This window comes from Salipiger sp. PrR002 (assembly GCF_010500775.1).
GTDB lineage: Bacteria > Pseudomonadota > Alphaproteobacteria > Rhodobacterales > Rhodobacteraceae > Salipiger.
In genome coordinates, this window is the sequence record NZ_JAAGOU010000041.1 from 1 (window position 1) to 44,082 (window position 44,082).

A 44,082-nucleotide genomic window follows, 5' to 3' on the forward strand; every position below is an offset into this window, starting at 1 on the left:
CAAAATCACCACCTGCAATGTCGCGCTGTTTCACCAGCGGTGTCGCTGCACAGGCGATTGCCGATCAGGCTGAGGCCCTGGAGAAACGGATCCTCGAGTGGCACCGGACGCACGAGACGAGCCGGCGACTGGCGACCATTCCCGGTATCGGACCGATCACCGCCAGCGCAATTGCTGCAAATGTTCCGGATCCGAGCCTGTTCCGCTCGGCACGACAGTTCGCGGCCTGGCTAGGCCTGACGCCACGGGCGAACTCAAGCAGTGGCAAGGATCGACAGACCGGGATCAGCAAGCAGGGTGATGGATATATCCGGCGACTGCTCGTTTCCGGCGCGACTGCGGTGCTTCGCTTTGCAAGGCAGGGCGATGCCGGCAAGGCTTGGATGCTTGGGCTTAAAGCACGCAAGCGACCGAAAGTCGTTGCGGTCGCGCTCGCCAACAAGACTGCCCGGATCGCTTGGGCGCTCCTGCGCCGCAACGAGATCTACGCGGCCCCTGTCTCCTGAGCGCGGAACCGCTGACGGAATGCGTGAAGCTGAGAAGAGATGACAAACCGGTCGAACCGGGGATCGGGACACCCCAGGGGGTCAAGGCGCAGAAAGCGCGCAATTTTGATTGGGACCCGATCCGCGGACTTCATCTGGGCCAGCGGCTAGACCGCACCACAAAGGCCGTAGACATGACTGCTTTCGGCATAGGCGCGTCAATTCCCAGCTTGCGCAGCAGGGGTCGTCCAGACATGGGAACACTTGCCCTCGCCAGAGATGCCCACTGCGCGTTGGCGACGGTCCACCAATGACTTGCGCCACCGGACCTGTGGGGGAACCGGCGCAGCGCCAGTTCCCCATCGGCTCATTCTGCCGGAACCCAGGGCCGGTTATAGGCTGCCACGCGCCAATCACCGTGTTCGATGAACCGGGGGGCGCTCCCGGTTTCCAGCGCCTCGGCTGCGGCGTTCAGCGCCTCGGGCGATGTCTCGGGCCAGGCGCCCGTTTCGATCCGTTCGACCAGGGTCTCGACGATGGCCGTGCTTTCGGCAGCCGTGAACTCGCAATGGCCCGTGCCCTGGACCAGCGACTGCCGATACAGATCGCCGGTACCCTGCTCCTGCACCAGCGCGCCGTAGCCTTCCATCAGCGTGTAGGGAATGGCCCAGTCGCCCAGCATGTGGATGCGGATCGCCGGAACCTGCAGATCGCCGGTCGTCGTGCGCCCGTCTGCGGCCCAGAAATCGCGCGCATAATCCGAGGCCGCGATGCGGGGGGCGGCGTCGATCCTGGCAATGTCGGCCTGAAGGTCCAAACCGGCCTGTTCGTAGAGCGCCTCAACCGTCCGCGCCATCGCGGGTGCGGCATTCTGGTAGAAGGCGGCATAGTCGACCCCCTCGTTCCCGGAAAGTTGCTGCCCCGATGCGGCGTTTTCGAACAGAAGCCGCGAGGACCCGCCAACATTACCGCCGATGCGCAGCGCCGAGGCCACGATCATGTCGGCCATGGCGCCGGCATCCGCGGTGTCGGGTAGTTCGGTCCCCTCGACCATCCACGGCGACCACTGTCCGATGGCGAAGGCAAGCGCCAGCCGCGCGCGGCCCTCCGGGCTTTCGCCCGCCGTTTCGATGGCGGCCATCCAGGACGCACGGATCGCGTCAAGGCTGCGCTCGCCACCCGCTCCGGCATTGGGCAGGCCGACGATGGCGAGATCGCTGGCCGGACCGTGCCCAGCGGCCTCATAGCTTTCGCCCAGCAGGGTCTGCATGGCGAACCAGCCATCCAGGAAACTGCTCATGATCCAGACCGGCGTATGGGCGGCAAGCACGGCGGCACCGTCGATCCTGTCCGGGTAATCCTCGGCCGAAGCGAGGCTGTCGAGCCCTCCGCCAGAACAGCCGTATTGCAGCACCATGTCAGGAGCGCGCTCCAGGTCCGTGAAAATGTCCTGAACAGCTTGTAGATTCAGGATTTCACGCTGCGGATCGTATTGCCACAGGCGCAGCGGGTGCCGGGCGAGCCCGGCGAAGGCATAGCCACGACCGAGCAGGTCGTCATACCGCTGGACCGCTGACGCGACCGAAACGTTGCTGGCGAAATCCAGATCCCTGAGTAGTCGACCATTCCAGTTCTCGGGCACGCGGATCAGCCATGCCGTCCCGTCCGGCAGGGTTCCCGCATGTTCGTTGAAGGCGGGCTGCTCCTGCGCCGACGCGAGCGGGGCGAAGCCCGCGGTCAGAGCGAGGCAAAGCACCACCATTCCGGTCCGCGAACGCGGGCCGGCCAAATTGGCTGTCCGTGACATGAATTTCCTCCAGTTTGATGCAGCGATGAAATCCGGCTCCTCTTCCGGGGAACCATCGCCGGGAAAAAACATAGATAGCTAATTATTAGTGTCAAGGGCTCTGATGCACAAATCGGCTTAAGGCCGAGGTTCCCCTTTCCCCGGACGGACTTATCCCACAGCTTCCGTGACGGGTATTCCGAGCGCGGTGTAGCCGTTCAGGACGGCGATGCGGACCTGGAGTTCGGCGACCTGTCGATCGAAGTCCCGTGCCATGAGCCGCTGGCCCAGCAACTTGATACAATGCATCTTTGTCTCGACGCGGCTTCGGCGGTGGTATCCACTCCATCGTCGCCAGAGCGCGCGGCCCAGGTATTTCGCCGCGCGCAGGGCCTCATTTCGCGCCACGGCTCCGGCGGTGATCGTCTTCCAGGGCTTCGCGTTCTTGCGGGGCGGGATGACGGCATGGGCACCGCGATCTGCAATCGCATCGTGGCATTTGCGCGTGTCGTAGGCGCCATCAGCCGTAACGCTACCGATTTCCTGGTCCTGCGGGATTTGGTCGAGAAGGTGGGTAGGATGGGCGCATCACCGATGTGGCTCCCGGTGACTTCGACGGCCCGGATCTCCAACGTTTCTTCATCGATCCCAAGGTGGAGCTTGCGCCAGACGCGCCGTTTCGGGCCGCCATGCTTGCGTGCGTGCCACTCGCCTTCACCTTCGACCTTGATCCCGGTGCTGTCGATCAGCAGCTGCAACGGCCCCTTGGAGCCGCGGTAGGGGATGTTCACGGCCAAGGTCTTCTGGCGGCGAGATAGCGTGCTGAAGTCGGGCACCGTCCAGTTCAGGCCGACCAGCCGTAGCAGGCTCTCGACGAACCCGGTCGTCTGCCGGAGCGCCATGCCGAACAGCACTTTCATCGAGAGGCACGTCTGGATAGCGGCATCGCTGTAGGTCTGCTGGCGGCCACGCCTGCCTGTCGGCGCGGCATCCCAGCTCATCTCGGGGTCAAACCAGATCGTCAGCGAGCCCCGGCGCTTGACTGCTTCATTGTAGGCTGGCCAGTTCCTGGTCTTGTAGGTCGGGGGTATGGGTCTGCTCATGCAGCCTGACTAACAGACTGGATTCGCAAGGTGAAACCTTCACAGCATTTGCGCAACATGTATAACCGCCCCTTGCGCAAGAGGGTTTCTGGATCAGTTTCGCGCGGTGTCGGGTGCTGACATGTATCCGGCCTCTGTTGCGGCCATCATCACGCCGCGGGCCCGTTCTCTGATTGCGGTATTGTCAATCGGGAAAGCGAGCCGTCCGTCCAGGGTCATGGTTCTCTCCGAGGTCACGCGTGTGCGCCTCATCATGGTTTTCGGTGCTGGTCGTCTTCAATGTATGGCTCGGGTTCTGCGGAACACTCCACTTCCCATCGGCCCGCGCGAGATCGACCAACCTCCGCCCCTTCGGGACTTCGCTCCCCGCCAAGCGAGGCGAGAATTCAGGTCAGGCAACGGCCTCCTTTTGCCAATTGAAATCGGTTTCTGTCTTCCACATCGTCAACATGAGCACGGCGAGTTTTCGTGCGGCGGCCACGGCCGCCTTCGCGAAGCCTCGTCGTCCTGCAAGGCGAATAGCCCAGCTCTTCAAGGCCGAAAATTTCCGCACTCGTGTGATCAGGGTTGTTGCGGCCTCGAACAGCAGGCTCCGCATGACTCCGTCGCCGCATTTCGACACCCGACCCGACCAGTCCACTGCGCCGGATTGGTGCCGTTTTGGTGTCAGCCCGAGATAGGCGCCGACATCCGAGGTCTTGCTGAACCGCGCTGGTTCATCGACCAGCGCGATGAAATTCAACGACACCACCGGCCCGACGCCGGGAATGGTCATCAGACGGCGCGCTATGGGATGGTCGCGGGCCATCTTCTTCACGGCAGCATCGAGATCGGCGGCAGCTTGGCACAGCGTGGCATGCGTGGCGATGAAACCATCAGCAATCACACCCAATAGCGGATCGGTCGCCCCGGCGGCGGCCAGTTGATCGCGGAACGCCTGACGCTGCCGGCCTTGGCTCGTCCCGGACATTCGGATCCCGAAGGTCTTGAGAACCCCACGGATATGCCCTTCGAGATCCTTACGGAGACGGATCAGTCGTTCCCGAGCGCTTACCAGAACACGCAGGCGATCCGCCCCTTCGCTGCGGATATGAACCGGCGTGAACCAGCCGGTGCGAGCGAGCTGGGCCAGCCCTTCTGCGTCGCCGACGTCGGACTTGTTGAGGCGTGCCGACAGGCTCTTGTGCGCCTTGCGGGCATCAATACAGGTCGCCGGCAATCCCAGTCGGGCCATCCCGCGCTGCAGCCAGATCGACAGCATCCCGCTCTCATGCACGATTTGCTGCGGTGCCAGCGATCGATTTCGAAACCAGCCCATGACGCCTTCGGGGTCCGCAGGGCAATTGCCCTGCGCGATGGTCTTGCCTTCCCCGTCCACGACGCAGATCGAAATCTCTTTCAGCGATACGTCCAAACCGGCATAGTGTTTCATGGTCGTTCTCCTCACGGCTACTATCCATGAGGCCAATATACCGGACCTCGATCGCCATCGGAGAGCGGCCGCCGCAATCACACCATGTATGGTGTTCGCAGGTCGGGTCCAGATCAAAGCCGCGTGCTCGATGGCACTCTGTTGCGCTCTGGTTCTCCCGATCCCGTCTCACGACCGTGCGCCAAACGTCTCCTTGCCCTCTTCCGCTCCGACGTCCTCGCGACCAGTGACGGCTTACGCCGCAGCGGTCGGAGACTGGTAGGCGCCGCCTCGGGCCATCAGCGCCCAGACGATCCGCGCCATTTTGTTCGCCAGCGCGACCCGCACCAGCATCGGCGGCTTGCGCGTCAGCATCTCGCCAAGCCATGTGCCCGGCCGGGCAGCGGCATGAACATGCCGCTTGATGATGACGCTGTTGGCCCCGATGATCAGCAATCGCCGCAACGACCGTTCGCCCATCTTCGTGTTGGCCCCGAGACGCTGCTTGCCTCCTGTGGAATGCTGACGGGGCGTGAGCCCGAGCCAGGCCGCGAAGTCGCGCGCTTTGCGGAACGTCTCGGGGGGCGGAGCCAGAACCGCTATGGCCGTGGCAATCAGAGGACCTATCCCCGGGACTGTCATCAGGCGCCGCGCCACCTCATTCTCCTTGGCACACCGGGCGATCTCGGCATCGAGCTTGCCGATTTCCGTTCCGAGATGGGCGAGTGACGCCACCAACACCTTGAGCGTGGGGATGGCATCGGCAGGCAGACCGCTTTCCGGGTCTTCCACAATGGCAATCAGCTTCGACATGTTGGCCGCGCGCTGCGGAACGATCATTCCGAACTCGCCCAGATGCCCGCGCAGGGCATTGATGGTCTGGGTTCGCTGCCGGATAAGCAACTCGCGGATGCGAAAGACCATCGCCGCGCCTTGGGTCTCCTCGCTCTTCACCGGCACGAAGCGCATCGTCGGGCGCGTCGCCGCCTCGCAGATCGCCTCGGCATCAGCCATATCATTCTTCTGGCGCTTCACGAATGGCTTCACGTAGGCGGGTGGGACCAACCGCACGTCATGCCCGATCTTCCCGATCTCGCGCCCCCAGAAATGGGCGCCACCGCAGGCTTCCATCGCGACGACGCAGGCCGGCAGCTGTCCAAAGAATGCCAGACCTGATCTCTTCGCAGCTTCTTGCGCAGCACCGCCCGGCCCGTAGCGTCGGCACCGTGGACCTGAAACACATTCTTCGCCAGATCGAGCCCGACCGTGATAATCTCCGACATGACCGCTCTCCTTTGTGGATCCTTGCAGACCCACCTTGGCACATCGATGCCGTCGGGGGGGCACACCATCAAAGCCGCAAATCCTCATGAAATGCGCGGCCCGCCTCGGCGTCGTAGCACCGGTAGGCGCAATAGTGCTGCTGCAGGATGGGCGAGGGCGCCCGCCCGCACAGGGTCTTCGTCATGATGTATGTTGCTTTCGTGAGTGTCGGCATTACCCGGTTTCCAGCGCCGCGGGGGACCGTAACGCCTTCCGCGTCGAGCTTGAGTGGGGGGATAGCAAGCTTTGGTATCTAATCGTTGACAATCTCCTAGCGAGGGCTTTAAAGATAGATGTCTAAGCTATGTTTCGCAAACCACCGATCCGGCCCCCGTGTTCCGGATGTCGGACGGGAGAGGGGCGCGACGCAGGGCCAAACGGGAGGACATGATTATGCGTTTCACTGCAATCGCGATGGCTGCCGGCCTCGCCGTCTCGGCGACGGCTGGTCACGGCCAATCGCTCAACCTCACTCTTTCAGGCGGGAACCCGGGCGGCCTTTGGTCGCTGCTGGGCGCCGGCATCGACCGCGCCGCGCAGGTGGCGGACACCTCGGCCGTGGTGACCTATCAGGCTACGGGCGGCGGGTTCGCCAACATCGGCCTGCTGGGCGCCGGGCGCACGGATCTGGGCCTGGTGCACGACGCCGAGGCGCAGCTCGCGCTGGGAGGCGAAGAGCCCTTCCGCGGGCCGATCACGAACATGCGGGCCATCGGCTACATGTACAACTGGGCGCCGATGCACTTCTTCCTCGACCGCTCGATGGCCGAGCAATACGGCATCGACAGCCTGGACGACATCGCCGGCAGCGGCGCGCCGATCCGCATCGGCATCAACCGCTCGGGGAACATCACCTCGAACATCGCGCTGATGATGTTCGAGCTGGTGGGGGTGACCGACGAATCCCTGGCCGAAGCTGGCGGCCAGTTCGTGCGCGCCGGCGCCAATGAGCAGGGCGAGCTGCTGCAGGACGGACGGCTCGACATGATTACCAACGGCATCTTCATCAACCACTCGTCGTTTCGCGCGGTTGACACGAATGCTGACGTTGTGCTGCTGTCGGTCCCGCAGGAGGTCATCGACGCCACCAACGAGCGCTTCGGCACCGGCCAGATGGTCATTCCCGCTGGCAGCTATTCGAACCAGCAGGCGGACGTGAACACCGTGACGCTGGGGGCGCTGCTGGCCGCGACCGACGCGATGAGCGACGACGACGCCTATGCCTTGACCAACGCCCTCATCACCAACATCGACGAGGTGCGCGCGGTTCACAGCGCCATGCAATCCCTGACGCCCGAGTTGCTCGCCACGCCCAGCGTGCTCGAGTTCCACCCCGGCGCCGCCCGTGCCTACAGTGAGGCAGGGCTGTCGCAATGATCGGGACACTCGTCTCCACCGGCCGCAGGAGGGATCTTGCGGCCGGCCAGCAACGGGCCATCGTCGTGGTGGCCGCGATCTTCTCGGCCTGGGTGATCTACGCCAACCTCTTCACCATCTCGGATCCGCTAGTTCTGGGCATCCTCTTCGTTTCGGGGATCTACGCGATCATGTTCGCGGCGATCGGTGCCACGCCGAACGCTCCCGACCGCATCCCGTTCTATGATATCGCCCTGTCGCTGCTCAGCCTGGCAGCGGGCATCTTCTTCTTCGTGAACGCCACCGCCATTGCGGACCGCATCAGCCTGCTGGATCCGTTCACGCCCGCGCAGCTCTTCTTCGGCATCTCGCTACTCCTCCTGACCCTCGAAGCGACGCGCCGGACCACGGGCATGGGACTTACCATCGTGGTCGTGGCCTTCCTGGCGTACAACTGGTTCGGCTACCTGCTGCCGCCGCCCTTCGGGCATGGCGTCGACGATTTCACCTACCTGCTCGACATCCTGGTGTTCACCACGGACGGCGTGTTCGGGGTGCCGATCCAAGTGGTGGCCAGCTATGTCTTCCTGTTCGTGATGTTCGGCACCTTCCTGTCAAAAGCGGGCGGGGGCGAGTTCTTCTTCAATCTCGCGGCGCTCCTGACAGGGCGCACGCGCGGCGGTCCGGCAAAGATCGCGGTGATCTCGTCGGGGCTCTACGGCACGATGTCGGGCAGTCCGACCTCGGACGTGGTGGCAACTGGCTCAATCACCATCCCGGTGATGAAGCGCCTGGGCTACAGCGCGCGCTTTGCCGGCGCAGTCGAGGTCGCGGCCTCGACGGGCGGTAGCGCCATGCCGCCGGTGATGGGTTCGGCCGCCTTCATCCTGGCCGAATACACCGGCGTGGATTACAAGGCGGTGGTGGTCGCGGCGTTGGTTCCGGCGCTGCTGTACTACATCGGCGTCTTCAGCCAGGTGCACCTGCGCGCGGTGCGCGACGACCTGCGCCCGTCCGAGGATGAGATGCCGACCGCGGCCTCGACCTTCCGCACCGGCTGGGTCTTCCTGCTGCCGATCATCGGCATCGTGGTGGCGCTGCTCTCGGGCTATTCGCCGACCTTCACCGCCGGTATCGGCGTGATGGGTGTCATCATCGCATCGACGCTGCTGAAGGCCACGCGCCTGTCCCCGTGGCAGGTGATCGAGGGGCTGGGCGAGACGACGCTGCGCATCCTGCCGGTGGCGGGCGCCTGTGCCGCCGCGGGCCTGGTGATCGGCGGTCTGTCGATGACGGGCCTGGGCATGAAGGCTGCGAACCTGATCCTGCTGATCAGCAACTCGCAACCGATCCTGACGCTGGTCATCGCCGCCGTTGTGACGATCATCCTGGGTCTCGGCATGCCGACCCCGAGCGCCTACATCCTGGCCGCCGTGCTAGTCGGTCCGGCGCTGGCGCAACTGGGCTACCCGGTGCTGCAGAGCCACATGTTCCTGCTGTACTTTGCCGTTCTCTCGGCGCTGACCCCGCCGATTGCGGTGGCGGCTCTGTCGGCGGCGGCGATTGCGCATGAAGACCCGTTCAAGATCGCCTTCACCTCGGTGAAACTGGCCTCGATCGGCTTCATGCTGCCCTTCGCCTTCGTCTGGAACCCGGCACTGATGCTGCTGGCCGACCCGCTGTCGAATACTTTGGCCGTGGTTGGGGGCGTGATTGCCACGCTGTCCGTGGCCACCGCGGTCGAGGCCTTCGCCAGCAAGCCGGTATCGCCAGCGGAGCGGGTGCTTCTGCTAGGCAGTGCGGTTGCGGCGGTCGCGCCCTTCCAGCTGCTCGCGGTCGCGGGCATCGCGCTCGGGGCAGCCATGTTGGCACGTCACCTGGTGGCGGGGCGCCGGGCCAGCGTGCAACAGAACGCCGCCGGCTGATGCCACCCTGATGCACCCTAACAGATCGCGCGGCCCGGGCCCCTCCGGGCCGCGCGTGTTTTTGCAAGAGAGACCGACGTGACCCATCCGACCCAGACCGCAGACCGACCCACGACGCAGAGCCCCCCCGCCGTGCCGCCGCAACAACCGAAGTTCTGGAAGCGCTGGGCGGTCAGCATGCTGGCCGTCTATCCCGCGCTCATCGTCCTGGTGCTGGCCACGCGGCCCTTCACCCAGGGCATGCCAATGGCGGTCTCGCTGTTCATCGTGGCGCTGCTGCTGACCGGATTGAATACCGGGCTGATCCTGCCATTCCTGAACCGGAAGCTGGGGCGCTGGCTGGCTGCGCGCTGAGGCCGGAACGGGCAGGGCGGTACGATTTTATATATGTGAAATGTCGCAATGATCCCGCCGGCGATCAAGACAAGGTACTCTCCGCCAAATAAGCTTAGATAGCTTATCATGTAGGTTGAGCAGCCAATCCAGACCAGACTGCCCGTCTAGGGGGCGGCGCAGTCGGAACGCTACGGGAGGAGCGAGCGACATGACTTCATCCACCACATTCACCAACAATTTGCGTGCCCTTGCAGGCGCTTCGGCGCTATCGGCCGCGACGCTGGGCATGACTGGTGCCGCCGAGGCCCGCGACTTCCGCCTGCTGTCGGGCTGGGATTCCAGCTATGTTGCGGTCGACGTGCTGACGTCGTTCATCGAGACGCTCGACGAAGCCGTGACCGAGGGCTTCGGCGTCAATGTCATGGGCCCCGAGACCGTGCCCCCGTTCGAGCAGTTCGACCCGGTGTCGCGCGGCCTGTTCGACCTGCTGTTCACCAATGGTGCCTATCACTTCAACCAGACTTCGGTGGGAATGGCGCTGGACGGCTTGTCGGGCGATACCGAGGCCTTGCGCGAAGCCGGAATTTGGGACGCGGTGGATGCCGATTACCAGGAGCAGGAGTTGAAGCTGATCGCCGTGCTTTACGACCTGAATGGCTACCACATCATGCTGAACGAGCCGGTCGGCGAGAACGGCCTCGAAGGACGTCGCGTGCGCGGCACGCCGATCTACCACCCGGCGATCAACGTGCTGGGCGGCTCGCCCGTGGTGCTGCCGGGCGGCGAGATCTACCCGGCGCTGGAACGCGGGGTGATCGACGGTGCGGCCTGGCCGACCATCGGCGCTCTGTCCTACCGCTGGTTCGAGGTCGCCGACTACATGATGCGCCCGACCTTCGGCCAGGTCGGCCATCTGGTGTTGATGAACCTCGACACCTGGAACGACCTGTCCGAGGAAACTCGGGCCGAGATCGAGACCGCCGCGCGCGAGTTCGAGATCGAGGCCAATGGCCTGTTCGACACGCTGGTCGCCGACGAGAGCGCCGCCCTTGAAGAAGAGGGCATGAGCGTGACCGAGCTGTCCGAGGAACTGGCGGGCACGCTCAGCTCGGCCTGGTTCTCGGGCGTGATGGACCTCGCGGCCACGCAATCGGGCGAGGCGATCGAGGAAATGCGCCGTCTGGCGACCGAAGCCGATCTCGACGGCTGATCGGGGCCCGGCCCCTTCCGACGCGCGGCCGCTTGGCGCCGCGCGTCCTTCCGCCTCCCGGGGCCTCCTGTTGGCCCTGACTCTTCGGCCTTTCCGTTTCCAGGAGCTTCCCTCCATGCGACCGATCCTGACGCTTCAGGACGTGCTAACCCGGCTGATGTTCTTCATCGGGGTCGGTGCACTGGCAGCTATCGTGCTCATCTATGCCTTCGAGGTCGTCTCGCGCTATGCCTTCGGCGCGCCGACCCTCTGGGCGAGCGATTTCGTTTCCTTCCTGCTGCTGATCACGGTGTTCAGCACCGCGCCCTGGCTGACCCGCGAAGGCGGGCACGTGGCCGTGACGATCCTGCCCGATCTGGTCGGCCGGCTGCGCCAGGTGATCCTGCGCGCCGGCTTCCTGGTGGCGGCGGCGACCTGCCTCTGGGCCGCCTGGCTTTGCATCGGCGAGGTGCAGCACCTGGCCTCGCGCGGGACGGCGACCTTGACCACCGTGCGCATTCCGAAATGGATCCTGGTGGCCTTCATCACCTATGGCGTGGCCAATTCCGGCCTGTATTTCCTGCGCCTCGCCTTCGGCCCGGCGCCTTCCGAGACCGACTCCCAACCCGAGGTGACCCATGGTTGAAGGTATTGCCGCCGTCGCGACCGGCGTGGGGCTGCTTCTGGGCTTCATGGCCGTGGGCCTGCCCGTCTTCGCGGCCTTCCTTCTGGTCAACCTGCTGGCCGTCGCGGTCATCATGGGGCCGATGGGCTACGGCATGTTCGTCAACTCGCTCTATGAGACGACGACGACGCAATCTCTGGTCACCATCCCGCTGTTCATCCTGATGGGCGAGATCCTGTTCCGCTCGAACTCGGTCGAGGTGCTGTTCCGGTCCATCGACACGCTGGTCGGCCGGGTGAAGGGGCGCCAGTACGTGCTGTCGATCCTGCTGGCCACGGTGTTCAGCACCCTGTCGGGTGCTGCGATGGGTGTGGCGGCCATGCTGGGCCGCTCGCTGCTGCCGGGCATGATCGCGCGCGGCTACGACGCGCGGCTGTCGGCCGGCACGATCCTGGCGGGCGCCAGCCTGGCGCCGTTGATCCCGCCCAGTGTGCTGGTCATCATCATCGGCACGCTGGCCGGCGTCTCCATTGCCGGGCTGCTGATCGCCGGGATCATTCCCGGCCTGATGTTCGCCGCGATCTTCCTGGGCTATTGCTTCATCCGCGTCTGGCTGAACCCGTCGCTGGCGCCCGACGAACCCGACGACGGCACCCGTGCCACGCTGGCCGACAAGGGCTGGGCGCTGCTGCGGGTGGTGCCGTTCTCGATCATCATCCTGATGGTGATGGGTCTGATCCTGGCCGGGATCGCCACGCCGACCGAGGCCGGCGCGATGGGCGTCATCGGCTCGCTGATCACCGCCGCGATCTACCGCAACCTGTCGTTCAAGATGATCGGCGAGTCGCTGGTTTCCTCGGCCAAGGTTGCGGCGATGATCCTGTTCATCATGGCCAGCTCGAAACTGTTCAGCCAGCTGCTGGCGTTCACCGGCGGGGCCTCGGCGATGACCGAATGGGTCGTTGGGCTGGAGCAGTCGCGCTGGGTGATGCTGATCCTGCTGATGCTGCTGCCCTTCGTGCTGTGCATGTTCATCGACCAGATCGCGCTGATGCTGATCGTCATCCCGATCTACCTGCCGATCATCGAGGAACTGCAATTCGATCCGATCTGGTTCTGGCTGCTGTTCCTGGTGAACATCACCGTGGGGGGCATGACCCCACCCTTCGGCTACACGCTCTTCGCGCTGAAAAGCGCGTGGGAGGACGCCAGCCTCGGTAAGGTCTTCTCCTCGGCCTGGCCCTTCGTGCTGCTGTACCTGCTGGGCATGATCGCGCTGGCACTGGTTCCCGGGCTGACGACGCTGCTGCCGTCGATGCTGTGACAACCCTCGGCGCGGCGGCCCCGGTCGCCCGCCTTTCCTGAGACGCCATCTGTAAGACTAGGAGGGCTCCATGCTCGAACCGACCCTGCCCGCGAATCTCGGGCTCTACTACGGCAATGCCTGGCACGCGGCACAATCCGGCCGCACCGATCCCACCTTCGACCCGGCCACCGGCAAGGTGCTGGCGCAGGTCGCCACGGCGGGCGAAGCGGACGTGGAAGTGGCCGTGGCCAGCGCCCGCGCTGGCTTCCGCGAATGGCGCGACGTGGCGCCCCTGGAGCGCGCGCGTGTGCTGAAGGAGATCGCCGTCATCATCCGCAAGCATGGCGACGAGCTGGCGCTGCTGGATTCCGCCAATTGCGGCAACCCCTATACCGAAATGCGCGGCGACGCGGGCGTCGCCGCGGCGCAGATGGAATTCTTTGCCGGCCTCGTCACCGAGATGAAGGGCGACACCATCCCGATGGGGCCTGAGCGCATCAACATGACCCTGCGCGAGCCTCTGGGCGTGGTGGCGCGGATCCTGGCGTTCAACCACCCGCTGATGTTCTGCGGCGGTAAGATGGGCGCACCGCTGGCTGCGGGCAACGCGGTCATCATCAAGCCTCCGGTGCAGGCGCCGCTCTCGGCGCTGAGGCTGGCCGAGCTGATCGACGGCCTGCTGCCCAAGGGCGTCTTCACCGTGCTGCCCGGCGGGACAGAGGCGGGCGCGGCCTTGGCCTCGCACAAGGGTGTCGACAAGGTCACGTTGATCGGCTCGGTGGGGGCGGGGCGCGCGGTGATGCGCGCGGCCAGCGACACGCTGAAGCCGGTACTTCTGGAACTGGGCGGCAAGAACGCCTTGATCGCCTATCCGGACAGCGACCCCGACAAGGTGGCCAACGCCATCGTCGCGGGCATGAACTTCAGCTGGTGCGGGCAGAGCTGCGGCTCGACCAGCCGCGCGTTCCTTCATGACGACCTGCACGACGCGGTGGTCGATCGGTTGGAGGCGGCTGTGTCGCGCTTCAAGCCGGGCATGCCGACCGATCCCGCGACGACAATGGGCGCGCTGGTCGGGCGCGAGCATTTCGACCGGGTGATGGGCTACATCGCCTCGGGCAAGGCAGAGGGCGCGCGCGTCGTCACCGGCGGCAACGCGGTGACCGATGGGGCGATGGCGGACGGCTGCTTCGTCGAACCGACGATTTTCGCCGATGTCACACCGGACATGCGCGTCGCCCGGGAAGAGATCTTCGGCCCGGTTCTGGTGCTGCGCCGCTGGTCGGAAGAGGGAGGGATGATGGACGAGGTGAACGGCCTCGACGTAGGCCTGACCTGCTCGATCTGGTCGAAGGACCTGGCCACGGCGCATCGCGCGGCGGCCCGCGCCGAGGCCGGCTTCGTCTGGATCAACGAGGTCGGGCGGCACTTCCTGGGTGCGCCCTTCGGCGGCTACAAGCAGTCGGGCCTGGGGCGCGAGGAGGGGATCGGCGAGCTGATCTCGTTCACGCAGGAGAAGAACATCCACATCAATCTGGGTGGCCAGTAAGCCGTTATCAGGACTGTGGGAAGAAAAGGGGGCGGATCATCCGCCCCCTTTTCTTGTCTCAGCGGGGCGCCAGCCGGCCCACCGGGTCGCGCTGCCGCAGCCAGTCCAGGAGGTCGGTCAGCTGGCGGTCGCGCTCCTCGACGATCTCGGCATAGGGCGCGTCGTACTCGTACCAGCCGCGTCCGGTGATCGCGCCCATGTGCCCGGCCTCGGCCAGGTCGCGCAGCGCCTTGCGGCCCTTGTAGTTCTCGTCCCCGGTCTGGTGGTACAGCGAATCCGTGACGGCCAGCGCCGTCGCCTTCGACACGATCAGATCTTCGGTCAGCAGCGGCCCCCACAGCGCGAGGCGCGGCCCGATGCTCAGCCGCACGGCCGCGTCGATATCGTCGCGGCTGGCGATGCCTTCGTCCATCAGGCGATAGATCTCGGTTAGCATGGCGAACTGGATCTTGTTGATCAGGAAGCCCGGCCGCTCCCCGCAGGCGACGCCCACGTGATCGATTGATTCGACGAAGGCCCGGCCCCATTCCACCAGCGACGCCGGGGTGAAATCGGCGTGGATCACCTCGATCGAGCGGATGATGTGCCCGGGCGTGATGTAGTGCAGGCCCAGGATCCGCTCCTTGCCGCTCACCTTGGCGCCGATGTCCGACAGCAACAGCGACGAGGTGTTGGTGGCCAGCACCACCTCCGGCGGGCAGAGCGCGTCCAATTCGGCGAACAGCGCCTGCTTGGTCTCGAGCTTCTCCTGCACCGCCTCGTGCACCATGAAGGCGCCCTTCACGGCCTCGGCCAGCGAGGGCTCGGTGCGCACGCGTGCCAGCATCGCGTCGACGGCGGCCGGGTCATCCGCGAAGGTCGCGGCGATCGGGCGCGCGCGCTCGGCAAAGCTGGCCAGCAACTCGGTGTTCATGTCGCACAGCGCGACATCGTGGCCGTGATGGGCATAGAGCGTGGCGATCACGCAGCCCATGAAGCCCGCGCCGACGACGCAGATCGTGCCGGACGACGGCGGGAGGGGGATGGAGGGGGCGGTGTCGGGCATGGAACCTCGTCTGGTGTCAGGGCACGGTCGCGGCGTGCCCGCCGCCTGCCGAAAGGGATGAACGGGGAGGGCCGTGCCGCTGCGCCATCGCGCGCGCATCCTGCCGTCTCCCTTGCCGACAGCCTTGCGAAATCGGGCCTCCGGTCAACGCGAACCACCCCGCACGGCGGATATTTCGAGGATGTGAATTCTGCCCTGTAGTCCCGTGCGCCGGCTGCGCGACATCCGCCGGGGCCGCGTCGCGAACCCTTTCCGCAGCGCCCCGGTTCGCCTAGATTGGGACAGGGCGGAGCGGGCCGGAACGGGTCGCCGAGCTGTGTGAACCGAAAGGGCAGGGGAGATGACCGCAGACAAGGTGAAATCCGCTGCGCGGGTGTTCGAGATCCTCGAGTTCTTCGCCAGTCACCGACAGCCTGCCCGGCTGCACGAACTGGGCGCCGCGCTCGGCTATCCGGTTTCCAGCCTGACCGCGCTTTTGCGCACCATGCTGGACATGGGTTACATGACGCTCGATCCCGCGACCCATGCCTATCTCCCCGCGCCCCGGCTGCAGACGTTGACGGGCTGGATGCAGGTCGACGACTATGAGCAGACCGTGCTGTTCGATTCCCTGTGCCGTCTGCGCGAGGCTGCGGGCGAGCCGGTGGTGCTGGCCGCGCCCGCCGACCTGCATGTCGATTACGTCACCTCGCTGCACCGGCGGGAGGGGCGCAACACCCATATCCGCGCGGGTGACCGTCGGCTGATGGTACAGAACGGCACCGGCTGGCTGATGCTGGCGCGCGCGGCGCGGCCCGTGGCGCTGCAGATCTACCGTCGCACCGTGGCCGAGGGGCTGATCTCGCCGCGCGACTACCCCCAGGCGGCCTTCGAGGCGGTGCTCGACGCCAATCGTGATACCGACGTATCGATCCTTCACGCGCGCGACCTGCTGGACATTCCGACGCACCGCACGGTGCATTGGGATGCCTCGATGATGTCGACGCTGATCCCGGTGCCGCCGGGTCATGCACGCCCGCTGGGCATCGGGATTCACGGGCCGACGGAGCGCATATCACGCCGCGCGGATGAACTGTCCGAGCTGCTGCGCCAAACTTCGGCAGAGCTGGCGGCGCGCCTCGAAACCGTCTGAAGAGGCGCGCTCAACTCTGTGCAAAAACATGAAAAAAGGCCCACTCGATTGCTCGTGCGGGCCTTCCTTGCTTGCGCCTTGGGAGGAAGGCGCGAGCGCGTCACTCGGCCGCTTCGGCCGGGTCATGGGCGACCAGCGTGCGCCAGTCGACATCCTTGGGATAGACCCCCTCGTGCGAGGCGATGCGCGACTGCAGCGCGAAGCTCTCGGTGCCGATCGCCGGGCCGCCCTCGGCCACCTTCTGCGCGGCGTCGGTCATCAGTCGGCGGAACTCGACGATGGCGAGGTCCGAGGCGCCCAGCACGTCGGTATGGCGCTGCACGCGGCTGCCCATCGACACCCACATGATGATGTCCTCGTTCGGGATGCCCGGAACGCCGGTGAAATGGCCTTCCTTCATCAGCTCGCGGTCCTGCTTGAAGTCGTTGTCCAGCGTCCGAAGCGTGCGCCACTTCTCGTCCAGGTCCTTGCCCGGAACGGCGTGGTTGAAGGCGCGCCATTCCTCGGTCGAGGGCACCTTCGGGCCGCCGAAGGCGAGGAAGTGGAACGCAGTCTCGTCGTCGTTGATCGGCACGATGACGCTGGCCACCTTGTAGGCGTTGTTGGGCGGGATCAGCGAATAGTATGGCGCCACGAACTCGGTGATGCGCAGGTAATGATGCGTTGCCGCGTTCTTGATCGGCTTGCGGATCGCCGCGTAGTGGAAGCCGTAGCTGGTGGTCTCGGTCTGCATGCGCGGCGATTTGTCGGTCGACGGACGGTACCACGATTTGTCATCGGCCGCGGCACTTTCCACGCGCGCGGGTTTCATCGTCGAGGAATGCAACGACGAGGAATGCGCGCTGTCGATCTGGCCCTCGTGGATCTGCGCCCAGTTGGCGGGGACGCGGATCTTCAGGATGGCGACCGGCGTGTCCTCGGTGGGGGCAAAGGCGGGGGGCTGGAACTCCGGCATGTCGGCCTTGTCCCCCAGCCAGGCCCAGACGAAACCGCCCCATTCGCGCACCGGGTAGGAACGGGCCTTGACCTTGTCCATCAGCGGGCTGCCCTCGGGCTCCGAGGACATGGCGACGACGTTGCCGTCCACGTCCATCTTCCACCCGTGATACAGGCAGCGCAGGCCGCAATCCTCGTTGCGGCCGTAGACCAGCGAGGCTTTGCGGTGCGGGCAGAGCTCGTCGAGCATGCCGAGACGGCCCTTGGTATCACGGAACGCGACGTAGGATTCGCCAAGCACTTCGACGCGCAGCGGCTTGCCGTCGTTCTCGGCCACTTCCTCCATCAGGCAGACCGGCGTCCAGTGCTGACGCATCAGTTTCGCCATCGGCGCGTCACCCGTCACGCGGGTCAGGACTTCGTTCTCTTCGGGGGTCAGCATCTCGTACTCCTCCTGCGGCCCGGGCCCGTGAAGGCCAATCTCGAATGCTTGACAACATATACTTAGCTATCTAAATTAGCAAGGGCAGATACACGTTTTTTGGGAGGGGCGAATGGAGCTCATCAGGATGCGCGTCGGTGCAAGACGCGCGCTGACCCCGCAGATCACCGAATTCACGCTGGTTCCGATGGAAGAGGGCGCGCTGGCCGGATTCACGCCCGGCGCGCATGTCACGGTCGAGACGCCCTCGGGGGCGATGCGGCGCTATTCGCTGGTCAACGACGGCACCGCGCCGGACCACTACAAGATCGCCGTGAAGCGCGAGCCGGCCAGCCGGGGCGGATCGGCCTCGATGCATGACGAGGCGGTCGAGGGGTTCGAGCTGAACGTCGAGGTGCCCGAGAACGATTTCCCCATGGCCGACGCGCCGCGCTACCTGCTGATCGCGGGCGGCATCGGGGTCACGCCGATCTCAGCCATGGCCGCGCATCTTGAGCGGGAAGGCAAGGATTTCAACATCATCTACCTCAGCCGCAGCGCAGAAGAGGCGGCCTACCTGGAGGACCTGACCACCGCTTACGGCGACCGTGTCCTGGCCCATCACGACGAGGGTGACCCCGAGAAGATCTATGATTTCTGGGACCATTTCGCCGAGCCGCAGAAGCTGAACGTCTATTGCTGCGGGCCCAAGCCGTTGATGGACGAGATCGAGGCGATCTCGGGCCATTGGCCGGAAGGCCGCGTCAACTTCGAGGATTTCAAGCCCGTCGATGTGGTGCGCGCCGATGACGAGGCCTTCGAGGTAGAGCTGAAAAAGAGCGGCCAGACGCTGACCGTGCCGGCCGACCGCTCGATCCTGGAAGCGATGCGCGATGCCGGGTTCCCGACCGTCAGCTCGTGCGAAAGCGGCACCTGCGGCACCTGCAAGACGCGGCTCTTGGAAGGCGAGGCCGATCACCGCGACATGGTGCTGATGGACGAGGAAAAGGCCGACAAGATCATGATCTGCGTCTCGCGCGCCTGTTCGGGCGGGAGGCTGGTCCTTGACCTCTGAGCCCGCGCAAATGCCCGTCAGGTTGGGCGTCGTCGGGCTGGGCCGCGGCTTCATGCTGATGATCCCGACCTTCACCGCCGATCCGCGCGTGAAACTGGTCGCCGCCGCCGCTCCCCGCGCCGAAAGCCGCGCGGCTTTCGAGGCCGAATTCGGCGGTCGGACCTACGACGACATCGTGCCCCTTTGCGCCGATCCGCAAGTCGAGGCCGTCTATATCGCCACGCCGCACCAGATGCACGCCGACCACGTCTGCACCGCGCTCGCCGCCGGCAAGCATGTGCTGGTCGACAAGCCGATCGCCATCTCGATGGCCGATGCCGACCGCATGGTCGCGGCCGCCGAGGCCTCGGGCAAGCACCTGATCGTCGGGCCGAGCCACAGCTTCGACCCGCCGGTCGAGGCCGCGGCGCGCCTGATCGAGAGCGGTGAGGTGGGCTCCCTGCGGATGATCCAAGCCTTCAACTATACCGATTTCCTCTACCGCCCCCGGCGCCCCGAGGAGCTGCGCACCGAAGAGGGTGGCGGCATCCTGTTTAGTCAGGCGATCCACCAGGTCGACGTGGCGCGCAGGCTGGCGGGCGGCATGGCCACCCGCGTGACCGCGATGACCGGCGCCTGGGATCCCGCGCGCCCGACCGAAGGCGCGTTCAGCGCGCTCATCGCCTTTGCCAACGGCTCCTTCGCCAGCCTGACCTATTCCGGCTACGCGCATTTCGACAGCGACGTCTGGATGGATAACGTGGGCGAGCTGGGCCAGCGCAAGGACCCCGCCGCCTATGGCAAGGCGCGTCGCGCCTTGCAGGGGCTCGACGCCGAGGCCGAAGCCGCGCTCAAGCAGACCCGCACCTATGGCAGCGGCGCCGGGCTGATCGAGGCCGAGAGCAACGAGCATTTCGGCCCGGTGATCGCGCTGTGCGACCGCGCCGACCTGCGGCTGACGCCCGGCGGGCTGGATGTCTGCGGCGACACCGAGCGCCGCTTCGTCGAGGTGCCCTTCGGACCCGCCCCGCGCGGGCCGGTCATCGACGCGCTGGTCCGCGCCGTGCGCGAGGATCGCGCGCCCGCCCAGACCGGCGCCTGGGGCCGCGCCAGCCTCGAAATTTGTCACGCGATCCTGGAATCGGCGGCCTCGGGTCAGCCGGTGGATCTGCAGCGCCAATGCGGCATCACGTAAAGGAGGAACACGTGTCCGATCTGAAACTCTCCCTCGCCATGGGGAATTACGACCGCACGCGGGCCATCGTCGACGGCCGGGTCAAGATCGACGGTGTCGATCCCGTGCCGATGCTGCTGTCGCCCGAAGAGATGTTCTTCCGCGCCTTCCGGCACGAGGCCTTCGACATCTCGGAGCTGTCGTTGTCGTCCTATTCGATCTCGGTCGCGCGCGGGAACCCGCATTACGTGGCCCTGCCGGTGTTCCTGAGCCGCGCCTTCCGCCATACCTCGGTCTATATCCGCACCGACCGCGGCATCGACCGGCCTGAGGACCTGAAGGGCAAGCGCATCGGCATCGCAGAGTACCAGCTGTCCGCCAACGTCTGGGTGCGCGGCATCCTGGAAGAGCATTTCGGCGTGAAACCCTCGGATGTGACTTGGGTGCGCGGCGGCATGGACACGCCGGGCCGGCCGGAAAAGATCGCGCTCACGCTGCCCGACGACATCACCATTGAGCAGGCGCCCGAGGGCGCCACGCTCAACGGCATGCTGGCGGCGGGCGAGATCGACGGCTTTATCGGCCCGCGCTGGCCGCGCTGCTTTGCCGAGGGGCATCCCCATGTCGGCCGCCTGTTCCGCGACAGCATCGGCGCGGCCGAGGATTACTTCCGCGAGACCCGCATTTTCCCGGTGATGCATGTGCTGGGCGTGCGCCGGACCCTGGTCGAGGAATACCCCTTCCTGCCCGCAGCCCTGCTCAAGGCGTTCTCGGAGTCGAAGAAACTGGCCGAAGAGGCCTTGAACGACACCTCGGCCACCAAGGTGACGATGCCCTTTGTCGAGGACACGCTGAACCGGGCCCGCGCGCTGATGGGTCCCGATCCCTGGAGCTATGGCGTCGGCGCCAATGCGCATGTGCTGGACAAATTCCTCGACTACCACTTCGCGCAGGGCCTCTCGCCCCGCCGGGTGCAGGTCGATGAGCTGTTCCACCCCTCGACCCTCGAAGCCTACAGCCTGTGAGCAAGGAGGCCGCATGAGCCGTTACCAACCCGGCGATATCGTCGAGATCCGGCTGGAGCAGGGCCTCGCCTATGCCCAGCTGACCCATGAGCACGACAGCTACCCGCCCGTCGTGCGCCTGTTCCGGGGGCTGAGCGACAGCCGCCCGGCCGATCTGGAGGCGCATGTCGCGCAGGCCCCGCGCCTGACGGCGATGATCCCGCTGGAACAGGCGCTGGACCGTCTGGGGCTGGCGCATGAGAAGGCGGGCAGCGCCGCGCTGCCCGAGGACGAGCGCAAGTTCCCCACCTTCCGAATGCCGATCCGCGACAAGCAGGGCGAGATTGTCTACTGGTGGTTCTGGGACGGGCAGGGACTGAGCTACTCGGTCGAGCTGGACGCGATCCAGGACAGCCTGCCGCTGCGCGAGGTGATGTCCTCGGCCAGGTTGCTGCAGGAATTGCAGGCCCAGGCCTGAGCGCGAAACACGACAGGTCCCCATGATCCCCTTTATCGGCGAGATCTTCGCCATCCTCGCCGCCTTCTGCTATGCCTTCGGCTCGGTCGCCGCGACCAAGAACGCGCGCGAAAAGGGCGGGCGGGGCAATGCCGTGCTGCTGTCGATCGTGCTGACGGCGCTGTTCTCGGGCGGGTTGTGGCTGATCATGGGGCCGTCGCTGCCGCCCATCGACGCCGGTTTCTGGACCGGCGTGGCAATCTTCGTGGTGGCGGGCATGCTGGCCACGGTGCTGGGGCGGATCTTCTTCTTCCGCTCCATCGAACTGGCTGGCGCCATCGAGACCGGGCTGATCCGCCGGCTGATCCCGGTGTTCGCCGCCGTGCTGGCCATCCTGTTCCTGGGCGAGAGCCTGACGGGCGCCAGCGCGCTGGCCTTCGTGCTGGTCTTCGCCGCCGTGGCGCTGGTGGTGTTGTCGAACCGATGCCAGATCGTTGCCGGTGACGAGGACGCCCGGCGAGCGGCCGGCGAGCGCAACACCGGCCGTGTCCTGGCGCTGATGTCGGCGGCGAGCTATGGCGGATCCTACGTGGCGCGCAAGTTCGCCATGCGCTGGCTGCCCGATCCGCTGATCGGCGCCTTCATTGGCGCGGTAGCCGCCTTCGTGTGGTTCGCCGTCGCAGCCCTGTTCAGCGCCGCCTATCGCCGCCACCTGAGCGAACTGTTCCGCCGCCCGACCGGCTGGCAGCTGGTGGCGGCCGCCTTCGTATCGCTGGGCCAGACCGCGCAATTCGTGGCGCTCAGTTTCACTACCGTCACCGCCGTGGCGATCATCGGCACGATCGAGATGTTCCTCGCGGCCTGGCTGGCCGCCTGGGTCCTGCGCACCGAGGATCGCCCCGGCCCGATCTTCGCGCTGGCTTCGCTGATGGCGATGGCAGGCGTGATCGTGCTGGCGCTGGTGCGCACCTGAAATAACACAAGAATTCCGAAACGGGAGAGAGACAGATGACCAGGGAAACCGACCGCCCCACACCCTGCGAGGTGAAGACGCTCTACGGCAGCGACGCCATCGCCGAGATGCTGCGCCGGCTCGACACGCCCTACGTCGCGCTCAACCCCGGCTCGAGCTTCCGGGGCCTTCATGACAGCATGGTCAACTACCTCGGCAACCAGGATCCGCACATGCTGCTGTGCCTGCATGAGGAACACGCGGTTTCCATCGCCCATGGCTGGGCCAAGATCACCGGCAAGCCGATGACCGTGGTGCTGCACGCGAATGTGGGCCTGATGCACGCCGCGATGGCCATCTACAACGCCTGGTGCGACCGCGTGCCGATGCTGATCCTCGGCGCGACCGGCCCGGTCGACGCGGCCAAGCGTCGGCCCTGGATCGACTGGCTGCATACCTCGCGCGATCAGGCGGCGGTGGTGCGGCCCTATGTGAAATGGGATGATCAACCGGCGTCGCTGGCCGCCTCGCTGTCGTCGCTGATGCGGGCGATGCAGATTACCACCTCGGCCCCGATGGCGCCCACCTATGTCTGCTTCGACGTGACGGTGCAGGAAACCGCCATCGAAGCCATGCCCGCGCTGCCCGATCCCGCGCGTTTCGCAGCCCCTCAGGCCCCGGGTGCGAGTGCCGCGCAGGTCTCGGCCCTGGCCGACATGCTGGCCGAGGCGCAATCGCCGGTGATCCTGATGGGCCGCGTCTCGCGCGATGAAGGGGACTGGGCGCGGCGCGTGGCGCTGGCCGAGTATTTCGGCGCCCGCGTCATCACCGACATCAAGACCGGCGCCGCCTTCCCGACGCGCCACAAACTGCACGCGGGCGCGCCCGGGTTCTTCCTGTCGGCTGAATCGGTCGAGGCGCTGTCGGGCGCGGATCTGGTGCTGTGCCTCGATTGGGTGGACCCGGCCGGCACGCTGGCGCAGGGCAAGCTGGGCGCCGGGGCCAAGGTGGTCAACGCCACGCTCGAGCCGATGCTGACGAACGGCTGGTCGATGGATCATCAGGACGTGGTGGCGAGCGATCTCACCATCCTGACCGAGGCCGATGCGCTGGTCGCGGCGCTGTGCGAACGGCTGGGGCTGGAACCCGCCGCACCCGCGCCCCGCACGGCACCCGCGCCGCACGGGCAGGAGCCCGATGCCGTGCTGTCGCTCGACGCGCTCTCGCATGTGCTGCGCGCGGGGCTGGCCGAGGATCCGCACACGCTGGTGCGTCTGCCCCTGGGTTGGGACGGTCGCCATTGCGATTTCACCGGGCCGCTCGATTATCTGGGCTATGACGGCGGCGCAGGCATCAGCTCGGGCCCCGGCATGGTCGTGGGCGCGGCGCTGGCACTGAAGGACACGGGCCGCATGCCGGTCGCGGTTTTGGGCGACGGCGATTTCATCATGGGCGCGACCGCGCTGTGGACCGGGACGCATCAGAGCGTGCCGATGCTGATCGTGGTGGCCAACAACCGCTCGTTCTTCAACGACGAGATCCACCAGGAACGCGTCGCCCGCGACCGCGACCGCCCGGTCGAGAACAAGCATATCGGCCAGGCGATCGACGAGCCGGATATCGACATCGCCGGCCTCGCGCGGGCGCAGGGCGCGGTGGGCATCGGCCCGGTCGCGACGGTGGCCGCCTTCGAGGCCGCGCTGGCCGATGCCGTGGCGCAGGTGCGCGCGGGCAAGTCGGTGGTGATCGACGCCCGCATCCTGCGCGGCTACGTCAAGGAGATGGCCGAAGGCATGACCGCGGAACAGGACGGCTGAACAGAATGGCTATGCGGGGCGTCGTGGATGGGCAACGGGTGACACGAAACGGTTGAAAAGACATCTAACCCTTGCGTCCTGCACGGGAAATCAGCACAAATGGAAGCGACCCGCCGCCGGCATCGCGCTGGCGACGGGGCTTTCGTTTCTGGCCGATTGAGACCGTTCCACATGGATGAAACCGCGCCCTCGGGGCATGAAGACTTCGATCCCAAGCTGACCAAAGAGCGCCTCGCGCGTCTCGTTCGTCTCGCCGCCAGGGCTTTCAACCGTTCGCTGCAGATGCGCCTTCAGGACGAGGGGATCACCTTCGGCCAATGGATCTTCCTGCGCATCCTTTGGTACAATGACGGGTTGTCGCAGCGCGAGCTGAGCCAGCGCGCGCATCTGACCGAACCCACCGCGCATGCCGCGCTGACCAAGCTGGAGAAGCAGGGCGTGATCACGCGGCAGAAGATGGACGGCAACAAGCGGACTTTGCGGATATTCCTGACGCCCAAGGGCTGGGAATTGCGCGACCGGCTGGAGCCGATGGCGCATGACGTCAACCTGATCTCGCTGAAGGGGCTGGAGGAGGACGAGGTGCGCGTGCTGCGCAAGGGTCTCCTGGCGATCATCACGAATCTCGAGGCCGATGAGAACGCCGCCGCCGAGCAGGGGATCAAGGTGCCCGCGACCCGGTCGAGCTTCTGACCGGGTCGCAGGCGGGTTGGTGGGGCAGGGCGCCGTTCAGGCGCCCGCCATCTCGCGCATCAGCGCCGCGTCGAGCGAGACCACGTCGGCATATTTCGCCTGCAGGTCCAGCAGGCTCTGCTCATGTGCGGGCTGGCTGCGGTCGCCCACCGCCTCGCGCACGACGATCGGACGGAAGCCGTTCTGCAGCGAGTCCACCGCCGTCGCGCGCACGCAGCCCGAGGTCGTGCACCCGGTGATCACGAGCGTGTCGACACCCTCGGCCACCAGCCGGCTCGACAGGTCGGTGCCGAAGAAGGACGAGGCGTATTTCTTCACCAGCGTGCGTTCTCCGGCCGCGAGGCTCAGCCTCGGGTCCAGCTCGGCCCCATCGCCGCTGGCGGCCAGAGTCTTCAGCCCGCCCTGTTTCAGTGGCCAGATCCCGGCGTCAGACAGATCCGGCTCGTCGTAGCGCACGGTGGTGAAGAACACCGGCTCGCGGCGGGCCGCGAAATCGGCGATCAGTGCGTTGATCGCCACGATCTGCGACGACAGGTCCGCGCCCAGCGGCAGGTCGGGATTGGTGAAACCCTTGATGACATCGATCACCACCAGCGCCGAGCGGCGGCCGAAACCGATGGTCTGCCCGAATCCACGGGCCTTGAAGGCTTGTTCGTCCATGAAGTTTCTCTCAGTTTGGATCCCGGAAGCCCAGGGATCGGGATATGGAATGGGCATAGAGGCGGTTGAGCCGCCCGGTATCCTCGCGCCGGCCGTCGCGGCTGCCGTCACGGTCGTAGATCGTGCTGAGCACGCCCACCGGCGCACCGGTCTCGTCGCGGAAGGCGCATGCTGTGCCCTCGATATTCTCCAGCCCGCTGCCGAGGTTCTCGGCGTAACCCAGGTCGCGGGCGGCGGTGACGTGCTCGGCCAGACCCTCGTAGGTCAGGCCGCTGTCTTCCAGGTGGCGGCTGATCTCATCGCGGCGCGAGGTCAGCTCGACCTCGGGCTTGGCGGCGATATAGGCGATCTGGAAGGCCACGAAATCGGACCAGCCGTTGATGATTCGCCAGATCGGCACGCGGGTGCCCGTGGGCCAAAGCCTGCGCATGGGATGGGCGATCGGCGTACCGATCCGATCATAGAGAATCAGTTCCTGGCTTTCCTCGGCTGCCAAAGTGATGTGCACGAGGCAGTTCGCCTTGAGCGCGAGCCCGTCCGCGTCGTTCAGCGCAACTTGCCCCGCGCGCGAGTGCAGCCAGACCTCGTAGCCCATCTCCCAGTAGCGCAGCGAAGGGCTGTAGCGGGACTTGGCGTTCTTGTGAACGAATCCATACGCCGCAAGGGTTTGCAACAGGCGGTGCACGTTGCTCTTGGTCATGCCGAGAGCCGCCGACAGGTCGCTGATGCCCGCCGGCGCCTCGCAGGTTGCCAGGTGCCGCAACAGGATCAGCCCCTTCGAGAAGGACTTGTCAAGACCTGCCTTATTGTAGGGCAGATCGGGGCTTTCGTCGGTCATGCTGCACGCCTCACTCGACGGAAAGAAATGTGAAAGATTATTCTCTAATTCCGGTACGCATTTTCTACAATATAGAACACTGGAGGCCAATACGATCCGCCATACCGGAAAGCCCCTTCTCACCACCGCGCTTTCTTCCGCGCTGTTCGCAGGTGGCTTCACCGGCCCCGCGCTGGCGCAGGAGCTGAGCCAAGGGCATCTCAACATCATCGGGCTCAGCCAGCTTCATGCCGCTCTATGCCGAGCGGGATATGCCGTTCTGGACCCAGACCCTGGCCGAGGTGTTCTCTGTGACCTCGAACTGAACGGGGCGTTGGGTCTTGCTCTGGATGACGGAGACGCGCACGCAACCGCCGTTGACACCGTGAACCTTGATCGCCTCATTGTCCGTCTCCTGGTTGGGGCGGACTCTACCTCAAACTGGAGGAAGAAGTGGGGCTCAGGTCAGAAGGAGCGATGCTTACGTAGACAGCATTTAAAACCCCACTGCATCATCCTATCCGGAAGATATGTGGCCAACGCCGGGAACAGGATCAGGATCCCCACCAGCAGGATCATCGCCACCCAGAACGGCAACACGCCGAGGAAGATTTCAGCCAGCGGCACCCGGGGCGCGATGGATCGGACGATGAACACATTGACCCCGACCGGTGGCGAGATCATCGCCATTTCCAGCACGATGACGATGATGACGCCGTACCAGATCGGATCGAAGCCCAGCCCGATGACGATGGGGTAGAGGATCGGCATGGTCAGCACGATCATCGACAGCCCCTCAAGGAAGCAGCCCAGCACCAGATAGCACAGCAGGATCAGCACCAGCGTGGTGATCGGCCCGGCGGTGACCCCGGCCAGCCATTCGCCCACCACATGCGGCACGCCGGTGAGCGAGATGAACGGGTTCAGGATATAGGCCGAGATCAGGATCAGCATCACCGTCGCCGTGGTCCGGCCGCTGCCGAGGATCGCCCGCCAGAGCCCCGCCAGCGTCAGGCGGCGCAGCGCGAAGCCCAGCACGATGGCCAGTCCCGCGCCGACGGCCGAGGATTCGATGGGCGAGAAGATACCGGTGTAGATCGGCTCTGTTGCGCAAATCGCCTGATGGCCGAGGTTCCCCTTTCCCTGGACAGACTTATGCCACGGCTTCCGTGACAGGGATGCCGAGCGCGGTGTAGCCGTTCAGGACGGCGATGCGGACTTGGAGCTCGGCGACCTGACGGTCGAAGTCCCGGGCCATGAGCCGCTGGCCCAGCAGTTTCACGCAATGCATCTTCGTTTCGACACGGCTTCGGCGGTGATATCCGCTCCATCGTCGCCAGATCGCGCGGCCGAGGTATTTCGATGTCCGCAGTGCTTCGTTTCGTGCGACCGCGCCAGCGGTGAGAGCCTTCCACGGTTTGGCGTTCTTGCGGGGCGGAATGACAGCGTGGGCGCCACGGGCAGCGATGGCATCGTGACATTTGCGGGTGTCGTAGGCACCGTCTGCGGTGACGCTCCCGATCTGTTCGTTCGACGGAATCTGGCCGAGCAGGTCGGGCAGCACCGGTGCGTCACCGATATGGCTCCCGGTGATCTCGACAGCGCGGATCTCCAGTGTTTCCTCATCAATCCCGAGATGGATCTTGCGCCAGACCCGCCGTTTGGGGCCACCGTGCTTGCGGGCATGCCATTCGCCTTCGCCCTCGACCTTGATGCCCGTGCTATCGATCAGCAGGTGCAGTGGCCCGTCGGAACCGCGATATGGGATGTTCACGGCCAGCGTCTTCTGGCGGCGCGACAGCGTGCTGAAGTCTGGGACCTGCCAGTTCAAACCGGCCAGCCGCAGCAGGCTCTCGACGAAGCCGGTCGTCTGCCGGAGCGCCATCCCAAACAGCACCTTCATCGTCAGGCAGGTCTGAATGGCAGCATCGCTGTAGGTCTGCTGACGACCACGCCTGCCTGTCGGCGCGGCATCCCAAGTCATAGTGGGATCGAACCAGATGGTCAGCGATCCTCGGCGCTTGAGCGCTTCATTGTAGGCTGGCCAGTTCCTGGTCCTGTAGGTCGGGGATGTGGGTCTGCTCATGCACCTGAGCTACCATGCTGGATTCACGAGATGAATCCCTCACGAGATTTGCGCAACAGAGCCTATTTGCGGGCATTGTCGTCAATCGTGCCGTGCCAAAGCTTCGAGACGAAGGCCCGGGCGTCTTGGACTGTCATGTCTTTCAGCGAAGAGGACAGCGCCATGAAAAGCTCATCCTCGCTGATCGCAGCGGCGCGGTGCATGGCGTCCGCGTAAAATGAAGGGTCGTTCAGGGCCTGCTCGCGCAACGGCATAAGCGCGAGGTTCTCTTCCGGGATCGCCATGAAGATCGTGTCCTGCAGGTCGGTCAGATAGGCGCGGCGCGATGTGGACACCGGCTTTCCCGCTGTCTTGGCCTCCAGATATGCCTGCATTGTCCTGTCGAGCTTTGCCCTTGCATGGGTCATGATGACGGCGCGCTGTCGGGCGAGTAGCGCAAATCCGGTGCAGCGCTCGATATGGGCGAGGAGATCTGCAACCTCTGCCTCAACATTAAAGCTCTCGAACCATGGAACCGTCCCTGATCTAGCCGCCACGCGCCCGCCCTCTATATTACGTGAATATATTATTGTATCGCATTTACACCAGATCGCAAGCGGGTGACGTCCTTCACGCAAACGGACATGGAAAAAGGGGAACCGTGGTCCCACGGCTCCCCTTTGGGTTCAGGTCGTCTCCCCCTCGCGCGCCGATTAGGCGACCAGCGAGAGCCCCATGCCCGCGTCCTGCGGCTGCTCACCGCTGTCGATGAACGGGATGATCGAGAAAGTCTGCCCGCCGCGCTGTTCTTCGTTCTGCACGGCGTTGACGCGCAGGTCGCCATCGGGCGTGTTGATCAGCAGCGACAGGTAGTCATTGCCCGTGCGGCTGCTTTTGGCCATCCAGGCGGAGCCGACGCGGATCGGGGTGCCCCGGGGCGAGCTGACCTCGATCCGGTAATCGGGGTGGGTCTCCTCGGATTTGTAGCTGTTCTCGATCAGCATGAACTCCAGATCGAACATCATGTTGGCGATGTAGCCCGTGAAGGCGTTGTCAGCGTCCATGGCGGTGAGCTCACCCGAGATCGAGCCGGATTTCATCAGGCCGTTCGAGACCAGCGGGATGATCTCGAATTCGCCGCTCTGGGCCGCGCGCGCCTCTTTCGTCTGCACCGCGTTGACCCGGAACGGGCCGAGGCCGACATCGATCTGCATCGAGATGTAGGGGTTGCCGCTGGTATTCCCGGTCTCGTTCCAGGCCGTGCCGATACGCACCTTGCGGCCTGATTTGTTGACTGCCGTCACGTCGTAATCCGGGCTGCGAGCGGACATCTTGGCCCGTGCCTCGAGCTGGATGGCGATGTCAAAGCGCGTCGAATGGATCATGCCGGTGTACTCGGCGGCTGCGGTCTCGACAGTGCGGGTGAGGGTTCCTGCGAACATGGGATGGTTCCTTTTGGATTGGCCGGTGCCTGACGTTTTTGCCAACGCATCCGGGATTGCTTTCTCGACCCCTTGAGGGATCACAAATCAGAAAGCCTGCTTTCCTTTCAGCCCCGCCCACGGGTCAAAGCTGCCGTCCGAGTGGGAATGCCCCCGCGCCTCCGGGTGCTACGCCCCTCCCCTGCCCGTCTGGTCTTGATTGGTTGCCCGGATTTTCTGCGGCGTCCTTCGATTGCGCGACGAAGAACTCCGTTTCTTTTCCGTTCAACCGGTGCCCGCCCCGGTCGGTCAGACCGATGCAGCTACCATTCGGCACATAGGTGATGAGGTACTGACCGAGCCGGTCCTTGTGGACAACGTAGCCGGTATTGGCCCAATGCACGGTCTGGCCGGCATCAACGGCCGCCTTGATGTCTTCGAGTGTCATGCGAACCTCCTTACGAAGAATGGTGGGGAAACGACGCAAGAAGTCCGATCTTCCGACCGGGCTTCCATGCAAGATTTGTTTGGCAAACGGCCGAGAGCTGTCAGGCGCTTTGCGTGGCTTGCGTCGCGCGCGCCGCCATCCAATCCTTCAGGCCAAGAACCGTTCTTCCGGCGGCGACCTCGGAGGCCCAGGCAACCCTTGGGTCGCCGCAGGGCTCGGAGCCGGAATGCCGGTCGATGTGGCCATTGGCCATCCATGGCTCAGGCTGTATCCGTCGCAGCCAGTCCGCCATGCTCGGGATGCGGCCCTGGCAGTCTTCACGGATATGCTGCTCGCCGATCCAGCGCACGGGGATGTCGCGGCCTGCACTATTGGTCAGTGTCAGGCCAAAAACCCGTTCGGCCTCAAACAGGCCTTGCGCATGGTGACGCATGGCGCGGTGCGTGAAGAGCGCGAGGTGCTCTTTCGAGGCGTCAAACCAATCGTGCACAGACTGATAGTCAGTCGGCACCCCGCCGAATTTCCGGGCAGAGCTTTCAGCATGATGAAGCGGATGGGCCATCTCAAAGCCCCTCGTCATAGCTGTGCGAGCATTCGACATAGCGGTCCGCGTGATCGAGGATGATGCTGTCTAGTGCTATGTCCCAGGTCAGCGTGCCGTAGCCGCCCTCGTTGTTTTCGAACCCCGGGTGATGGTGATAGGCGAGCGACCAGGCGAAGTCGCCAACCTCTGTGGCAAGCGCCTCCGGCAGTTGGACCTCTGCAGGCTGCACCGTCACATCCTCGACATTGCCGGAGTCGCCATAGCCTTCGTATTCGGCAGTGACCTCGCTGATGCCAAGCGCACGTAGTTGCGCGAGCAGCTCCGTTCGGGATGCCTTCAATGTGGTTTCGCGCTCTGCACGCCACTGAGCCGCCATTGCGGCATAGTCGATCTGGGGATTGGTCATGGGTCTGTCCTCTTGTCTGAATTTGGGGGGCCGGGCGTGGCATTGGTCTGCCCGCGCCCGGAAAGCGCAGCCCGGGCAAACCCCGATCCGCGACGCCCGACCGAAAGCCCGCTTTGACTTTTCAGGCGGCTTGTTCTGACGTCATGCTGGCTTCCTGCCCCACGATCCGGGCCAGAATGCTTCCCGTGTCGATCCCGTCCCCATGCGGCAGGAACACCCGTAGCTGGAAGGCAATGATCTCGGTGAAACACCCCATGGCCTTGAGACCTTCAATCATGCCCCGATCCGCACCGCCCAGCTCGAGACGCATCTCGCCTGCGACCCGGCGACGGGTCAGGGTGAGACCCCGGCCCAGATCGACAGGTGCGGTGGTGCCGAGGGCGGCGGTCAGCATCTCCTGCGCTGTTTGCGGGTTGGACACGAGGAAGCGGGCGCGCAGCGCTGCCGCCCCTTCCTCGCTCAGCGTGCGCCCGATCATCGCCGTCGCCCCGTCAGGCGTGACCCGGTAGATGCGTTCATTGGTGGTCGGAATGTCCTTCCAGATCGGCAACAAGAGCCCGGTCAGCAGGTAGAGCTTGGTTGTGGTGGTTTTTGGCAGGGACGCTGCCTCGGCATCCCAAAGCTTTGCAAACTCGGGCCTTTCGATGTCTTCCCAGGCCGAAGACGTGAACCGCGCCTCCTCCAGGTAGCTCGACCCGTTTGGCCGCACAACCTTGCGCATCAGCGTGACGATGTCTTCGTCATACATCTGCATCGGGCGTGCCGAGATGAGCGCCGCGCGACCGGAGGCGCGATTGACCATCGGCAGCTTATCCGGATTGCGCGATATGGCCTCTTCAGCGCCCAAGACATGGACCGGGTCCGTCACCTCGAGCCCGATGATCCGCGTCACGGCGCCGGATTTCGGGCAGGTCCAGAGATCCTCTGTGGAGACCTGCTCGATCTTTTCGCCGCGCAGGGTTTCCACGCCGAGATCGAGCGTGCCTGCCGCGCGCGCGCGTTCGGTCTGATCAGCGATCCGCCTCATGAACTCGGCAAAGAGCGCGTTCTGCATGTGGATGGGCAGGGCCAGAACTCGGTTGAGAAACCGCTGGATCGGCGGCAGCTCCTCAAGGAGCACCCCGTCCTTGTCGATCAGCCGCAGGGCTGTCCAGTCGGTGAAGCTCTCGTAGCTCATCGCCTCAGCGCGCCCGGCGGCAAGATCGGCGAAATACCCACGCAGCGCCGCCCGCGCGATCGGGCTTTCGAGATTGTCCTCCTCCCGGAACATGCCCTGCGAGCCGGTCTCGCGCTGACCCTTGGTCAAGGCCCCCAGCTGGTCGAGGCGTTTGGCTATAGTCGAGGTGAAACGTTTTTCGCCATGCACATCCGAGGTGCAGACCCGGAAGAAGGGCGCGCTGACCTGAGCCGAGCGATGCGTGCGCCCGAGCCCCTGGATGGCCGCATCCGCGCGCCAGCCGGGCTCCAGAAGATAGTGCCGCCGCCGTTTCTGGTTCTTCGCCGTTTGCGCCGCGTGATAGGACCGGCCCGTACCGCCCGCATCGGAAAAGATCAGGATATCCTTCTCGCCGTCCATGAAGGCTTGGGTCTCCGACGAATTGCTACTGGCGGAGCGCTTCTCGATGAAGAGATGGCCATCCTCGGCCTTGAGGGGCCGGATGGACCGCCCCGTGACTTCTGCCACGGCCTCGTCGCCAAAGGCCCAGAGGACCTGGTCGAGCGCCGAGGGGATCGGGGCCAGCGTCATCAACTCCATCATGGCCGCGTCACGCAGGGCGAGCGCCTCGCGCGAGACGACCAGCGCGCCGGTCTCATCCCGCAAAGGTTCCGCCACCATGTTGCCGTCAATTTCCACAAGCTTTTGCGCATGAATCGGGAAGGCCTGTTCGAGGTATCCCAGGACGTAGTCGCGCGGCGTTAGCGCGCCCTCGACCAGCTCGTCCTCCTGGTCCATAATCTCAAGCCGGCGCTTCAGCAGGCTCTCACCCGTCGAGACCACCTGAATGACGCAAGCCTTGCCCGCCGCCAGGTCGTCCTTGATCGCGCGGATAATGCTTGGAGCCTTCATGCCCATCAAGAGATGGTTGAAGAAACGCTGTTTCGTGCTCTCGAAGCGGGACTTGGCCGAGGCGCGTGCGGCCGAGGCATTGGTCTCGCCCGAGGCGTCGTTGACCCCAGTCGCGGTCAGCGCCGCCTCGAGATTGTGGTGGATCGTGCGGAAGGCACCCGCATAGGCGTCGTAGATCTCGACCTGGGCCGGGGTGAGCGCGTGCTCGAGCACGTCATACTCCACGCCATCAAAGCTGAGGGCGCGGGCCGTGTAGAGCCCGAGCGTCTTTAGATCGCGCGCGACCACCTCCATGGCGGCGACACCGCCAGCTTCCATCGCCGAGACGAAACTCTCGCGGCTTGGGAAGGGATATTCGGGGTCTTGTCCCCAGAGCCCCAGCCGCGCGGCATAGGCCAAGTTGTGCACGCTCGTGGCACCCGTGGCCGAGATGTAGAAGACGCGGGCGCGGGGTGCTGCCAGTTGCAGCCGCAGGCCCGCAAGGCCCTGCTGGGAGGGTTTGACCCCCCTGCCCTGCTCGGACCCTGCCGCGTTCTGCATGGCATGGGCCTCATCGAAGGCCAGTACGCCGTCGAAGTCTTCGCCCATCCAGTCGAGGATCTGGCTCAGTCGCGTGGTGCCGCATTTGCCCGCGGACCGCAGCGTGGCGTAGGTGACGAAGAGGATACCGTCACCCATAGGGACGGGCTGGTCCGGTTTCCATTTAGAGAGCGGCTGGATATCTGCGGGCGAGCCGCCGAGATCGGTCCAGTCGCGGATGGCGTCCTCGATGAGCGTGGCGGATTTGGAGACCCAGATCGCCTTCCTGCGCCCGGAAAGCCAGTTCACGAGAATGAGCCCCGCGCATTCGCGCCCCTTGCCGCAACCGGTGCCGTCGCCGAGGAAATAGCCAAGGCGATAGGCCCGTGCGTCCGGGTCATCATCGGCGCGCGTCAGCTTGGTCTGGTCGTCATCGATTGTAAACCGCCCCGGCAGATCGCGCCCATGGGCATCATGGGCCATGATGATGGTCTCGAGCTGCGCCTCGGAGAGATCTCCCTCCTCGATCAACCGTGCGGGCAGGCGCAAGTCATCACTGCCCGTATTTGAGGGCATGGGCGGGGCAACCGAGGCCATGGCGATGCTTTCGACCAGCGGCGTCGGATGTTCCTGCGCACCCGCGATCTCGATCCGCTGCGGACGGTAGCGCGCATAGATGTCCGAGACCGGCGTGTTGTCGCGAGGGGTCTCAAAGCTTGTGAAGCTGAGCGGACGGACGGCATTGGCCCGGGGTTTGGAGGCGGCGACAGGCGAAGCGGCGGTCTTGCGCGGGGCAGAGGATGGAACGGTCGGCCGCCCGTTAGGGATCGCCGCTGCCTGTTGTACGGGGCGCATCTCGGTCCGGGTTGCGGCCACGGCATCGACATATGCCAAGGCTTCATCCAGATCCCGCACAGGGACGCGGATCATTTCGCCGTCCTCCTGCACCTTGTCAAAGACCATGAGCTGGGTTTCGACAGAGGTGCCGAGCTTGCGGTAGACCTGCCCCGGCATCGTCAACGCCAAGCGCGGCGTCAGGAGACCGCAGGCGCGTGACCAATGCGCGGCATCGCGTTCGGGCGCGAATCCCGGCGGCATGATCGCCACCAGGCGCCCACCTGGTGCCAGACGCTTTGCAGCCGCGACGAGATGTTTGGCGGCGATGTGCTTGTCTCGGGAGCGATCGACCGAGGAGGCGAAGGGCGGGTTCATCACCACGACGTCGGGTAGAACCGGCGACTGCAGCAGATCGTCGATATGCTCGCCGTCATGGCCCGTCACCTCGCCGCCGAAAACCGCGCGCAGGAGGCGCTGGCGAAAAGGGTCGATCTCGTTGAGCAAAAGCGTGGCACCGGCCCGGGCGGCGAAAGTAGCCAGGGCACCGGTGCCAGCCGAGGGCTCCAGCAAAGTCTCGCCCTTGCGAACGGCTGCCGCCCGCACGACCATTGCCGCGAAAGGCAACGGCGTGGAAAACTGCTGCAGCCGGATCTGCTGCTCTGACCGGCGGGTTTCCGTCAGCAGCCGCGAGGCAAGCAGCTTTGCAGCGGCGATGTCATCTGGCACGCCGTTCCCACGCAGCAGCACTTGGACAGCCGCGGCCTGCATCAGGTCATAGGCTATGCGCCAGTCCCAGGCGCCCCCGGCATCGCTGCCACGAAACGTCTCGCGCATGATGCGCGCCAGCGCTGAACTGCGCAGGGGTTGGTGGTCGACCTCCGCACCGATCTGTACGAGGGCAGAGGCGAGGTCAGTGTCGGAGATTGAGAGAGCCGGATTTGCCGGTTTGGGCTTGGACATGGGGGTTTCCTTTGGATCAGGGTCTGAGTTCCAAAGGACAAAAAGCCCGCTCTACACTTTGAAGGCGTAGAGCGGGCAATTTCTTAGCGGAGGGCCTGCACGCCGATCATGGCCACTGCTGCGCAGCATGAAGTACGCGCAAAATGGTCACCATCTCAGGGCTTTCAGCATAAACCACGATGTAGTTTGGCCGAACAACCATCTCCCTAGTCCCGTCCACACGGCCCGCGCGGTACATCTGAGGGCGTTCTGGAAGGAGGGACGTCTTGTGTTCAATCTCGTCTTTGAGAACTTGGGCGGCATCCGGGTTGTCGTCAGAGATGTAGTCAATGATTGCCAACAAGTCGGCGATGGCCGTGGCTTTCCATTCAAGATTTGGCAAGGCGCTTCCCGTCAATCAATGCCTGGGCGTCTTGCATCGCCTTGGCATGGGGCGTTGTGGGCCTTGGATCGTCCAGCGCTTCCTGTACCTTCGCCCGGAACCAGGCATCATAGGCATCCGGATCAGCGGTCAATCCGGCAGGCAATCCGCCTTCTGCGGCCACGCGGGTCAGAAGAATACGCACCGCATCGGAGAGCGTCAGACCGACGCCCGCAAGTGCGTCCGAAGCCTGTGCTTTCAGCTGATCGTCAACACGAACATGAAGCATGGATGTTTGGGCAGGCATGAATGGTCCTCCAGTTGATGGGAGTGATGTATCTCATTTGAGATACGATTTCAAGTCGGTATTATGTGCGCGCGTGGTTCCGTGGTGTTGTCTCAGCGAGAAACTCAACCACCCTGCCCCGCCAGAAACTCCGCCAGCACAGGACTGGCCGCACCCTTCGCGGAACTGAGCAGCTCCGAACCCGCAAGCGTGGCCTTCGAGAGGCGTACGAGCCCACCGGTTTCCTCGATGCGGTAACAGCGGCGTTTTTGCCGACCCCGCCTGTAGTGGGTCGCGGTGACGATCTGGCAGGTGCTGCCATCGGTGAGCGTCACGGGCGTGGCGAGCCTGATCTTGTCGCCTTCCTCGTAGTCCGGGATTGCAGCCCAATTCCGGCCGCGCTGACGCCAGTCCTGCGCGTAGCTGTCCGGGTCTTTCAGGTCGGAGAGAAGCTCGATCAGCCCAAGGGGAGCACGAGATTCGTTCGGGCCAGCGCTTTCCTCCATGTCCTTGTAGCCCCAGCAGCCGTCATCGTATCGGGTGAGGAAGACAGCCCCGAAAGTGATTGAGCCATCCGCATCGGTCACATAGGTCGCGTCCTCGACAGGGGTGCCGTCGAGATTGGTGACCTTTGCCGCCGCATACCAGGTTGAGCCGACCTTGCAGGCCTTGACCAGTTCGGTTTTGCGCGTGTCGCCATGACAGGTGCAGAGCCGGGCGATTTCCGCTTTCTCATCCGCGTAGTTCTGGACGCGGCCGTCGGTGTAGAAAAGCCAACCCATTTCAGAGTCCTTTCTCTCGTTTGGGAAAATTGTTGTCGCCAATGTCCCGAGAGGGCCGCAGGCCCGGCAGGGTATTGGCGATGCTTGTTTGAGAAAGGGCGGGTTACGCCACCCTCCGGTCATCGATTTCCATCAGCGCATCGAGCGGCACGCGGTAGGGCTGCATGGCGTCGAAATCCTCGCAATTGCCGCAGTTCTGCACGATCGCGAAGGCGTCGCAGGCATCCTTGAGGATGACCCGGAAGGTGCCGCCGAGGCCTGACGGCACCTCGTAGGTCCCGCCGATGAGATAATCCGAGGCCCGGCGCACGAAGACGCGGATGCTGTGGCCATCGGTGGCGAGCCGGATCGCCCCCCGCCCCCGGTCGATGAGCACCTGCACGTCATCCAGGATGTCGGTGTAGAACTGGCCGGTCAGATCGCGAAACGCCATGCGGCGCTGCGCCATCCAGTCGGTGTCCCGAAACGGGTTCATGCCTTCGGCGAAGGCGAAGGACGGATCGGCCTGTTCGGTGGTGACGATGCGGGTGGTCGTGCCATCGATGCCGTTTGAGCGCAGATGCACACCATTGCCGACGATGAGGATCAGGGCCGGCCTGTCCACGGGCCCGTTCCAGTTGGGCAGGAAGGTTTTGCAGGCGCGCGCATGCGCGATTTGCGCCGCAACAGCGGAGGAAGAGAACTTGAGAATAGCCATGGGGATGTCTTTTCGTTGGGTGTGGGAGGGTCGACCCGCGCGGGTGGCATGATCCACGCGCGGGTCGCGTGAGGACTCAGGCCGCTTGCGCGACCTCGCTGTCAGGCTCCGGGGTGTCCGCAGTGGGCTCCGCCTCATCACAGGCGACACCGGCGGTCTGCATCATGGGCGGGCACCAGGCGGCCACCGCGGCGCGCTGCGCGTCCGTGAGCGTGGCGAAGGGATCGGCGAAGAGCTTGTCGCAGAAGGCGACGATCTCCTTCTTGCTCGACGAGGCCAGCGTCACCGCCTCCTGGGCCAGACCCAGATCCTCGCCGAGGATCTTCAGGAGCCAGGCCTTTTTGAAGCGGTTGAAGAGCGCCGCATTCGGCGTCCAGTGGGCGCGGATATCGGGCATGATCTCGATTTCGAAATCATGCATCAGGCTGTCGCGCCGAGGATCCCGCGCGAAGCAGGACTGCGTGGTGCTGGCCGTGGCATAGGCCACGAGCTTGGCCTTTTCACCTGCCTCCAGCGCGCGAAACGCCGCGAACTGATCGGCGGGCGCGCGGGTGTCATCAAGCCAGGACTGATCAAGCGCATCATGTGCCGCGGCCACCTGCTCGAGCGAGGTCTCGTCGATCTCGTCCATCTTGGCATGGCTGCGGTATTCCTTGCGGGCCTCGATCTTGATCGCCTGCGTGACACTCATGCCGCTGGCCAGAACATCACTGACCAGCTTGAAGAGCGTCAGATCGAGCGTGGCCTCCGGATGCAGCGCCATCGCGGCGCCAAGGGCCATGGCTCGCTCGGTCTTGAGGTCCTCGGCCAGCGAGGCTGGATAAGTGATTTCGCCCGGGTCCGGGGCCTCCTCCCCGGTTGGGCTAGCCGAGGAGCCGCGCGCGCCCTCCTCTTTGACGGTGTCCTCGGGGCGGACGAGGCCAACATGGAGCGTGATCTGCCCACCCTGCCACGAGGCGATCACCCCAGACCGTGCGAGGTCCTCGGCGCTGTAGGCCTCCTGCTGATCGCGCGCTTCCTCTTCCAGAGCGTCGACGCGGTCGTAAAGGGCATTGTAGGCACCGTCCTCGAGCCCCTCATCCTCCATCTCGAGCTGCAATTTCTCGAGCTCGGCGGTGATGTCCTGAATGCGCTTCTGGGCAGCCTCATCCGGCTCGATCGGGCCGGGATAGACGCGGCCGTAGTCGGCCATGGTCGCGTAATCATAGCGCACCATCGCATCGGCCCAGGCAAAGCCCAGCTTAATGCGAGCCTCTTCGGCGGCGGCACCGAGCTTCTCGAGCAGGATGGTCTCGACCAGTGCTGCATCCTCCAGCACGGAATGTTCTTCCAGAAGGTCAGCCGCGACAACGCCGCCCCGCGCTTCGTAGTCCGCGCGCACAAAAGCCCCGATATCATCGCTGACCTGCACACCGCGGGATTTGAGCGCCTGACGGACCGTGTAGGCCTGCAGATAGCCGCCGTCTTTCGTGAGCGCCTCGAAGACCTCGCGCTGCGCCTCCTGGCTCGGGTGCTCGGCGAAGGCTTTCATCGTGTCGAGCGTGATCACCTTGCCCCGAGCCGCGGCGCGGATGTCGGGGTGGATCAGCCCATAGCGCAACCGGCCTTTCACGGCCGCCACCGTGGTGCCGAAGGTCTTTGCGATGGTCTCAGGCGTCTGGCCGTCGACCTCCATCATCCGCGCGAAAGCCTCGAACTCATCGATGGCATTCATCGGTGCCTGGGTGATGTTCTCGGCGAGCGACAGCGCCGTGGTCGCATCGCAGTCTTCCGGCACGAGGCGGCAGTCCACCTTGGTCTTCGCGGTGAACCCCTTCGCGGCCTTGTCGGCGGCAAGCTCCTGCAGCGCGGCATGGCGCCGACCACCGGCGAGGACAGCATATTTGCCGTCAAGCTTCTGGACCAGGAGCGGCTGGAGCAGGCCCAGAATAGCGATACTGGCCTTCAGATGGGCGATGTTCTCGGGGTCATAGGTTTCCGGCGCGTTGCTGCGCACATTGGCGGGATGCGGGACCAGATCGCCGATGGCGACGGTGAGAGGGGCAAAGCTTGTGGTCATGGGATAACCTTTCAGGTGGGTGAGATGCGGTCCGCGCGCTTGCGCGTGACCAATCCCCGGCTTCAGGGATCACCACGACAAAAGGCCCACTCTCCCTTTGAGGGGTCAGTGGGCCTTGAGTTTTCGGATCGACACTTTGGGGTAGCCCCCTGCCCTACCAGTCGCGCGCCAGCATGATGGTCAGCACGCGCATGGTGGTGGCGGAATTGTCCGGGGTCTCAGCCCCGAAGCGGAAATCCGAATCTGCCTCATAGAGATCGATTTTCCAAAACACGGTCTCGCCCCGGATCTCGACCATCCCGAAATCGTGCCATCCCTCGGGATCATTCTCAGGCTCGAATGTTGCAAATTCACCGGTGGCCTTCACCGCCTCGGCCATGAAGCCGTCGCTGGCCTCCATAAGCGCGCGGGTGACATGCATCCGGCCCTGGATGGGCTGCGCGGGCGGCACCCCAAGGCACGCGAGCTTGCGAAACGCGTCGTTTTGCGCCGCGATCACGGTCGGATCGGGACGATCTGGCTGGGGTTGCACGGTCATGGACATGGAGATCTCCTTTGAGAAGTTGAAACACCCTTCCCAAAGCCCGCTTTTTCTTTTCCGCCTGGCGGAAGGACCGAAGCAGAAGGTGCCCTACCCGAACAGCCCCTTGGGTCTGTAATTCGGGTTGGGGATGGTTTCGATCCAGCCGCCTTGTTCTTTGATGCTCTCGAGCGCTGCCGAGAGCGGATAAGCGCCCTCGGCAGCGCTCCACCAATAGGCACCGCGCTTGAAGGTGATGATCTTGCGGCGGCCGTCGTTGAAGCAGGCCACCCGCAGCGTCTTGGGTTCCTTACGTGACATGGGTGTCTCCGTTCTCCGTGCGGTCAGGCGGCCTCGGCACTGCGACCTGCCCTGCCCACCTCCGATCTGGCGATCAGATAATCACAGGCGCGCTGCGCGTCCGCGGCGTGCCGGAAGATCGCGCCCTTGTCCGACCGAAGGACGCGCAACCAGTTGTGGAGATAGGCGGCATTCATCTCGAGCGTATGCGCCGTGAAGCCGAGCGTCTGACCCAGGAACACCGAGGTCAATTCCGCGACGATCTCCTCGCGCGCATAGGACGTGTTGCCAAACTTCGAGAACCCGAAATCACGGTTCAGCCGATGTGGGGCTTTCGTGGCATGGGCCAGCTCATGCGCCCAGACTCCGTAGAAATTGCGCGGGTCCTGAAACCGCGTAATCGATGGCATGTAGACCTTGTCCACCGGCGGCAGGTAGTAGGCTTCCGTCCCCGTGAAGACGGTCGTGATGTCGATCGCGTCGAAAAACGCCTGCATGTGCGAGATGGGCTCGGACGGCGGGTGCTCGGGCGCGGGCTCAGGGTCGGGATAGAAGCTGTCGGGTAGCCCGTCGATCTGGCAGGCATTGAACACGCGGTAGGATTTCTGGAAGCGGAAGACGCGGGCTTCCTCGGAGCGATCATCCCTGTCGCTGCGGTCATCCTCATCGCCGGCGTCCCTCCGGCTTTGACCGTAGTAAACGACGACAGAGGACTTCTCGCCCTTGCGAACCTTTGCGTCCAACGCATTGGCTTGCGGCAGCGTCATCCAGAAAGGTGAGCTGTGGCCCGCCATCACGGTCCGCATCGTCAGCAGAAAGTTGTTCACCCCCTGGTAGGGTTCACCGCCCACGCGCACGGGGCGAGAGCTGCCGCCTGCGGTCCAGGGCTTTCGCCACGGCAGCACGCCGCGCTCGATGATGCGGATGATTTCGTTTGTGATGACCTCGGAGGCATCGAATTTGGGCGTGCGGGATCGGGCCATGGCTGGCGTCCTTTCGAGTTTTGGTGAGAGTAAGTGGTGATCAGGCTGACTGATGGGACCGCGGATCGTTGATGATCCTGGCACCGAGGGCTTCGACCGTGTCGATGTAGGTGGTCAGCGAGACGGACCTGCCAGGACCCCAAGGTTCAGGATCGACCGACCCGTCCTGCGCCACCCGTGGCAGGTTCGCGAAGGCGATGACGTCACTGATGGGTCGGATATCGATGAACGGGGTTCCTCGTGCGACCGCGAGGGCGGCCAGGGGAAAGCGCTCGATCGGCGCGAAGGTCGACACGGTAGTCCAACCGAGATGGAGGAATGTCCCACCCTCCCCGCAGATCACATGCGCGTTTGGCAATGACGCCGCCTGCTTCAGATAGCCGAGATCACGCAGGACGGTCTGGCGTTCGAGCCGCCGTGCCAGCGCCGTCTGGCCAGTTCGGCGCAGCTCTCTATGCCGCCACCAGGAGGCGGCGGTTGCGCGGAGCACGCGCAAGACACCTGATTGCATGGGAATGCCCTTCATCCGGAACGGCAGACCGGAACCCGGCCCGGACCCATCTGAGGGACCCCAAAGGCCCTCATCCGTCAGTCACAAAACCCGAAGAACACTTTCACTCTTTAGGGTCAGGACCCATTGATCTGCTTGAGGCTGCCGTCGCTGCGTGATTCAAGGCCCTGAGCTGACGGGGGTGATGATGAGAAATTTATTCTGGCTGACGGACGAGCAGATGGACCGGCTGAAACCGTTCTTTCCGAAGAGCCATGGCAAACCGCGCGTCGATGATCGGCGGGTTTTGAGCGGCATAATCTTCATCAATCGCAATGGCTTGAGGTGGTGCGATGCGCCTCGGGAGTATGGCCCCCCGAAGACGCTCTATAACCGATGGAAGCGGTGGGGTGACATGGGGGTCTTCGCCAGGATGATGGAGGGGCTGGCCTCGAAAGGCACCGAGCAGAAGACCATCATGATTGATGCGACCTACCTGAAGGCGCATCGCACGGCTTCGAGCCTGCGGGCGAAAAAGGGGGGCCTGACGACCAGCGCGGGCGCTTGATCGGGCGGACCAAGGGTGGGTTGAACACCAAGCTGCACGCTGTCACGGACGCCAAGGGTCGTCCGCTGAAGTTCTTCATGACCGCAGGCCAAGTCAGCGACTACACCGGCGCCGCAGCTCTGCTGGGCAGTCTGCCCGCGGCCGAATGGATGCTCGCCGACCGGGGCTATGACGCCGACTGGTTCCGGGATGCGTTGAAAGACAAGGGGATACGCCCCTGCATCCCCGGTCGGAAGTCGCGCGGCAAGACAGTCCGCTACGACAAACGACGTTACCGGCGCCGCAACCGGATCGAGATCATGTTCGGCCGATTGAAAGACTGGCGCCGCATCGCAACCCGTTACGACCGATGCGCAAAGACCTTCCTCTCCGCCGTCGCCCTCGCCGCAACTGTCATCTTCTGGCTTTGACGATCAATGAGTCTGGACCCTCGGAGAGCGGGCCCTCGACGTCGGCGTTTCGCACAAAGGCCATGACGGTTGGCGCTGTCTCTTCCAGATACCGGCGCTCGGCGTAGTCTTGTCGCGCCTGGTCCTCGATCTCGAAACTGCGTTCGCTGATATAGGCACGCGACGCGCCGAGCGAACGAAGGTGGTTGATTTCGTCCTCGACGGCCTGCCCGAATTCGTCATCCGGCATCTCCGTGCGATAGCGGGCGAGGATGCGGAGCTCTTCCGTGATCGGACCGAGATGATCCGAAGGATCCCGCAAGGCGAGGTCCATGTCGCCAGCATGAAGCGTGCGGTCCTGCGCCGATACCGCATATTGCGGCGGCATTCGACTGTCAGTCATCTGTCCCCAAGCCATCGAGGCCAGTTCGGCATGCTGCGGAGATCTCTGCGCGTAGGCATCGAACGCGTTGCGGGCCTCCTCCACCTCCACGGCGCCCGCCCGCCGCACCGAGGGGTCGTCGGAGAACGGATGATCGAAATCCGTCCGGCGGAACTGCGCCACCAGCGCCCTGAACGCCTGCCGCTCCGATGGAGCAAAAATGTCGGACCCGTCTTGCGCGAGATCGCCCCTAGGTGTCGTCAGCCGCTCGCCGAGCACAGCCTCAGCGTCATCCGCCTCGTCGACCTCGGTTGGCGCGCGCAGGACGCGCACGCCAGTCAGAACATCGCCCAACCGAACATGCACGGCTTCCAGCCGGTCGAGCGCTTCTTCCCGGTCCGCAGATTTCTCCAGATCGAGGTCGCTTGCTTTGGCAATCCC

At 64.7% G+C, this 44,082-nt stretch carries 41 protein-coding genes and 3 pseudogenes; 17 read left to right on the forward strand and 27 right to left on the reverse strand.

What is annotated here, in order from left to right:
* The coding region (locus G0A00_RS23575) for an IS110 family transposase (protein ID WP_164184752.1) at positions 1–506 on the forward strand (506 nt) is incomplete at its 5' end.
* A gap of 346 nt (positions 507–852) precedes the next feature.
* On the opposite strand, the gene G0A00_RS23580 is transcribed toward G0A00_RS23575, so the two are convergent.
* The 5 genes and pseudogenes from G0A00_RS23580 to G0A00_RS23595 form a co-directional block, all read right to left on the reverse strand.
* A complete protein-coding gene (locus tag G0A00_RS23580; protein WP_024099412.1) occupies positions 853–2,292 on the reverse strand; it encodes a hypothetical protein in 1,440 nt (479 codons plus the stop codon).
* A 150-nt stretch (positions 2,293–2,442) separates the two neighbouring features.
* A pseudogene (locus G0A00_RS23585) lies at positions 2,443–3,296 on the reverse strand (IS5 family transposase).
* Positions 3,297–3,467: 171 nt separating this feature from the next.
* On the reverse strand, positions 3,468–3,593 hold the full coding sequence (locus tag G0A00_RS26805) for a hypothetical protein (protein WP_255455375.1): 126 nt from the start codon (positions 3,591–3,593) through the stop codon (positions 3,468–3,470).
* A 172-nt stretch (positions 3,594–3,765) separates the two neighbouring features.
* Entirely contained in the window at positions 3,766–4,806 is a 1,041-nt protein-coding gene (locus tag G0A00_RS23590; protein ID WP_164184751.1) for an IS110 family transposase, read from the reverse strand.
* A 234-nt stretch (positions 4,807–5,040) separates the two neighbouring features.
* A pseudogene (locus G0A00_RS23595) lies at positions 5,041–6,068 on the reverse strand (IS110 family transposase).
* A 433-nt stretch (positions 6,069–6,501) separates the two neighbouring features.
* On the opposite strand from G0A00_RS23595, the gene G0A00_RS23600 reads away from it, so the two are divergent.
* From G0A00_RS23600 to G0A00_RS23630, 7 genes are all read left to right on the forward strand, one after another.
* On the forward strand, positions 6,502–7,485 hold the full coding sequence (locus G0A00_RS23600; RefSeq protein ID WP_018065884.1) for a TAXI family TRAP transporter solute-binding subunit: 984 nt from the start codon (positions 6,502–6,504) through the stop codon (positions 7,483–7,485).
* Positions 7,482–9,389 carry a TRAP transporter fused permease subunit gene (locus tag G0A00_RS23605; protein WP_164184750.1) on the forward strand — a complete coding sequence of 636 codons (1,908 nt, stop codon included), beginning with the start codon at positions 7,482–7,484 and terminating at the stop codon, positions 9,387–9,389. The genes G0A00_RS23600 and G0A00_RS23605 overlap by 4 nt, the downstream gene beginning before the upstream one ends.
* A 78-nt stretch (positions 9,390–9,467) precedes the next feature.
* Positions 9,468–9,743 (forward strand): hypothetical protein, encoded by a 276-nt coding sequence (locus G0A00_RS23610; protein ID WP_164184749.1) that lies wholly within the window; start codon positions 9,468–9,470, stop codon positions 9,741–9,743.
* Positions 9,744–9,933: 190 nt separating this feature from the next.
* Positions 9,934–10,935, forward strand: a complete 1,002-nt coding sequence (gene dctP, locus G0A00_RS23615; protein WP_164184748.1) for a TRAP transporter substrate-binding protein DctP — start codon at positions 9,934–9,936, stop codon at positions 10,933–10,935.
* A gap of 115 nt (positions 10,936–11,050) precedes the next feature.
* Positions 11,051–11,560 carry a TRAP transporter small permease gene (locus G0A00_RS23620; RefSeq protein WP_164184747.1) on the forward strand — a complete coding sequence of 170 codons (510 nt, stop codon included), beginning with the start codon at positions 11,051–11,053 and terminating at the stop codon, positions 11,558–11,560.
* Positions 11,553–12,863 (forward strand): TRAP transporter large permease, encoded by a 1,311-nt coding sequence (locus tag G0A00_RS23625; RefSeq protein WP_164184746.1) that lies wholly within the window; start codon positions 11,553–11,555, stop codon positions 12,861–12,863. The genes G0A00_RS23620 and G0A00_RS23625 overlap by 8 nt, the downstream gene beginning before the upstream one ends.
* Positions 12,864–12,933: 70 nt before the next feature.
* On the forward strand, positions 12,934–14,394 hold the full coding sequence (locus tag G0A00_RS23630; protein ID WP_164184745.1) for an aldehyde dehydrogenase family protein: 1,461 nt from the start codon (positions 12,934–12,936) through the stop codon (positions 14,392–14,394).
* A 58-nt stretch (positions 14,395–14,452) separates the two neighbouring features.
* Here G0A00_RS23630 and G0A00_RS23635 read toward each other — a convergent pair whose 3' ends face one another.
* Entirely contained in the window at positions 14,453–15,439 is a 987-nt protein-coding gene (locus G0A00_RS23635) for a 3-hydroxyacyl-CoA dehydrogenase family protein (RefSeq protein ID WP_164184744.1), read from the reverse strand.
* Between the two features lie 340 nt (positions 15,440–15,779).
* On the opposite strand from G0A00_RS23635, the gene G0A00_RS23640 reads away from it, so the two are divergent.
* A complete protein-coding gene (locus G0A00_RS23640; RefSeq protein ID WP_164184743.1) occupies positions 15,780–16,571 on the forward strand; it encodes a helix-turn-helix domain-containing protein in 792 nt (263 codons plus the stop codon).
* A gap of 100 nt (positions 16,572–16,671) precedes the next feature.
* On the opposite strand, the gene G0A00_RS23645 is transcribed toward G0A00_RS23640, so the two are convergent.
* Positions 16,672–17,949 carry a Rieske 2Fe-2S domain-containing protein gene (locus tag G0A00_RS23645; protein ID WP_164184742.1) on the reverse strand — a complete coding sequence of 426 codons (1,278 nt, stop codon included), beginning with the start codon at positions 17,947–17,949 and terminating at the stop codon, positions 16,672–16,674.
* Positions 17,950–18,061: 112 nt separating this feature from the next.
* Here G0A00_RS23645 and G0A00_RS23650 point away from each other — a divergent pair, with 112 nt between their 5' ends.
* The 7 genes from G0A00_RS23650 (at position 18,062) to G0A00_RS23680 (ending at position 25,079) form a co-directional block, all read left to right on the forward strand.
* Positions 18,062–19,003: a PDR/VanB family oxidoreductase gene (locus G0A00_RS23650; protein ID WP_164184741.1), complete on the forward strand. Its 942-nt coding sequence runs from the start codon at positions 18,062–18,064 to the stop codon at positions 19,001–19,003.
* A gap of 10 nt (positions 19,004–19,013) precedes the next feature.
* Positions 19,014–20,177 carry a Gfo/Idh/MocA family protein gene (locus G0A00_RS23655; protein ID WP_164184754.1) on the forward strand — a complete coding sequence of 388 codons (1,164 nt, stop codon included), beginning with the start codon at positions 19,014–19,016 and terminating at the stop codon, positions 20,175–20,177.
* A gap of 11 nt (positions 20,178–20,188) precedes the next feature.
* Positions 20,189–21,181 carry an ABC transporter substrate-binding protein gene (locus tag G0A00_RS23660; protein ID WP_368667741.1) on the forward strand — a complete coding sequence of 331 codons (993 nt, stop codon included), beginning with the start codon at positions 20,189–20,191 and terminating at the stop codon, positions 21,179–21,181.
* A 13-nt stretch (positions 21,182–21,194) separates the two neighbouring features.
* A complete protein-coding gene (locus G0A00_RS23665; RefSeq protein ID WP_164184740.1) occupies positions 21,195–21,638 on the forward strand; it encodes a hypothetical protein in 444 nt (147 codons plus the stop codon).
* A gap of 22 nt (positions 21,639–21,660) precedes the next feature.
* Positions 21,661–22,590: a DMT family transporter gene (locus G0A00_RS23670; RefSeq protein ID WP_164184739.1), complete on the forward strand. Its 930-nt coding sequence runs from the start codon at positions 21,661–21,663 to the stop codon at positions 22,588–22,590.
* Between the two features lie 35 nt (positions 22,591–22,625).
* A complete protein-coding gene (locus tag G0A00_RS23675) occupies positions 22,626–24,386 on the forward strand; it encodes a thiamine pyrophosphate-binding protein (RefSeq protein ID WP_018065869.1) in 1,761 nt (586 codons plus the stop codon).
* 171 nt (positions 24,387–24,557) lie between these two features.
* Positions 24,558–25,079 carry a MarR family winged helix-turn-helix transcriptional regulator gene (locus G0A00_RS23680; protein WP_127109467.1) on the forward strand — a complete coding sequence of 174 codons (522 nt, stop codon included), beginning with the start codon at positions 24,558–24,560 and terminating at the stop codon, positions 25,077–25,079.
* Positions 25,080–25,115: 36 nt separating this feature from the next.
* Here G0A00_RS23680 and G0A00_RS23685 read toward each other — a convergent pair whose 3' ends face one another.
* The 19 genes from G0A00_RS23685 to G0A00_RS23780 form a co-directional block, all read right to left on the reverse strand.
* Positions 25,116–25,739 carry an isochorismatase family protein gene (locus G0A00_RS23685; protein ID WP_018065867.1) on the reverse strand — a complete coding sequence of 208 codons (624 nt, stop codon included), beginning with the start codon at positions 25,737–25,739 and terminating at the stop codon, positions 25,116–25,118.
* A gap of 10 nt (positions 25,740–25,749) precedes the next feature.
* Positions 25,750–26,577, reverse strand: a complete 828-nt coding sequence (locus tag G0A00_RS23690) for an IclR family transcriptional regulator (protein ID WP_111772988.1) — start codon at positions 26,575–26,577, stop codon at positions 25,750–25,752.
* A 444-nt stretch (positions 26,578–27,021) separates the two neighbouring features.
* Positions 27,022–27,732, reverse strand: a complete 711-nt coding sequence (locus G0A00_RS23700; protein ID WP_203595500.1) for a TRAP transporter large permease subunit — start codon at positions 27,730–27,732, stop codon at positions 27,022–27,024.
* Positions 27,710–28,642 (reverse strand): IS5 family transposase, encoded by a 933-nt coding sequence (locus G0A00_RS23705; RefSeq protein WP_164184738.1) that lies wholly within the window; start codon positions 28,640–28,642, stop codon positions 27,710–27,712. Before G0A00_RS23705 ends, G0A00_RS23700 begins: the two co-directional genes overlap by 23 nt.
* Before the next feature lie 62 nt (positions 28,643–28,704).
* Positions 28,705–29,292: a hypothetical protein gene (locus tag G0A00_RS26640; RefSeq protein ID WP_368667743.1), complete on the reverse strand. Its 588-nt coding sequence runs from the start codon at positions 29,290–29,292 to the stop codon at positions 28,705–28,707.
* A 42-nt stretch (positions 29,293–29,334) separates the two neighbouring features.
* Complete coding sequence (locus G0A00_RS23715) at positions 29,335–30,063, reverse strand: DUF736 family protein (protein WP_164184737.1); 729 nt, start codon at positions 30,061–30,063, stop codon at positions 29,335–29,337.
* Between the two features lie 124 nt (positions 30,064–30,187).
* Complete coding sequence (locus G0A00_RS23720; protein ID WP_089423635.1) at positions 30,188–30,490, reverse strand: hypothetical protein; 303 nt, start codon at positions 30,488–30,490, stop codon at positions 30,188–30,190.
* A gap of 100 nt (positions 30,491–30,590) precedes the next feature.
* Positions 30,591–31,052 (reverse strand): hypothetical protein, encoded by a 462-nt coding sequence (locus G0A00_RS23725; RefSeq protein WP_164184736.1) that lies wholly within the window; start codon positions 31,050–31,052, stop codon positions 30,591–30,593.
* Position 31,053: 1 nt separating this feature from the next.
* Complete coding sequence (locus G0A00_RS23730) at positions 31,054–31,440, reverse strand: DUF6878 family protein (RefSeq protein WP_037240036.1); 387 nt, start codon at positions 31,438–31,440, stop codon at positions 31,054–31,056.
* A 121-nt stretch (positions 31,441–31,561) separates the two neighbouring features.
* Positions 31,562–35,824, reverse strand: coding sequence for a bifunctional class I SAM-dependent methyltransferase/DEAD/DEAH box helicase (locus tag G0A00_RS23735; protein ID WP_164184735.1), 4,263 nt, complete (start codon positions 35,822–35,824; stop codon positions 31,562–31,564).
* A 106-nt stretch (positions 35,825–35,930) separates the two neighbouring features.
* Positions 35,931–36,206, reverse strand: coding sequence for a type II toxin-antitoxin system mRNA interferase toxin, RelE/StbE family (locus tag G0A00_RS23740; protein WP_071974127.1), 276 nt, complete (start codon positions 36,204–36,206; stop codon positions 35,931–35,933).
* Entirely contained in the window at positions 36,193–36,492 is a 300-nt protein-coding gene (locus G0A00_RS23745; protein WP_044353023.1) for a type II toxin-antitoxin system RelB/DinJ family antitoxin, read from the reverse strand. Before G0A00_RS23745 ends, G0A00_RS23740 begins: the two co-directional genes overlap by 14 nt.
* Positions 36,493–36,596: 104 nt before the next feature.
* Positions 36,597–37,253, reverse strand: coding sequence for a hypothetical protein (locus G0A00_RS23750; protein WP_164184734.1), 657 nt, complete (start codon positions 37,251–37,253; stop codon positions 36,597–36,599).
* Positions 37,254–37,356: 103 nt separating this feature from the next.
* Positions 37,357–37,950 (reverse strand): regulator, encoded by a 594-nt coding sequence (locus G0A00_RS23755; RefSeq protein WP_164184733.1) that lies wholly within the window; start codon positions 37,948–37,950, stop codon positions 37,357–37,359.
* Positions 37,951–38,026: 76 nt separating this feature from the next.
* Positions 38,027–40,009 carry a ParB/RepB/Spo0J family partition protein gene (locus G0A00_RS23760; protein WP_164184732.1) on the reverse strand — a complete coding sequence of 661 codons (1,983 nt, stop codon included), beginning with the start codon at positions 40,007–40,009 and terminating at the stop codon, positions 38,027–38,029.
* Positions 40,010–40,163: 154 nt separating this feature from the next.
* Positions 40,164–40,553 (reverse strand): DUF3768 domain-containing protein, encoded by a 390-nt coding sequence (locus G0A00_RS23765; RefSeq protein WP_164184731.1) that lies wholly within the window; start codon positions 40,551–40,553, stop codon positions 40,164–40,166.
* Between the two features lie 87 nt (positions 40,554–40,640).
* The gene (locus G0A00_RS23770) at positions 40,641–40,850 is read right to left on the reverse strand and encodes a DUF6330 family protein (protein WP_005617043.1); all 210 of its coding nucleotides are present in this window, start codon (positions 40,848–40,850) and stop codon (positions 40,641–40,643) included.
* Positions 40,851–40,873: 23 nt separating this feature from the next.
* Positions 40,874–41,812, reverse strand: coding sequence for an ArdC family protein (locus G0A00_RS23775; RefSeq protein WP_164184730.1), 939 nt, complete (start codon positions 41,810–41,812; stop codon positions 40,874–40,876).
* A 40-nt stretch (positions 41,813–41,852) separates the two neighbouring features.
* Complete coding sequence (locus G0A00_RS23780; protein WP_230798038.1) at positions 41,853–42,323, reverse strand: hypothetical protein; 471 nt, start codon at positions 42,321–42,323, stop codon at positions 41,853–41,855.
* A gap of 187 nt (positions 42,324–42,510) precedes the next feature.
* Between G0A00_RS23780 and G0A00_RS23785 the strand changes: the two genes are divergently transcribed.
* Positions 42,511–43,280, forward strand: a protein-coding gene (locus G0A00_RS23785; RefSeq protein WP_235956766.1) for an IS5 family transposase whose coding sequence is annotated in 2 segments (ribosomal slippage) — positions 42,511–42,847 and positions 42,847–43,280 — 771 coding nt in all. Because the reading frame shifts where the segments join, the coding sequence is not laid out codon by codon here.
* On the opposite strand, the pseudogene G0A00_RS23790 reads toward G0A00_RS23785, so the two are convergent.
* A pseudogene (locus G0A00_RS23790) lies at positions 43,264–44,082 on the reverse strand (endonuclease); the annotation flags it as partial. The gene G0A00_RS23785 and the pseudogene G0A00_RS23790 overlap by 17 nt on opposite strands.

Coding starts and splice junctions, on each gene's coding strand:
- G0A00_RS23580 (WP_024099412.1), bottom strand. CDS start 2,292: ATGTCACGGACAGCCAATTTGGCCGGCCCGCGTTCGCGGACCGGAATG.
- G0A00_RS26805 (WP_255455375.1), bottom strand. CDS start 3,593: ATGACCCTGGACGGACGGCTCGCTTTCCCGATTGACAATACCGCAATC.
- G0A00_RS23590 (WP_164184751.1), bottom strand. CDS start 4,806: ATGAAACACTATGCCGGTTTGGACGTATCGCTGAAAGAGATTTCGATC.
- G0A00_RS23600 (WP_018065884.1), top strand. CDS start 6,502: ATGCGTTTCACTGCAATCGCGATGGCTGCCGGCCTCGCCGTCTCGGCG.
- G0A00_RS23605 (WP_164184750.1), top strand. CDS start 7,482: ATGATCGGGACACTCGTCTCCACCGGCCGCAGGAGGGATCTTGCGGCC.
- dctP (WP_164184748.1), top strand. CDS start 9,934: ATGACTTCATCCACCACATTCACCAACAATTTGCGTGCCCTTGCAGGC.
- G0A00_RS23620 (WP_164184747.1), top strand. CDS start 11,051: ATGCGACCGATCCTGACGCTTCAGGACGTGCTAACCCGGCTGATGTTC.
- G0A00_RS23625 (WP_164184746.1), top strand. CDS start 11,553: ATGGTTGAAGGTATTGCCGCCGTCGCGACCGGCGTGGGGCTGCTTCTG.
- G0A00_RS23630 (WP_164184745.1), top strand. CDS start 12,934: ATGCTCGAACCGACCCTGCCCGCGAATCTCGGGCTCTACTACGGCAAT.
- G0A00_RS23635 (WP_164184744.1), bottom strand. CDS start 15,439: ATGCCCGACACCGCCCCCTCCATCCCCCTCCCGCCGTCGTCCGGCACG.
- G0A00_RS23640 (WP_164184743.1), top strand. CDS start 15,780: ATGACCGCAGACAAGGTGAAATCCGCTGCGCGGGTGTTCGAGATCCTC.
- G0A00_RS23645 (WP_164184742.1), bottom strand. CDS start 17,949: ATGCTGACCCCCGAAGAGAACGAAGTCCTGACCCGCGTGACGGGTGAC.
- G0A00_RS23650 (WP_164184741.1), top strand. CDS start 18,062: ATGGAGCTCATCAGGATGCGCGTCGGTGCAAGACGCGCGCTGACCCCG.
- G0A00_RS23655 (WP_164184754.1), top strand. CDS start 19,014: ATGCCCGTCAGGTTGGGCGTCGTCGGGCTGGGCCGCGGCTTCATGCTG.
- G0A00_RS23665 (WP_164184740.1), top strand. CDS start 21,195: ATGAGCCGTTACCAACCCGGCGATATCGTCGAGATCCGGCTGGAGCAG.
- G0A00_RS23670 (WP_164184739.1), top strand. CDS start 21,661: ATGATCCCCTTTATCGGCGAGATCTTCGCCATCCTCGCCGCCTTCTGC.
- G0A00_RS23675 (WP_018065869.1), top strand. CDS start 22,626: ATGACCAGGGAAACCGACCGCCCCACACCCTGCGAGGTGAAGACGCTC.
- G0A00_RS23680 (WP_127109467.1), top strand. CDS start 24,558: ATGGATGAAACCGCGCCCTCGGGGCATGAAGACTTCGATCCCAAGCTG.
- G0A00_RS23685 (WP_018065867.1), bottom strand. CDS start 25,739: ATGGACGAACAAGCCTTCAAGGCCCGTGGATTCGGGCAGACCATCGGT.
- G0A00_RS23690 (WP_111772988.1), bottom strand. CDS start 26,577: ATGACCGACGAAAGCCCCGATCTGCCCTACAATAAGGCAGGTCTTGAC.
- G0A00_RS23705 (WP_164184738.1), bottom strand. CDS start 28,642: ATGAGCAGACCCACATCCCCGACCTACAGGACCAGGAACTGGCCAGCC.
- G0A00_RS23715 (WP_164184737.1), bottom strand. CDS start 30,063: ATGTTCGCAGGAACCCTCACCCGCACTGTCGAGACCGCAGCCGCCGAG.
- G0A00_RS23720 (WP_089423635.1), bottom strand. CDS start 30,490: ATGACACTCGAAGACATCAAGGCGGCCGTTGATGCCGGCCAGACCGTG.
- G0A00_RS23725 (WP_164184736.1), bottom strand. CDS start 31,052: ATGGCCCATCCGCTTCATCATGCTGAAAGCTCTGCCCGGAAATTCGGC.
- G0A00_RS23730 (WP_037240036.1), bottom strand. CDS start 31,440: ATGACCAATCCCCAGATCGACTATGCCGCAATGGCGGCTCAGTGGCGT.
- G0A00_RS23735 (WP_164184735.1), bottom strand. CDS start 35,824: ATGTCCAAGCCCAAACCGGCAAATCCGGCTCTCTCAATCTCCGACACT.
- G0A00_RS23745 (WP_044353023.1), bottom strand. CDS start 36,492: ATGCCTGCCCAAACATCCATGCTTCATGTTCGTGTTGACGATCAGCTG.
- G0A00_RS23750 (WP_164184734.1), bottom strand. CDS start 37,253: ATGGGTTGGCTTTTCTACACCGACGGCCGCGTCCAGAACTACGCGGAT.
- G0A00_RS23755 (WP_164184733.1), bottom strand. CDS start 37,950: ATGGCTATTCTCAAGTTCTCTTCCTCCGCTGTTGCGGCGCAAATCGCG.
- G0A00_RS23760 (WP_164184732.1), bottom strand. CDS start 40,009: ATGACCACAAGCTTTGCCCCTCTCACCGTCGCCATCGGCGATCTGGTC.
- G0A00_RS23765 (WP_164184731.1), bottom strand. CDS start 40,553: ATGTCCATGACCGTGCAACCCCAGCCAGATCGTCCCGATCCGACCGTG.
- G0A00_RS23770 (WP_005617043.1), bottom strand. CDS start 40,850: ATGTCACGTAAGGAACCCAAGACGCTGCGGGTGGCCTGCTTCAACGAC.
- G0A00_RS23775 (WP_164184730.1), bottom strand. CDS start 41,812: ATGGCCCGATCCCGCACGCCCAAATTCGATGCCTCCGAGGTCATCACA.
- G0A00_RS23780 (WP_230798038.1), bottom strand. CDS start 42,323: ATGCAATCAGGTGTCTTGCGCGTGCTCCGCGCAACCGCCGCCTCCTGG.